Genomic DNA, 47498 nt, shown 5'->3' on the forward strand with positions numbered 1-47498 from the left:
AAACCGGCTCGATTACCAACCAAAGACCGGGCTATGCCTGCAAAACGTCCACTTGAGCCCTACCCAGCACCAAAATCAACGCAAATCTGGTCATACAGTGGAGCTGCATGAAATATGCGGGCTAGCGGCTGACTGCTTCTGGCGCTATGCCCAGCGCGGTATAAACCTGCCGCGCCTGGCGCTGCAGCCGGGTTGATTCGGGTTGACCACGCAGACGCTGTTGCACCAGATGCTGGGCGCCCACCCATTGGCCGCTGCGGACCAGGGCGTCCAGATGGATCTGTTCGAACAGATCGCGCTGCGCATGGCTGCCGCCGATTTCCATCAGGCGCGGCAGCGCGCTACCCAGCTCCTGCACGGCACGGCTGTAGTCACCGTCGGCATGCGCCAGCAGGCCGCGGCTGGCTGGTATGCAGACCTGTTGCCAGACCCGTTTCGAGTCGCTGTCGGCCGGCGTCGCCTGGCCATGGGCAAAGGCTTCGATGTTCTGCATCAAGGTCTGGGCCTGGGGCCGTCCAGCACGCGCCAGACCATAGAGGTATTGCATGTCCAGAAACGGCAGCACGTGGTCGTCCAGCCGCAGCGCCAGATGGTCGGCCACATCCTGCCAGCGCTCGACTACGTCAACGCCGGCCAACTCCAGCCGTGCCAGCAGCGAGACGGCTCCGATCTGGTCCTGCGAGTAGTCCTTGACGACGCCCCAGACCTGCTGGTCGTACAGCCGCAGCACTTCTTCATGTTGGCCCAGTTCCAGCGCAAACACGGCCAGGTGCCACCAGTTGTGCGTGACCATGAAAGAGTTCAGGGCGGTCCAGGTCGGGCTGACCTGGCGCATGAAGGCCAGACCCTCGGTGAGGCGGCCCTGGGTCAGCATCACGTGGGCCAGTGCGTGCTGGGCCCAGGGTTCCTTGTGGCACAGGTCCAGGGCGCGGCGTGCCGCCGCCTCGGCCTGCTCCAGCAGGTGGCATTGCTCCCAGGCAAACGCCGCCATGCCGTGCAGGTAAGGCACGTCCGCCGCCGCCGGCAGGGCGGAGAGCGCCAGCCTGAGCATGCCCGGTGAATTGCCGACATTGAACATGTGGTACTGGCCCAGCTTGAGCGAAGCCAGATCGCGCGGAAAGTCGCGCGCCTGCTGCTCGTGCAGCCGGATCGCTTGAGGTATATCGCCGTCGACCCAGGCCGCCACGGCCGCCACAAATCCCTGTTCGCGCTGTGTGATGCCGCGCGAAGCGCCAAGGCCCGCCAGCGCGCGCTGGATGTAGGGGCTGGCATTGAGCACTGCCGTGCCGGACTCTGCGAACATGTGCAGCGCGGCGCAACAAGCCTGCACCAGCGGGCTGTGGTCGGTGGCCGCCACGCGCAGGATGTTGGCGACCCGTGCTTCGCAGGAAATGAAGCCTTCGACAAAGTCGTTGAGCGCCGCCAGGCTGGTGGCGTCGTCCAGCGTGACGGGGTTGCCCAGGCTATCGGTCAGCAAGCTGGCACCGGGCATGGCTCAGGCGCCGGGCGGACTGGGCCAGGGCCGTTGCGGGTCGCGCAGCAACTCGAAGGCGTGCGCCAGTTGCAGCACGCCCAGGTCGTCGAAGCGTCGGCCGGCGATCTGCAAGCCGATCGGCAGACCCGCTTGCGTATAGCCGCAGTTGATGGAGGCGGCCGGTTGCTCCGACATGTTGTACGGCACGGTGAAGGCGATGTGCTCCAGCGGACGCAGCGGGTCGTCGGTGGGCGAGGGCAGTTCGGCCGCAAAAGCCGGCATCGGCGAGGTCGGCGAGAGCACGAAATCGAAAGGCTGGCAGGCCCGCACGGTGGCCACGCGGGTGGCGTGAAACTGGCTGAAGGCGACGAAGGCCTGCGGTCCGCTCAGGCCGGCGGCGCTGTCGGCCCATTGCTGGATATAAGGCAATACCGTGGCCCGCTTGTCGTCCGGCAGAGCCGCCAGATCGATGTGCGAGCGCAGGCGCCAGGCGTGGTCCATGCCGTCCAGCATGGCCGGCGTCAGGAACGGTGCCATGACCTCGACGCTGGCCCCGGCACGCTCGAAAATCTGCGCGGCATGCTCGACGGCGGCGCGCACCTCGGGCTCCACCGGCAGTCCGCAGCCGGCGTCCAGCAACAAACCGATTCTGAGACCGCGCAGCATCTCGACGCCGCGGTCGAACTGGTCCCAGGCAATGGCCTGGTAGGGCAGGCTCATGCTGTCGCGCGCATCCGGCAGCGACAGCACCTGCATCATCAGCGCGGCGTCGGCCACGCTGCGTGTCATGGGGCCGGCGGCGCGGCCGGTGTAAGGCGGGTCGATCGGGATGCGGCCCAGGCTGGGCTTGAGGCTGAAGATGCCGCACCAGCCGGCCGGCAGGCGCAGCGAGCCGCCGATGTCGGTGCCCATGTGCAGCGGGCCGTAGCCGGCCGCCGCCGCGGCGCCGCCACCGGCGCTGGAGCCGCCGGGTGTCTTGCTGACATCCCACGGGTTGCGCGCCAGCGCATGAAAGCTCGACAGGCCGCTGGAGAGCATGCCGTAGTCGGGCATGGTGGTCTTGCAGACCATCACGGCGCCGGCCTCGAACAGGCGCGCCGGCGGCGGCGCATCGGCGGTGGCCGGCGTCAAGTCGGTGGCCAGGGTGCCCAGCGGCACCGGGTCGCCCCGGGTCGCCAGGTTCTCCTTGATGGTGACCGGCACGCCGTCCAGCGCGCCGCAAGGCGCGCCGCGCTGCCAACGGGCCTCGGAGGCGCGCGCCTGGGCCAGCGCATGCTCGGGGCGCAGCAGGTAGCTGGCGTGGATATGCGGCTCCCAGCGGTCGATCTGCGCCAGCACCGCTTGCGTCACCTCCACCGGCGAGAGCTCGCGCCGGCGGTAGGCCGCGATCAGTTGCGAGCCGCCCAGCTCATGCAGCTTCACGACCATGACAGCGCTGAAATGTCATTGACAAACACCGGCATGTCTTTCCACAGCCCTTTGAGGTTCTTGTTGGCCACCGTAATCCATTGCGGCTGGTACAAGAAGCCGTGCACGGCGTCGTTGGCCAGCAGGCGCTGCGCTTCGCCCAGCAGCTTGGCGCGGTCGGCGGCGCGTGGCGCGTTCTGGATCTTGTCGAACAAGGCGTTGAATTTGGCCGATTCGTAACCCCAGTAATAACCGGGCTTGGCGAAGTTGCCCAGGTCGAACGGCTCGACGTGCGAGATGATGGTCAGGTCGTAGTTCTTGTTGGTGTAAACGCCGCTGAGCCACTGGGCCCACTCGACGTTTTCAATCTTGGCGATGATGCCGATCTTGGCCAGTTGCGCCGCGATCACCTCGCCGCCCTGGCGCGCATAAGGCACCGGCGGCAGCTTCAGGCTGAGCTCCAGCGGCGTCTTGATGCCGGCCTCGGCCAGCAGGCTCTTGGCTTTCTCGATGTTGAAGGGGTTGACACCGGTGGTGTCGACAAAGCCGAAGGCGCCCGGCACATAGTGGCTGCCGATCGGCACGCCGTAGCCGTCGGCGGCGCCTTCGATGACCGCTTTGCGGTCGATCGCGGCGGCAATGGCGCGGCGCACCCGCACGTCATCGAGCGGTTTCTTCTTGTTGTTGATGGCCAGAATGGTCTTGGCGCGCGAGCCGCTCACCACCACCTGGAACTTGCTGTTGGTCTTGAATTGCACCACGCTGCGCGGCGTCACGCGCGGGAAGGCGTCGACGTCGCCGGCCAGCAGGGCCGCCACCTGGGCCGCCGGGTCGCTGATGAAGCGGAAGGTAACTCGTCTGATTTTCGGGCTGGCAGCGCCGTGGTAGCCGTCCCATTTGCTCAGCGTGACGGAAGAGCCCTTGGCCCAGGCGCTCAGTTGGTAAGGGCCGGTGCCCACCGGTTTGGTGGCGTTGCCGTCGGCGCTCTTGGGTTCCACGATGGCGGCGGTGGCCTGGCCCATCAGGAACAGGAAGTCGGGGTCCAGCGCCTTGTTCAGAATGACCACCGTGTAGTCGTCGATCGCCGCCACGCTTTCCATGCTGGCGAAGGTGCGTTTGTCCTTGTTGGTGCTTTTCTCGGCGGCGGCGCGCTCGAAGGAGAACTTGACGGCCTTGGCGTTGAACGGCTCGCCGTTCTGAAACTTGACGCCCTTGCGCAGTTTGAAGGTGTAGGTTTTCAGATCGGGCGACACTTCCCAGCTCTCGGCCAGCAGGGGCGAGACGCTGCCGTCGCTGTTGATCTTGGTCAGGGTCTCGAAGATGTTGTACTGGACGATCTCGGCGATCGCGGAGGCCGCACCGGCGGTCGGATCGAGGCCCGGCGGCTCCAGCGTCATGGCCAGCACAACGCTGTCCTTTTTTCCCTGGGCTGCGGCAGCCCACGGCAGTGCCGCCAGTGCGGCGCCGCTGGCGGCGGAGGTGAGGACGTGACGACGATTGATCATGATGACTTCTCCTGTGAAAAAAAGGGTTGGGTACCGAAATCTTGCGCAACAACAGGGCGAACAATACCATTCCTGATACTAGGTATCAGGCATAAGCTCAGAACCAAAATGACAGGCTACCTGGTGCCCGGCGCCTATCGCCCTGAGTTCCGGCCGCTGGGCGTCGCACTGCGCCTGCGCCTGCGGGCAGCGCCCGGCATAGGGACAGGCGCTGGCGGGATGCGCTCGCGCAGCGACCAGGGGGCCGCGCTTTCTGGCCGCCGCAGCGGCACTGGGGGCGACGCGGGGCACGGCGCTCAGCAAGGCCCGGGTGTAGGGATGGGCGGCGGCGCGGAACAGCGTCTCCGGCGAGCCCTGCTCCACCACCCGCCCCAGGTAGATCACGGCCACTTCCTCGCACAGATAGTCGACCACCGCCAGATCGTGGCTGATCAGCAGGTAGGTGACGCCAAACTCGCTGGCCAGATCCTGCATCAGGTTGAGGACCTGGGCCTGCACCGACACGTCCAGCGCGCTGACCGGTTCGTCGGCCACGATCAGCTTGGGGCGCGTGATGAGAGCGCGGGCGATCGCCACGCGCTGGCGCTGCCCGCCGGAAAACTCATGCGGGTACTTGTCCAGATCGTTGCTGCGCAGACCGACCGAGGTCAGCACGTCGCGCGCCCGGGTGCGCATGTCGGCGCCGCTGCTGCCGCCCAGCGCGGCCAGCGGTTCCGTGACGATGCGCTCCACGGTCTGGCGCGGATCGAGCGAGCCATAGGGGTCCTGAAACACCATCTGGAAGTCGCGTCGCGCCGCACGCAAGGCGGCCGGGCTGAGCCGATTGAGGTCCTGCCCGAGGAACTCAACGCTGCCGCTGCTGGGCGGCTCCAGCGCCATCACCAGGCGCGCCAGGGTCGACTTGCCGGAGCCGGACTCGCCGACGATGCCCAGGTTCTTGCCGCTGCTCATGCGCAGGCTGACACCGCGCAGCGCCTGCACCTGGGGTGGCGCACCCCACAGGCGCTCGCGCGGCAGCGCATAGTTGCGCGTGACCCGGTCCAGCTGCAACAGGGGCGTAGTCATGCCGGCGCTCCGGTCGGGACGGCGTCCAGGCGCAGGCAGCTGGCCTGATGCGACTGGCCCAGATCGGTGGGCGCCGGCAAGGTGTTGGCGCAAGCTGCAATGGCCAGTGGGCAGCGCTCGAAAAACGGGCAACCGGCGGGCAGGTCGACCAGTTCCGGCACGCTGCCCTCGATGGTGGTCAAGCGCCTGCCGCGCGCCGCGCCCAGCTGTGGCCGCGCGCCGAACAGACCGCGCGTATAGGGGTGCGCCAGACGCTCGAAAACCGCTTGCGTCGGACCGCTCTCCACCACGGTGCCGCCGTACATGACCAGCATGCGCGACACATTCTGGGCGATCACACCCAGGTCGTGCGAGATCAGGATCAAGGCCATGCCGCGCTCCTGCACCAGCTCGCTGATGAGGTCCAGGATCTGGCCCTGGATGGTCACGTCCAGCGCCGTGGTGGGTTCATCAGCGATCAACAGATCAGGCCCGCAGGCCAGTGCCATGGCAATGGTGATGCGCTGGCGCTGGCCACCGGAAAACTGATGCGGGTAGGCATCGAAGCGGCGCGCGGCGTCCGCAATGCCGACCCGGTCCAGCAGGGCAATGGCTTGGCTCCGCGCTGCCTTGACGGAGGCGCCGCGGTGCAGTAGCAGCGGCTCCGCCACCTGGTGCCCAATGGTGTGCACCGGGTTCAGCGCCGTCATCGGCTCCTGAAAAATCATGCCGATGCGGTCGCCGCGCAACTGCCGCAGTGACGCATCGTTCATGCCCACCAACTGCTGCTGCTCGAAGCGGATGCTGCCGGTGACGACGGCGCGCTCCGGCAGCAAACCCATCAGCGCCATCGCGGTGATCGATTTGCCGCAACCCGACTCTCCGATCAGGCCCAGCGTCTCGCCGCGTTCCAGTTTGAAACTGACGGCGCGAACCGCCTTCGCCGGACCGCGCTGGGTCTGCAACTGCACGCACAAATTATCAACTTCAAGCAAGGCCATTTATCGCTTTCGGGCCAGACGGGGGTCCATCAGGTCGCGCAGGCCGTCACCCAGCAGGTTCAGGCCCAGCACGGCCAGGGCAATCGCCAGGCCGGGGAACACCGCCAGCTGCGGTGCCTGGAACAACAGCGTCTGGGCCTCGGCCAGCATGCGGCCCCAGGAGGGCTGCGGCGGCTGGGTTCCCAGACCCAGGTAGGAGAGGGCGGCTTCGGCCAGGATGGCCAGCGCAAACTGGATGGTGGCCTGCACGATCAGCGCCGACAGGATGTTGGGCAGCACGTGTTCGATCGTGATGCGCCAGGGCCCCTTGCCGCAGGCGCGCGCCGCCAGCACGAACTCGCGCGACCAGATGGCGTTGGCGCTGGCGCGCGTGATGCGGGCAAAAGTGGGGATGTTGAAGATGCCGATGGCAATGATGGAGTTGACGATGCCGGCGCCGAACACGGCGGTCATCATGATGGCCGACAAAATGGCGGGAAAGGCGAAGGTGAAATCGGCCAGCCGCATGATCAGTTCCTCGACCCAGCCGCGCCGCGCTGCCGCCAGCAGGCCCAGTGCGGTGCCCACGCTCAACCCGATGCCGACGGCGATCACACCGACCAGAATCGAGTTGCGTGCACCCACCAGCAGCAGCGAGGTGACGTCGCGGCCGAACGGATCGGTGCCCAGCCAGTGATGGGCGTCGGGCAGTTGCAGTTTGGCCGCCATGTCGATTTCATAGGGCGACCAGGGCGTCCAGATCAGCGACAGGGCGGCCGCCAGCAGCAGCGCCAGCGTCAGCACGGCACCGATCACGAAGCTGCGGTGGGTCAGCGCGCGTGCCACAAAGGTGACTGGCAGGCGGGCCGTTGTTGCGCTCGGCTGACTCATATGTCGCTGGCCTTGACGCGCGGATCGATCACGGCATACAGCACGTCGACCACAAAGTTGACGACGATCACCATGGCCGCCAGCAGCATGACGCAATTGCGCACCACGATCAGGTCCCGGTTCGAGATCGCCTGGAAGATCAGCCGCCCCAGTCCGGGCAGGTAGAAGACGTTTTCAACCACGATGGTGCCGGCCAGCAAATTGGCAAATTGCAGCCCCATCACGGTCACCACCGGAATCATGGCGTTGCGCAGCACATGGCCCCACAAGGTGGCGTTCTGCGACAAACCCTTGGCGCGCGCGGTGCGCACAAAGTCCTCGCGCAGTACTTCCAACACGGCCGAGCGGGTGATGCGCGCCAGGATGGCCGCTTGCACCACGGCCAGCGAAACCGCCGGCAGCAGCAGCGATTTGAGGGCCTGCGCAACACCTTCGTCCCAACCGGGGAAGCCGCCGGCCGAAAACCACTGGAGTTGCACCGAGAACAGCAGGATCAGCAAAATGGCAAACCAGAAATTGGGCACGGCGATACCGACCTGGGCCAGACCCATCATGCCGACATCGCCCAGGCGGTTGTGGCGCGAGGCCGCGTAAATGCCCACCGCCAGCGCCAGCACGGTGGTCAATAGCATGGCCATCAAGGCCAGCGGCACCGTCAGGGCCAGTCGTTCCAGCACCAGATCCAGCACCGGGCTGCTGTAGGTATAGCTCAGCCCCAGGTCACCCACCAGCAGCCCGCTGACCCATTGCCAGTAACGCTCCAGCGGCGGTAGGTTCAGCCCCAGCTTGACAGCCAGTGCCTGCACCGCTTCCGGCGAGGCGTCCGGACCCATCAAGATCTGGGCCGCATTTCCCGGCAGTATCTCCAGCACCAGGAAGATCACCACCGAGGCCCCCAGCAAGGTGGCCAGCAGCGTGGTCAGGCGTTTAAGAAGAAATAAACCCATGGAAACGGTTCAGGTCGGCAGGTCGCGCAATACAGGGAAGGAAATACGAAGTCCCCGCATTATCGGCTGCTCAGGTCCCGCTCGCAGGGCGCGAAATAGGGATGGCGGCGGCCCGCCGAACGACCTCATGGGAGCGGTCTTCATGCGCCGGCCTGGCTGGCTTCGTCCCGGTAGGCCGGTCGCGCTGCCAGGCAGTCGGCGATGGCCCGGCCCACTTCTGCGGTGCCGGCCGTGCCGCCCATGTCACGGGTGCGCGGGCCGTCGGCCAGCACGGTCTCGATCGCCTCGACGATGGCTTGCGCGGCGGCGGCATAGCGCGGCCGACCCTGGCCCAGGTGCTCCAGCATCAGCGCCGCCGACCAGATCTGGCCGATCGGATTGGCCACGCCCAAACCCGCGATGTCGGGCGCCGAACCGTGCACCGGCTCGAACAGGGACGGGTATTTGCGCTCGGGATTGAGGTTGGCGGACGGTGCGATGCCGATGGTGCCGGTGCAAGCCGGACCGAGGTCGGAAAGAATGTCGCCAAACAGGTTGGAAGCCACCACCACGTCGAAGCGGTCCGGGTGCTGGACGAAGTGCGCCGTCAGGATGTCGATGTGGTATTTGCTGGCGTGCACTTGCGGGAAGGCCTTGCCGATTTCGGCCAGGCGTTCGTCCCAGAACGGCATGGTGACCGAGATGCCGTTCGATTTGGTTGCCGCCACCAGATTCCTGCGCGGCCGGCTTGCCGCCAGTTCGAAGGCAAACTTCAGGATGCGATCGACCCCGGTGCGGGTGAAGATGGAGTCCTGGATCGCAATTTCCCGCTCGCTGCCTTCGAACATGCGGCCACCTACCGTGGAATACTCGCCTTCGGTGTTTTCACGCACCACGATGAAATCGATGTCGCCGGGCCGGCGATGGGCCAGCGGGCTGGGCACGCCGGGCATCAGGCGCACCGGGCGCAGATTGACGTACTGGTCGAACTCGCGCCGGATCTTGAGCAGCGAACCCCAGACCGCAACATGGTCCGGTACCTTGTCCGGCGCGCCCACCGCGCCGAAATAGATCGCCTCATGTCCGCCCAGGCTCTCCTTCCAGTCGTCGGGCATCATTTTGCCGTGCCGCTCATAGTAGCCGCAGCACCAGTCGAAGTGCTGGTACTCGAAGGCAATGCCGAACTTGCGGCTCACTTCGTCGAGTACCCGCAGGCCCTCGGGAACGATTTCCGGTCCGATGCCGTCGCCCGGAATGACGGCGATGCGGTGCGGTTTTTGGGGGCTGGCGTGAACAGGCATGGCAGTGTCGCGTTGGAAGTTGTGGCGACTTTAGACAGGGCCGGCTGGACTGTCTATTTGCATTTCTGGAATCCGGGTCTTCTAATTTGGCGAACCCCCCTGGGCTTCGCTCGTGCTCAGCGGCCGCTTGAGCAGGTGTTCCACCAATTTGCGGGTCGGCAAGGGCATGGCTTCCTCGCGCACGCAAACGAACATGGATCTCTCGGCCCAGGCGTCCGTCAAGGCCACGAAGCGCAAGGCCCATTCGCGCCGGAAACGCTGCACCACGCCCTCGGGCAGGATGCCGATGCCAAAGCCCGCTTCTATCATCCGGCACACCACCTCGAAGCTCCTGACCTGAATCCTGAGTCGCAAGGGCTTGCCGGCCGTTGCCGCTGCCGCTTCCATGGCGCGGTGGATATTGGTGTTGCTCTCAAGGCCAATGATGTCGTAGTCCAGCAAGTCGGCGAACTGGGCCTTTTTCTTGCGCCAGGGATGCTGGCGCGGCAGTATCGCCACCAGCCTATCGGCGCAGTAAGGATAGGCGCGCAGCCCGGCAAGCTGGGCCGTTCCGGTGACAATGCCGACATCGGCCGAGCCTTCGCGCAAAGTCTGCAGAATGTCGCGGCTCACGTACTCCCTGATTTCGAGCTTGATGTCCGGATACTGCTGGCTGAACGTTGCCAGTTCGTCGGGCAGCGACTGGCCCATGGCCGAGACGTTGGCGCGCAGACGGACGTGGCCTTTGGCACCCTGGGCGTAGTCGGTGAGTTCGGCCCGCATCTGGTCGATGTCGCGCAATAGCTGCCGGACGTGGGACGCCAAGGCCTGCCCGGCACCGGTCGCTTCCACCCCGGTCGGCTTGCGGTGCAGCAGGGCGACGCCGAACTCCTCCTCCAGCAGACTGATGCGGCGACTGGCGGCCGATAAAGCGATGTGCGATTGCTGCGCCGCCCGCGACAGACTGCCGCTGTCGACCACTTTCAGAAAAAGGGCCAGCGAGCTGAGATCAAGACGGGTCACGGAGGCCTCATTTTGTTTCGGTATTTCGGTGTTAGATGATCAGTCTAGAGCAGCGGCGTGTCCGATTTTTTCAGCGTGCGCAGGACGAAACTCGATTTGCTGTGCCGGATGCCGGGAATCTTGTAGAGTTTTTCCCGCAGCAGGCGCTCGTAGTCGCGCGTGTCGCGCACGGCGATCCGGATGTAGTAGTCGTAGTCGCCCGAGATCAGGAAGGCCTCCAGCACTTCGGGAATGGTCTCCAGCGTGCGACCGAACTCGTACAGCGTCTGGTCGCTGTGGCTTTCCAGGTTGACCTGGACGATGACGGTGTCGCGGTAGCCCAGCTTGGCCAGATCGAGCTTCACGGTGTAGCCCTGGATCGCGCCGGCCGCTTCCATGCGCTTGATGCGGTTCCAGCAGGAGGTGGTGGACAGGCCTACTTCCTTGCCGATCTCCTGCAAGGTCTTGCGCGAGTCGGCCAGCAGGACGCGCAGGATGGCGAGGTCGAGACGGTCGAACTGTTTTTCCTCGGATTCTGTATTTGTGCTCACTTATTTTCATCCAAATTCATGAATTGACTGAAATTATGAATTATTTTCAGGCCATCAATGAATAGCATTGGTGAATGAATATGTCCTTACCAGCGCTGGCATCGGCGCCAAGTACCCGCTGTCCGTCCACCGCCACGCAGACTTTGCCCTATGGCGCGCAAATCCTGTTGCAGACCTTGATCGCCTGCGGCGTCGATACCGTTTTTGGTTACCCGGGCGGCGCTGTGCTGCCGCTCTACGACGCCTTGCACGGTGAGCCGCGCCTGCGCCATGTGCTGGTGCGCCACGAGCAGGCGGCGGTGCATGCGGCGCAGGGCTACGCGCGCTCTACCGGCCGCCTGGGCGTTGTTTTCGTCACTTCCGGTCCGGGCGTGGCCAACACCATATCGGGCTTGCTGGACGCCCTCAGCGATTCGATTCCGGTGCTGTGCATCAGCGGGCAGGTGGCGTCGCCAACCATAGGTACCGCGGCCTTTCAGGAATGCAATGCGCTGGGCATTTCCAGTCCCGTCACGAAATGGAACGTTCAGATCCGCGATGTGCAGGAGATTGCCAATCTCACGCGTCAGGCCGTGAGCGTCGCCACGACCGGGCGGCCAGGGCCGGTGTTGATCGATTTTCCCAAGGACATTCAGGGCCAGACCGCCGGCTGTGACGCCAAGCCGGCGCCGCGTCAGCCCGCTTGCGGTGTGAGCGCAGCGACCGGTGTCGTGTCGGCGCCCTTATTGCGCGAGGCGGCAGAGTTGATTGCAAAATCCCGCCGGCCGGTCTTTTACGGCGGCGGCGGCCTGATCAACTCGGGTCTGGCGGCTTGTGCGCGTTTCGCCGAACTGGTGCGCTTGATTGATGCGCCGTGCACGCTGACCCTGTTGGGTCTGGGTGCCTTCCCGGCGTCCGATCCGCGGTTCCTGGGCATGCTGGGCATGCATGGCACGCTGGAAGCGAACCTGGCGATGCACCACGCGGATCTGGTGGTCTGCGTCGGTGCCCGCTTCGACGACCGGGTGACCGGGCGGCTGAAGGATTTCTGCCCTGGCGCCGGCGTCATTCACGTCGATATCGACCCGGCCTCCATCAACAAGGTCGTCAAGACGCAAGTTCCCCTGGTGGGCGATTGCGCACAGGTTCTGGCGGCCTTGCTGCTGCAACTGAAGACGCTGGCGCTGAATCCGTCCGGCAACGGGGACTGGTGGCGCCAGATCGCGCGCTGGCGGTCCGAGGATTCGCTGCGCTACGAGCCCCAACGGGACGTCATCATTCCGCAGCAACTGATGGCCACACTGGCGGCCCGCCTGTCGGGCGTCGACGCCATCGTCGCCACAGATGTTGGCCAGCACCAGATGTGGGCCGCGCAGTACCTGCGCTTCGAGCAACCCCAGCGCTGGCTGACTTCCGGCGGCGCCGGCACCATGGGTTATGGCTTGCCGGCGGCCATCGGCGCCCAGATCGCGCATCCGGACAAGCTGGTGGTCTGCGTCAGCGGCGACGCCTCCGTCCTGATGAACATCCAGGAACTGTCGACCGCGCGCCAGCACCACTGCCCGGTCAAGCTGATCCTGTCGAACAATGCTTGCATGGGCATGGTTCGGCAATGGCAGCAGTTGCACCATGGTGCCCGCTACAGCCACAGCTATACCGAGGCACTGCCCGACTTTGTTGCGCTGGCGAAAGCCTTTGGCTGGTCAGCGCGCCGCGTCGAGCAGCCGGCGCAACTGGCGGAAGCGATGGACGCTTGTCTGTCGGCACCCGGTCCGTTCCTGCTGGACGTGGCGGTGGCGCAGCAGGAGAACTGCTTTCCGATGATTCCCGCCGGCCGGGGGCACCACGAAATCATGCTGTCCGAGCAGCGCTGGTACGACGCTGCCAGCGGCACAGTCGCATAAATCGGTCTTTCAATCCGGTCGCCTGGCATTGGCCCAGTGCGGCTGCGCTGCCGGCGCGGCGCGGAACGCCGATAATTCGATGCATGCGATTCAGACCGAATATTCTTGGCGCTGCGGCGGACGACCAACCATGGCTTTGATCATCACCGACGAGTGCATCAACTGCGATGTGTGCGAGCCCGAGTGCCCCAACGCGGCGATCTACCTGGGTCAGGAAATCTACGAGATAGACCCGCACAAGTGCACCGAATGTGTGGGCCATTTTGCCGAGCCCCAGTGTGTTCAGGTATGTCCGGTGGCCTGTATACCGGTGAATCCGCTGTTTGCCGAAAGCCGGGAAATCCTGTGGCAAAAATACCGGCGCCTGCAGCTTGAGCTGAACCCCACGCCGGCCGCTGAATAGGCCGGCGGGCCGGCCGGCATCAAGGTTTGTTGGCGTTCTTTTCCTCGGCAATCTGCGGGGGCGTTTTCTTCTTCTTCTTCTCGACCGGCGCCTTGACGAACAGGACTCTGGGCGGTCTCTTTTTCCTGGCCTTGCTGGCCGAAGCAGGGGGCGCCAGTTTCATGGCTGGCGTGTTGGCGGCAAGGTCTTTGGCTTCCTGTTGCAGGCGTGCCTTCTCCATGGCGTCGGCGATCTGGGCATCGCGTTTGCTGGCCTTATCGGTTTGCGCTTTTTGGGACTCGGTGCGCGCGTCCGCAGCGTCGACGATGACGCCACCGGGGCAGGGCGTCTGGCTGTAGCTGTTACCGCATCGATAGGTGTTTTGAGCCTTCGCGCCGGTTGAAAAAAGGATTACTGCCAGCAGAAAGATGGCATTTAACGCATGGCTTGGCATCGATGACCCCCCCCTTTTTTGATGCACAGCAGTTTACTGCGGCGGATTTTCGGGCCTGGGCGGCTTGGGCCTGGGCGGCTTGCTGGTATGCACCAGCAGCGTGGCTTTGTCCATATCCCCGGCCAGCAAGTGCGGCAAAGCCTTGAGCGAGCGCTCGATGGCCTGGTCAATCGCCAGACGGTGGTCCAGCGAAGGCTTTTTCAGCACCCAATTGACAACCTCCGACTTGATGCCCGGATGGCCGATGCCCAGGCGCAGACGCCAGTAGTCGTCGCTGCCCAACTGGGCGTGAATGTCGCGCAAACCGTTGTGCCCGGCGTGGCTGCCGCCGAGCTTGAGCTTGGCCTCGCCCGGAACAATGTCCAGCTCGTCGTGCGCCACCAGTATTTCGCGTGGCTCGATCTTGAAGAAACGCGCCAGCGCCGCAACCGATTTGCCGCACAGGTTCATGTAGGTTTGCGGTTCCAGCAACCATACCGTTTGACCGTTGACGGAGGTTCGCGCCGCCAGGCCGTGGTAGGCCTTGTCCATGACAAGAGTTGTTTTCAGTTCGTGGGCGACCGCGTCCAGCCACCAAAAACCTGCGTTGTGACGGGTCGATTGGTATTCGGGTCCGGGATTGCCCAGACCGACAAATAGCTTGATCATGTTGAACCTGGATGCCTCGGTTGACCTAGCGCCGCAGTGTAACCGTGGGCCCTGCTGGCGAATTGGAAAGGGCGCGATTCGGGAGGCAAAAAAAACGGCCCACCAAGTGGGCCGTCAGTTTGAAGTTGCGGTAATTACTTCTTGGCCGCCGGAGCTTTGGCAGCGGGTGCCTTGGCCGCCGCTGCAGCCTTGCCGGCCGCCGCCTTGGCAGCTGCGGCGGGCGCGGTTGCGGCAGCGGCAGTTGCCGCGGCTGCCGGAGCCGCCGCGTCGCCTTCGGCCGCTGGCGTTTCTTCCGTGGTGCCGGAAATCACCACCACAGAGACCAGAACCGGGTTGTTCTTGCCATGGGTCACAGCCGTCACACCCTTGGGCAGCGCGATGTCGGCCAGGTGCAGCGATGCGCCTTTCTTCAGGCCGCTCAAATCCACCTTGATGAATTCGGGCAGGTCGGCCGGCAGGCACAGGACTTCGATTTCGGTCACCACATGGTTGGCAATGCAGCCATCGGTCTTGACCGCCGGCGAGTTCTCGTCGCCGCTGTAGTGCAGTGGCACCTTCATGTGCAGTCTGGTGTTGGCATCGACACGCTGGAAGTCGATGTGCAGGATGAGCTGCTTGAAGGGGTGCATTTGCACGTCACGCAGCAAGACTTTGCTGACTTTCCCGTCGATTTCCATCTCCAGGATGGTGGAATGGAAGGCTTCCTTCTTCAAGGCATGCCAGAGGGCGTTGTGATCGATTTCGATCTGCTGCGGTTCAGCCGCGCCACCATAGACGATGCCGGGCGTGCGACCCGAGATGCGGAGACGGCGGCTCGCACCCGTGCCCTGCTTTGCGCGCTCAAAAGCGACGAATTTCATAGTTTCACTCCAGAAGGAGTCCACCGCGACCAGTGTGACTCCGATTTAAAAAAGCTCAAGGCACGTTGATGTGCATGCGGTGAGCCCACTTTTGCCCGAATCAGAAAAGGTTTTACAGAAACCTCAAAAGAGATTTTCCTGATCCGAGAACAAACTCATGACCGATTCGCCCTTGGCAATGCGCTGTATCGTCTCGGCGATCAGCGGCGCCACCGACAATTGACGGATTTTCTGGCAGGCAGACCCCGCCGCACTCAAGGGAATGGTGTTGGTCACCACCACTTCATCGAGCGCTGTGCCATTGGTGATGCGTTCGATCGCCGGGCCGGAAAAAATCGGGTGCGTGCAATAGGCATAGACCTTTTTCGCACCGCGTTCCTTCAGCACCTCGGCCGCCTTGACCAGGGTGCCGGCGGTGTCGATCATGTCGTCCATGATGACGCAGTTGCGGCCGTCGATTTCGCCGATGACGTGCATCACTTCGCTGACATTGGCCCGGGGGCGGCGCTTGTCGATGATGGCGAGGTCGCAATTGAGTTGCTTGGCCAGAGCGCGTGCGCGCACCACACCACCGACGTCGGGGGACACCACAATCAGGTCTTCGTAGTTCTTCTGCCGCAAATCGCCCAGCAACACGGGGGAGGCATAAATGTTGTCGACCGGGATATCAAAAAAGCCCTGGATCTGATCGGCATGCAAATCCATGGTCAATACGCGTGCCACACCGACGGCTTGCAACATGTTGGCCACCACCTTGGCGGTAATGGGCACGCGGCTGGAGCGCGGACGCCGGTCCTGCCGGGCGTAGCCAAAATAGGGGATGACGGCGCTGATGCGTTCTGCCGAAGCGCGCTTGAGGGCATCCACCATGATGAGCAATTCCATCAGGTTTTCATTGGTCGGCGCACAAGTGGACTGCACCACGAAGACGTCTCGCGCCCGCACGTTCTGGTTGATTTCGACCGTCACTTCGCCGTCCGAGAAGCGACCCACTGTGGCGGCACCCAGGGAAATATTCAGATGACTGGCGATTTGTGCCGCCATGCCCGGATTGGCATTGCCGGTAAAAACCATGAAATCAGGGGGTTGCGGTACCTGCATGAGTATTCCAGCGGTTGAGTGTTGATTGCGCCTGTGCGTTCAGCCTGTGGCACGCACTACACCAGTGTGAAGTACGTGCCACGAATAATTTGGCAGGGGAAGAAGGATTCGAACCTTCGCATGCTGGAATCAAAATCCAGTGCCTTAACCAACTTGGCGACTCCCCTACACGGGTTGACGGCTAACCGCCGCCAACCGACAAACTGTTGCTGGTTGCCCAGCCCACCAGGGGATGAACATCCAGACTGCTACATAGCCTGACCTGAAACGCGCTGGGTGCCTGCCCCAAGTCAACGTGTTGCGACACGGGTGCAAACACCGCGCTTCCAGAGCCCGTCATCCGGCCACTGAGTCCACGTGAGGCAAGCCATTCAAGGGCTTCGGCGACACCCGGACAAAGTCTTTGGGCAACGTTCTGCAGGTCGTTACGGCCAAAGCCGAATGGATCTGTAGCGAAGCCGGAAATTATAGCAGTCTCGCTGTCCCTTTTCAGGGCCGGGTCCGAGAAAATCAGTCCGGTATCCAGTCCCTGGGCTGGTTTAAGCACCAAAAATTGGCCTGTTGGCAAGCTGACGGGGGTTATTTTTTCCCCTATGCCTTCAACCCAGGCGTTGTGCCCGGCCAGAAAGAATGGCACATCGGCACCCAGTTGCAGTCCGATTTGGCTGAGCTGCTCCAGGGAATAATCGAGTTTCCACAGACGGTTGAGGGCTAGCAAGGTGGCTGCCGCGTCGCTTGATCCGCCGCCCATGCCGGCCTGCGTCGGAATACGTTTTTCGATGCCGATGTGAACCCCCAGCGGGCTGGCGCTGGCCCGTTTCAGGGCGCCGGCGGCACGCAGCACCAGATCTTCGACCGGCAGCACCATGCCCAGGTCTTCTCGGCTGATTTTCCCGTCGGCGCGCAGGTCGAAATGCAAGGTGTCGCACCAGTCGATCAGCATGAATACCGATTGCAGCAGGTGGTAGCCGTCGCTTCGGCGCCCCGTCACGTGCAAAAACAGGTTCAGTTTGGCCGGGGCGGATATGTCGTAAAGGGACTTCATGCTTTGCTACCTTGCGGAACGGACCTTTGACTCTGTCTGCCTCAAGGACGTTCGAATACCAGACGGAGTTCCGCCAGCGGCGCCGGCTGCGTGCGCTGGGCGGTGATCCGGCCATTGGCATGTTGCGACAGGTCGGCGCGCCAGCCGGCCACGGTCATGTTGTCGCCGGCCAGCCAGGCGAACAGGGCGGCCACCGGCACCTCGGTACCGATGGCCTGCTTGAGCAAGGCGTCCAGCGACTCGAAATGATGCAGCTCGCCATTGGAACGCAGCACCGCGGCCTGCGGTGACCAGGAGAGGGCGGCAGCGGTTGTGCCCAGCGGCGTATACAAAGTCAATTCGCCGATCCGGGCGTTGCCGATCAGCTCGAATCCGGCGGAGAAGGTTTGCGACTCGGTCTGGGGCGGGTCGGCCTCGATGCGCAACGCCAGCCGCCCGTGCCAGGGCGAAACTTCCGGCTGGCCGGCGCTGCCCGCCGCCCTCGGCACGGCGCAGCCGGCGAGCAAAAGCGTGGCCAGAATAATTGCCGCGGAAGCGACTTTCAGCACAGGTCTCACAACTTGACGCGCAGGCGTTTGAGCGTTTCCAGCAGGGTTTCGTTCTCGGCATTGATTTGCTGGCCGTCCTTCCAGGCGCTCAGTGCCTGCTCCCGCCGACCCAAGGCCCACAATACCTCGCCCAGATGGGCGGCAATTTCCGCGTCCGGCCTGGCTTTGAAGGCGTCTTGCAGAATGTGCAGCGCCTCGACCAGATTGCCGCTGCGAAATTCAACCCAACCCAGGCTGTCGGTGATGAAAGGGTCGTTGGGAGCATATTCCAGCGCCTTCAATATGAGTTGCCTGGCCTCCGCCAGGCGCGTGTTGCGCTCCGCCAGCGAGAAACCCAGCGCGTTGTAGGCATGCTGATACTCGGGTTTGCCGGCCATCACGCTGCGCAGCAGGCGCTCCATTTCATCGTAATTTCCCAGTTTTTCGGCCACCATGGCGAGGTCGTAAACAAGATCAAAATCGCCCGGGTTGCGCGAGATGGTCTGCGCCAGAAGGTCGTGCGCCAGTTTGTACTGCTTGCTGTCGCGCAGCAACTGGACCTCGGCGCTGATTTTCAGCCGCGCGTCCTCCGGCGACTTCTCCGGCTGGCTGCGAACCAGTTTGAGTGCCTCCTCGAGTTTGCCCTGGCGCGCCAGGATGGAGGCGCGCCGCAACTGGGCGTTGAGCAAATCCTCCGGGTTGTCGACCCGTTTCAGCCACGCATCGGCTTGCGCGTAATCCTTTCTTTGCTCGGCAATCTGGGCCAGCGAGAGGTAGGCCTGAACCAGCCCACGCGCGGTGTCGGCACGTACTGCGCCGGCACGTTTGGCACTCGCCAGTTCAACATACCGGTTGAACGAGCGTTCCGCCAGCGCTGCTTTGCCATCCTGCAATTCGAGCGCACCCCGTACCAGCCAGGCTTGCAGGAAGTCGGGTTTTTCGGTGGTGATGATTTGCAGTTGAGCCGTTGCCTCGGCATAGCGCTGCGTGTTCAGCAAAGCCCGCACGTATTCCATGCGCAACTCGGGCTGGGCCTGACCTTCGAGGTGCTTTTTCACAATCGCCTCGGCTTGCGGCGTTTTCGGATTCATCATTGACAAAGCCAGCAACGCCGGGCCGTCCGACTTGGGGTCCATCGCCTGCGCCTTGCGCGCGGCATCCAGGGCGCCGGTGTTGTCGCCGGCGCTGGAACGCAGGTGTCCGATGACGGTCCAGGCCGTAGCGCCCAGCGCCGGCGTTGCCAGGTAGCTGGCCAAGGCTTGTTCCACCGTGCTGGCGACAAGTTTCCGGTCGGTGGCACGCGCAAAATAGCGCGGAATGGTCAGTATGGCCGCGACGCGGTCTTTCGGGTCGGCCGCCGCTATCTCCCGTTTCAGGGGTTCCACCGTGTCGCCAATCCGGTTCATGCCAATCAAAATCTGCAACAGGTAGCGATTGGCTTCCTTGGACGCTGGCAGCGCCTGCCGCCAGGCGCGAGCGGCCTGCAGCGCGGAGTCGCCCGAGCGCCCCTGTAGCGCTATGTCGACGGCCCGCTGGTACAGCTTGCCGTCATTCGTTTTGCGCGCCGCGTCGAGCAGCAGCGAATAGGCGGCACCCAGGTCCCCGTCCCGGGCGTTGAGTTCTCCCAACAGCAGCTGGTAAAAAAGCTCACCGTCGAGGGCGGAACTCAGTGTGGGGTCGGTTTTGGCGTCGGGCGTTTGTGCGTGGGCGGCCAGCGCGCAAAAGAACAGGACAAGCAGTGAAAAGCGGTTGAAAAGCGACATCGGACCATAATAATCCATGTCCGTCCCAATTGGTTTGCCATGCCTGAATTGCCCGAAGTAGAAGTCACGCGTCTGAGTTTTGCCGATCGCATTGCCGGCGCAGAAGTGTTGTCCGTGTATTTGGGCAAGGCCTTGCGCTGGCCTTTGGGTTGTGCTCCCGCCAAGTTGGTGGGGCGAACCGTGCAGGCAGTGCGCAGACGCGGCAAATATTTGCTGGTCGATCTTGATCAGGGCTTGTTGCTGGTGCATCTGGGCATGTCCGGCAGCCTGGGTTTTGCACGGCACCTGGCGGCCCTTGGCAAGCATGATCATTTCGAGATGCGCACCAGCCACGGCACGCTTCGACTGAATGACCCGCGCCGCTTCGGTGCCGTGGTTTACGTCGCCGGCGAAGACGCGCCGCAGGCCCGCAAGTTGTTGGGAAAACTTGGCATGGAGCCCTTGTCGGACGATTTTGATGTTGCCCGGTTCCATGCCGGTCTGAAGCGCCGCAAGACAGCCATCAAGCAAGTGTTGCTGGCGGGCGACGTTGTGGTCGGGGTGGGCAATATTTACGCTTCAGAAACACTTTTTCTGGCCGGTATCCGACCGACCTTGAATGCGGCCCGATTGAGCCGGCCGCGCGTTGCCCGACTTCATGCGGCGATCCGGGACGTACTGGGGCGTGCCGTGGCCGGGGGCGGCAGTACTTTGCGCAACTTCAGCAGCGCCGCCGGTGAATCTGGCCATTTTCAGCTCGAAGCCATGGTCTACGCCAGGGCCGGGCAGGCTTGCCGGGTCTGCGGGACAGCGATCAAATCCTTGCGCCAAGGTCAGCGTTCGACGTTTTACTGCCCCCACTGCCAAAAGGCCTGAGCGTTGCGCAGTCGCGCAGTGCTATATTGAAAATATTCAGGGGAGAAAACTTGGCAACATCATTTGGCGAACAGTTCGATCGGCAGGTCACGTGGCGGCGTGAGTTTGCTCTTCGCCTGAAGTTGCTGGCCGAGTGGATGAAAGACCATGAACTGCTGGATGCCGCTCTGCTGGAGCGTTTGCAGCGTCTGGAAGCCAGGGTCCGCGCCGACAAGGTGATGGTGGCCTTTGTCGGCGAGTTCTCGCGCGGAAAATCAGAACTGATCAACGCCATTTTCTTTGCCGGCTATGGTCGCCGCATCATGCCCGCCAGTGCCGGACGGACCACCATGTGTCCCACCGAGATGGCGTATGACCCGGATGTGCCCTCTTGTTTGCGTTTGTTGCCGATAGAAACACGCCGGCAAGCCCAGTCGCTGATGGAATGGCGCAAGGTGCCGGAGCAATGGACGCGCATCGATCTCGATGAGAGCGACCCGAAGCAGTTGGCGCTGACGCTGGAAAAAGTGGCCGAAACCTTGCGTGTGACGCCCGACGAGGCCAGAACGCTTGGCTTCTGGCAAATCGAGGTGCCGCATGACAACCCGCCGCTGGACGCACAGGGCCTGGTGGAAATACCCAAGTGGCGTCATGCGCTGATCAATATCGCGCACCCCCTGTTGAAGCAGGGACTGGTCATTTTGGACACGCCGGGGCTCAATGCCATCGGCCCCGAGCCGGAACTCACCGTCAGTCTGATTCCACAGGCGCAGGCCGTTGTTTTTGTGGTGGCGGCCGATACCGGCGTCACCAAATCGGATCTCTCGATCTGGCGCGAGCACCTGGTCACCGATCCGGATGAGAACAGTGCCAGGCTGGTGGTGCTCAACAAGATTGACACCTTGTGGGATGCTCTGAGTTCTGCCGCCCAGGTGGCGGAGCAACTAGAGCGCCAGTGCGCGGCTACGGCCCAGATTCTGGGCGTCCCCCGCAGCCAGGTTGTGCCGGTCTCGGCGCAAAAGGGTTTGCTGGCCAAGGTGACGCAAGACCAGACCTTGCTGGAGAACAGTTGTCTGAGCTTGCTCGAAGAGTCCTTGAGCCGGGGCATCGTGCGTCAGCGGCAAAAAATACTCAGTGCCGCGGTATTCAGCGGGATTTCGGATTTGCGCAAGGAGAGCGGCCGGGTCATCAATATTCGCCGCCGTGACCTGACCGAGCAGATGATGGAACTCAAGGGTCTGCAGGGAAAGAACGCACCCGTGATCAGGAGCATGCGTGCCAGGATTGCCCAGGAGCAGATCGAGTTTGATCTGAGTGGCGCCAAGATCCATGCGCTGCGCTCGGTGCATCTGAAGTTGCTGCGTGAAATATTCAGACTGTTGAGTCCGGCCGTGCTGAAGAAGGAAATGACGCAACTGACCAAGGTGTTGCGGCATGAGGGATTGAAGCTGGGTGTGAAGCGAGCCTACGGCGAGACCTTTGAGCAACTGCGCCAGGGCTTGCGCAAGGTTCAGGCCAGCGCCGCCGAAATCCAGGTCATGCTGGCGGCGACCTTTCGGCAATTGAATGCCGAGCACGGGTTTTCCTTGCAGGCTCCGCCGGACCCGTCGCTGGACAGCTATTTGCGCGATCTGGATCTGGTGGAACGCAACCATCTGCGCTACCTGGGTATCGGCAATCTCTTCCGGTTGGCGCAGCCCGAGTTTTCAGACCGACTGGTGCGCGCACTCTCTACCCGCCTGCGCACCATCCATGAAGCGGTGCTGGCCGATATTGAACTGTGGAGCAAATCCGCCGCCGCGCAACTTGATGTCCAGTTGCGTGAGCGGCAGCGGAACTTTGGCCGCCGCCTGGAGGCGATTGACCGCATCCAGCAAGCCGTCAGCGCACTGACAGACCAGTTGGCCGAAATTGCGGTCAGGATGGACGCCTTGCAGAAGCTGGAGGCCCGGTTGATGGCCTTGACCGACTATCTTGTGACTGCGACGGAGCGGCTTGCTCCCGAGCCGGCGCCCACCGCTGTTCTGGCTTGACGGGCCATGGCGATCGACTGGGCCACGCAAGTGGTGAACTGGCAGAAGGTTTCGGGACGCAACGATTTGCCGTGGCAGCGGACCCGGGACCCGTACCGGGTCTGGCTGTCTGAAATCATGCTGCAGCAGACGCAGGTGGCGACCGTTCTGGACTATTTTCCGCGTTTTTTAAAAGCTTTCCCCACCGTGGCGTCGTTGGCCGCGGCGCCGCTGGACCAGGTGCTGGGTTTGTGGAGCGGTCTGGGCTACTACTCCCGGGCCCGCAACCTTCATTCATGCGCCACCAGGGTGGTGGTTTTGCACGCCGGCCATTTCCCCCAGACCGCCCAATTGCTGCAAACCTTGCCGGGGATTGGCCGTTCCACGGCGGGGGCCATTGCCGCTCTGTGCTTCGGTGAACGCAGCGCCATGCTGGACGGCAATGTCAGGCGACTGTTGACCCGGGCACTGGGCTTTGAGGCCGATTTGTCGATTGCCGCCAATGAGCGCCAACTCTGGGACCTGGCATCGCAGTTATTGCCGACGCATGATTTGCAGCAGGCCATGCCGCGCTATACGCAGGGTGTGATGGATTTGGGCGCCACTGTTTGCACTGCCAGAAACCCCCGTTGCGGGGTCTGCCCAGTGGCAAAGTCCTGTCAGGCCCGGCGCCAAGGGGAGCCCGAGCGCTACCCGGTAAAGACGCGCAAAGTCAAGCGCAGTGCGCAATCGCTTTGGTTGCTGTGGGCCCGTACCGCGCAGGATGCTGTCTGGCTGAGCAAACGCCCGACGCCCGGCGTCTGGGGCGGGCTTTACTGTTTGCCCTTGTTCGACGGGCTCGATGCGCTGGCGGCGGCAGTGCCAAAGCGCTACCGAGGGGCACTGCATGAGGTGCCGGCTTTTACCCATGTACTGACCCACAAGGATCTGTATCTGCACCCGGTCCAGGTGCAATTGCCGCGCTCGGCGATGCCGTCTTCGCAAGGGGCTTGGGTGGCGGCGCAGGAGTGGCCCAGCCTGGGCTTGCCGGCACCGGTCAGAAAACTGCTGGCCTCGATCAGATAGCTTCCATTTCCCGGTGCCGCTTCAGCGTGATCCACTGGCCTTCAAACAGCTTCACCAGCTGTTCCACCAGGTAAACGGAGCGGTGTTGTCCGCCGGTGCAACCGATGGCCACCGTGACGTAACTGCGATGGTCGCGTGCCAGCGCGTCAAGCCAGTGATGCAAAAACTTCTGGATCTGTTCAAGCATCTGGGCCACGTCCGGCTGCTCCTTCAGGAAAGCGGCCACCGCCGCGTCCTGGCCCGTCAAGTGACGCAGCTCGGGCTCATAGTGCGGGTTGGGCAGCATGCGTACATCGAACACGTAATCGGCATCGTTGGGAACACCGCGCTTGAAGGCAAAGGACTCGAACACCAGCGTCAACTGCTCGTTGGGCACTGAAATCAGCGACTTCACGTAGCTCTGCAATTGCGATGGACGGATGATGCTGGTGTCAATGACGTGAGCCTGGTCGCGCAGGTCGGTCAGTAGCTCGCGTTCCAATTCAATGGCATCCACCAGCGCCCGCCGCATGTCGCCCGAGTCGGGATCGGAGACCGCGTGTGACAGCGGGTGTTTGCGCCGGCTTTCGGAATAGCGTCGCACCAGCGTTCCGGTTCCGGCATCCAGAAACAGCGACTTGACCATGATCCCCTGGTCTCTCAGGACCGAGAGCTGCGCCGGCAGCAAGGGCAGCGAACTGGCGTTGCGCGCATCCATGGCAATCGCCACCCGGCTGGCGTTCTGCTGCCGTTCCAGCGCCACAAAGGGTACCAGCAATTCGGGCGGCAGATTGTCAACACAGAAGAAACCGGTGTCCTCCAGGGCATGCAGCGCCACCGACTTGCCGGAGCCCGACATGCCGGTGATCAGCACGACCTGTAAATTGGGAGTTTCGGATTTCATCAAATAAATTATTGCAGTTGCAACATTTCCCTGGCGTGCGCCAGGGTCGTGTCCGAAAGGCGCTCACCGCCCAGCATGCGGGCCACTTCAGCCACCCGCTGCTCACCCCGGACCTCGTCGACCGAACTCAATGTAGTCTGTTTCTGTGTCATTTTTGTGACGACCAGATGCTGGTCGGCACTGGCCGCCACCTGGGGCAAGTGGGTCACCGCCAGCACCTGCCGGTCGATCCCCAGCTGTTTCATCAGGCGCCCTACCGTCTGCGCCACGGCGCCGCCCACGCCGGCGTCGATCTCGTCGAAAATCAGCGTCTGCGCGGTGCCTAACTGGCTGGTGGTAACGGCAATGGCCAGCGCCAAACGGGACAGTTCGCCGCCGGAAGCCACCTTGTTGACCGGCCTGGGGGTGCTGCCGGCATGCCCCGCCACCAGAAAACTGACGTCTTCAAGGCCGTGCTGCATGGGCTGCGCCGAGGCTTGCAGCGCCACCTCGAATTGGCCGCCCTGCATGCCAAGACCTTGCATCGCCTGGGCAATGGCCTTGGCCAGTTGCGGGGCCACCTTGGCGCGGGCGCGGGACAGCGTTTTGGCTTCCCGCAGATAGGCTTGCTGCGCCGCCGTCTGGGTCGCCTCCAGGCCGGCCAGATCGGTTGCGGCATCGAGTTTCCTCAGTTCCTGTTTCCAGGCCGCCAGCAGATCGGGCAACTCGGCCGGCGTGCGTTTGTAGCGCCGCGCCAGCGACAGCCACAAGGCCATGCGCGCATCGAGTTCAAGCAGGCGCTGGGGGTCCGGCTCGGTTTTGCGCAAATAGCTGCGCAGCCCGTGGACGGTGTCCTCCACCTGCGCCAGACTGGAAGACAAAACCTCTGTCAGCTCTTTGAAATAGGGCTCAAGGTGCTCTTGTTGTTGTAGCAACTGGCAAGCGCCCAGAAGCGCGTTGCGGGCACTGTTGTCCTCGTCATCCAAACCGGCAAGCGCGCTTTGGGCGGCTTCCAGCAAGGCTTGGGCATGGGACAGGCGGCCATGCTCGGTGCTCAGGGCGTCCCACTCGTCGGGCAGCGGTGCCAATTTCTCCACTTCACTGATCTGCCACGCCAGGCGCTCGCGCTCGGTCTGCAAGGAGGCTTGCGCTGCCTGCGCTTGCGCCAGATCGCCTTGCGCTTGCCGCCACTGTTGCCAAAGGCCGGCCAGGCTGGCGGTCGAGATGCCGGCGTAGGCGTCCAGCAGGCCTCTGACGGCGTCGGCCCGGGTCAAGCTCTGCCAGGCGTGCTGGCCATGAATATCGAGCAGTTGCTCGCCAAGCTCGCGCAACTGCGTGGCGGTGGCCGGGCTGCCGTTGATCCAGCCGCGGCTCTTGCCCTGCAGGTCCAGCGTGCGGCGCAATAAAAGCGTCTCGCCGACCTCGAAACCGGCCGCTTCCAGCCAGCCGGCCAAGCCATCGTCGGCGTCAAACTCGGCGCTGACATCGGTACGGTCGGTGCCTTCGCGGATCGCGCCGACATCGGCGCGGCCGCCGGTGACCAGTTGCAGGGCGTCGATCAGGATCGACTTGCCGGCACCGGTCTCGCCCGTGAGCACCGTGAAACCGCCGGCCAGCTCCAGATCGAGCTCGCTCACGATGACGAAATTGCGCAAGACGATGCGTCGCAAACTCACGATCAGGCTACTCCTTCGTTCCAGTGCAATTTTTGCCGCAACGTATCAAAGTAGGACCAGCCCTTGGGGTGCAGAAAGCGGACGTGGTGTTTGGAGCGCGTCACCACGATGCGGTCGCCGTGCAGCAGCGAGGCCAGCGATTGCATGTCGAAACTGGCGCTGGCATCCCGCCCGGCCACTATTTCAATCGCAATCTCGGTGGCATTGGCCAGCACGATGGGCCGATTCGACAAGGTATGCGGCGCGATCGGCACCAGCACCCAACCCGGAATGGAAGGGTGCAACAAAGGCCCGCCGGCCGACAGCGAGTAAGCGGTGGAACCGGTGGGCGTGGCAATGATCAGGCCATCGGCGCGCTGATTCGCCACAAAATGCCCGTCCACCTCGACCCGCAGTTCAACCATGCCCGAGGTGGCGCCCCGGTTCACCACCACATCGTTCATGGCCAGGGCGTTGAATACGCTGTGGCCCTCGCGCATGACTTTGGCATTGATCAGGCTGCGATGGTCTTCCTCAAACTCGCCGCGCAGCATGGGCGCCAGCACCGACTTGTAACTGCCCAGCGGGATGTCGGTGATGAAGCCCAGCCGTCCCTGGTTGATGCCGATCAGCGGCACGCCAAAATGGGCCAGTTGACGGCCAATGCCCAGCATGGTGCCGTCGCCGCCCACTACCAGCCCCAGATCGCATTGCTCTCCAATGGCCTGGACACCCAGTGCCGGATAAGCCGAAATTCCCATGTTGTGCGCCGTGTCGTGCTCGAAAACCACCGCGCAACCCTGGGCCTGCAAAAATTGGGCAATGTCCTCCAGCGCGCCGCGCGAAGACGCGCCCGACGCCTCCGATGCGACGGTCTGGTACTTGCCGATCAATGCGACGAGCGGGAATTTAGATTTCATTCTCAAATTACATCACTAAAATGACCTGATGCTGGATGACCGTGCCAAGTTGTTATTGAAAGCGCTGGTTGAGCGCTACATTGCCGAAGGGCAACCGGTGGGTTCGCGTACCCTCTCGAAAGCTTCCGGGCTGGACCTGTCGCCCGCCACCATCCGCAACGTCATGTCCGATCTGGAAGATCTGGGCTTGATTGTCAGCCCGCATACCTCGGCCGGACGCATCCCGACGGCGCGCGGCTACCGCCTGTTTGTCGACACCATGCTGACGGTGCAGCGGGGGCAGTTGGCGGCGCACAGCCTGGCGCCCGACCAGCCGCAAAAAGTGATATCCAATGCGGCCAACCTGCTCTCCAGCCTGTCCCAGTTTGTCGGGGTTGTGATTGCGCCGCGCCGCTCTTCCGTTTTTCGCCACATCGAATTCCTGCGGCTCTCGGAGCGGCGTCTGCTGGTGATCATCGTGTCGCCCGAGGGCGACGTGCAAAACCGGGTGATTTTCACCGAGCTGGATTATTCGCAGACCCAGCTGGTCGAAGCGGCCAATTACCTGAACAGCAATTATGTCGGGCTGGCGATCGAACAGGTGCGCGAGCGCCTGCAGCGCGAGGTCGAGACTTTGCGTTCTGAAATTGCCAGCCTGATGCAGGCGGCGGTGGCGGTAAGTTCCGATGCCATCTCGGAGACGCAGGACGAAGTGGTTATTTCAGGTGAGCGCAATCTGCTGGCCGTCACCGATTTTTCGAACGACATGGGACACCTGCGGCGGGCCTTCGAACTGTTCGAGCAAAAAGCCCAGCTGATGCGCCTGCTCGACATTGCCGGCCAGGCCGAGGGGGTACGGATCTTCATTGGCGGCGAGAGCCAGGTGGTGCCTTTTGAAGACCTGTCCATCGTCAGCGCGCCCTACGAAGTCGATGGCCAAGTGGTCGGTACCCTGGGCGTCATCGGTCCGACCCGCATGGCCTACGACCGCATGATCCAGATTGTGGACATCACCTCCAAATTGGTCAGCAACGCGCTGAGCCATCACAAGTAGGCCCTTACAATCCCAGCTTCGGTCGGGACATTAGCTCAGTTGGTTAGAGCAGAGGACTCATAATCCTTTGGTCGTAGGTTCAAGTCCTACATGTCCCACCATCCCCTACGCCCACGGACTGACGTGCCGCCTTATTTGGCGGCCGATGCGGCGGATGTAGCGGATGACGCTGCTGCCGCCGGTGCTGGCGCTGCCGCTGCGACGATCTCGATCTTGGCTTTGGCCTTCAGGTCGTCGAGTTGCTTCTTCAGGTTCTGCTGCTGCAATTGCTGGGACAGGTTGGATTTGACCTGTTCCAAGGGCGGCGCTTCGATCGGCTTGGAATCTTCCAGCAGGATGACGTGGTAGCCAAACTGGGATTTCACCGGTTCCAGGGTGAACTTGCCTTTTTCCAGTTTGCTCACGGCGGCGCCGAATTCGGGCACCATGCGGCTCAAATCAAACCAGCCCAGATCGCCGCCGGCCGCTTTGGAGCCGGTGTCTTTGGACTTTTCCATGGCCAGCTTGGCGAAGGCGCCGGCATCTTTTTTGAGCTTGGCGATGATGTCCTTGGCGTCGGCTTCTTTATCGACCAGGATATGGCGTGCCTTGTACTCGCTGCCGGTAATGGTGGCCTTGATGCGCTCGTATTCGGCTTTCACGGCGTCGTCGCTGACGGGGTTGGTTTTGATGTAGTCCTGCACGTAGGCATTGGCCAGAACCGATTGCCTGACCATTTCCAGCCGCTCCGTCACCTCGGGCGATTTGTCCAGCCCCTTCTTGACCGCTGCCTCGGCAATCACCATTTGCATGGCCAGTTGGTCGATGATGGCGGCTCGGGTTTCCGGGCTGTCCGGCTTGCCGGAAGCCGCACCCTGCTTGATCAGCATGTCGATACGGGTCTTGCCGATTGCCGTACCGTTGACGGTGGCCACAGTGGTGTCATTCGGGGCTGACGCCGCGGGCTTTGGACTCAGATCGGTGTTGCAGGCGGCCAAGGTCAGCAAAGACACTGCGCCGAGGGCGAGAATTCCAGATTTCATCGATTTCATTCAAGGGACCTTGGAGTAGTTAAAGCCCTTAATTGTCGCCGACAAGCCTTCATGGGTGCACTGCCACCTCATGGCGCCGGAAGAACGCGAGGGAAAGAGGCTGGTCGAGAAGGGTTGCCAGGGTTCAAATCGCCGTACCCGCTATTCAGTGTTCCAGCTTTTTTGCAAATCCCGGCGATCCCGTTTGGTCGGCCGGCCATGGGCCAGGGTCAGGGCCGGCTCCGGGCTCAGGCGATTGCGCTCCAGCACCCGGGCTCTGTTGTCCAGGCTGTCAGGCGTTTCTTCGTACAGTTGTTGCGCCAGCGGGGCCGGCCCGCGCTGTTCGCTCAGGTCTTTCACGATCACGGTCCGGGGTATCTTGGCCTGCATGACGGTAATCAGGTCGCCGACCCGGATTTCCCTGGATGCCTTGACATCGCGCTGGTCCATTTGCACCTGTCCATGGTTGACCGCATCGCTCGCCAGGGAGCGCGTCTTGAAAAACCGTGCGGCCCACAACCACTTGTCGATTCGGATTTTGTCCATGCATTGATAGATCAGGTTTCACCCACCGGTCCAGGCGCTCGCTCCCATCACGGGGCAAGGCACTGAGTCAGCGGGACTATACCTCCCCGAAGCGCTGGCAGTCCTCGTGAGCCTGGCCAGGCACCGCCGCAAACCCATATCATGTGGCCTGCTCTTTGACTTCTTTGGAATCTCCATGAACCGTGTTACTGCCCACACCGGCGCCAGGTACCCCATCATTCAAGCCCCCATGGGATGGATTGCGCGCACCCCGTTGGCCGCTGCAGTGTCACGCGCTGGCGGGCTGGGCATTATCGAAACCTCGTCCGGCGAAACCGAAACTTGCCAGGCCGAGATTGGCAAGATGCGGGCCCTGGGCTTGCCTTTTGGCGTGAACCTGCCGATTCGCTTCCTGCGTGACGATCAAATGCTGCGCTTCGTCTGTTCATCCGGCGTCAAGTTCGTCACCACTTCCGCCGGCAGTCCGGCCAAGTTCATCGCGCCGCTGAAGGACGCCGGCATCATCGTCTACCATGCCGTGCCCACCGTCGACGCGGCCCTCAAATGCGTGGATGCGGGCATTGACGGGCTGGTGGTGGAGGGCGCGGAAGGCGGCGGTTTCAAGAACCCAGAGGAGGTCTCCACGCTGGTGTTGTTGCAGGCGATTCGAGCCTGCACCGATGTGCCGCTGATTGCGGCGGGCGGCATTTGCGATGGCCGGGGCATGGCGGCGGCGTTTGCGCTGGGGGCCGAGGGCGTTCAGATGGGCACCCGCTTTGTCTGCTGCGCCGAAAGCCCGGTGCACCTCAATTACAAGAATGCCATCGTCGACGCTGGGGAGACCGGTACCTGGATGCTGAACAAGAAAGCCACGCCCTGCATCCGTGCGCTCAAATCCCAACGTACGCGGGCCATCCATGAACAGGGAGTGATGTCGGCCGACGCATTGAAGGGCATTCTGGGTGTCTACTTTGACGGCGACATGGAAGCCGCCCCTGCGCTGGCCGGCCAAACAGTGGGTCTGATCGACTCGATCAAGTCGGCGCAGCAAATCATTGACGACACCGTGGCCGAGTTCTTCGCCATCACCGCGCGGCTGGGTGCCATGGCCCAACTGCGCTCATTTGGGTGAGGCCAATGTGCGGTTTCGCACAGACCGGATTCCGTAGCCGTCTTCTAATCAAATGCGTGACCTCAAGCACTGAAAAGACCAACCTATGGAGTTCAACATGAACAATATGAATACACGACGCAATCTGGTCAAGATTTTGCTGGCCACGGCGGCGGCGTTCGCGATCGCCGGCAGCGGCAGTCAAGCCTTTGCCGCAACCGCCGAGGACCTGCAAAGGGACGCCGCACAGGCGCTCCAGACGCTGTACAAAACTCATCCCGGCGCGGAAAGATTCTCCAGAGAGGCAAAAGCCGTGCTGGTGTTTCCAAAGATCATCAAGGCGGGGCTGGTGTTTGGTGGCAGCTATGGCGAAGGCGTGTTGACCCGGGGCTCGCGGTTCGACGGCTACTTCAATTCTGTTTCCGCCTCGTGGGGCTGGCAGGCCGGTGCCGAGACTTACGGCTACGTCGTCTTCCTGATGAATGACAAGGCTTTGAAGTACCTGGACGAAGCTAAGGGTTGGGAAGTGGGTGTCGGACCCACCGTGGTTGTCATGAGTGAAGGGGTGGCAAAAAATGTATCGACCCTGACGCTCAAGGACGATGCCTATGCCTTCATCTTCGACCAGCAAGGGCTGATGGCCAGCCTCAGCATCGAAGGCACCAAGATCACACGGATCAGGAAGCCCTGAGGAATAGGATGGGGTCGACCATGGCGCGGTTCAGGCTGACCGACCAGTGCAGGTGCGGTCCCGTTGCGCGGCCCGTGGCGCCCACTTGGCCGAGGCTGGATCCGGCATCGACCCGATCGCCGGGCTTGACCTGGATAGCCGACAGGTGACAGTACATGGTCAGGAAGCCGGACCCATGGTCCAGCCAAACGGTGTTGCCATTGAAGAAGTAGTTCCCGGTATCGATCACGATGCCTGGCGCGGCCGCCAGCACCGGCGCACCTTGCGGCGCGGCAATGTCCATGCCGCTGTGCGGGCTGCGTGCCTGGCCGTTGAAAACCCGCCGCAATCCAAACGAACTGGAGCGCCGGCCGACTGTCGGCTGGTGCAACTGCAATGAGGTCGGTTGGGCGTCGCTGAAAGTCGCCATCACTTGCTGGAGGTGGGTTCGTTCGCGTTCATAGCGCGCCACATCTTCGGCCGACAGATCGACATGACCGGGCGCCACCTTCAAGCGTTGCTCCGGATAGCGAAAAGGCTTGATCTGGAACGGCACCGCAGTGTCCGGCGCAGCATCCTTCCTGACGTTGAGGGATGCGATGCCGGGCGGTGAGGCCAGGGGAATGCCCACCACCGCGGTCCACTGCGCGCCCTCCTGCACCACCAGCACCGCAGAGCCATTGAAGGTGGCTTGCGGCGCTTGCGCCGAGGCACCGAGCCCGATTCTCGCCACGCCGCCGGGCGTGACCCGCTGCCGCGGCAATTCCACTGCGCCAGCCGGCAAAGACAAAGCGCCAAGGAGCAGCAGCACAAACGTCCGGAAGTGACGCGGGGTGAACATGGCCAACGGTCCTGATGTCATGAAAGAAGGTGCCTTAAAATTTCCCGAGTTTAGGTCGGAGAAGGTGAGGGCTATTTTGTCCTGGCTTTCAAAGCCGGGGCTTGCCTGGCCCACTCCATTGATTGACCACAAACGTGGCACTGACCGGGGTCTTTCATGAACAGCGTCGAGCAACTTCGAAAAATTCTCAAACAAGGCCACAGCATTGCCGTGGTCGGGCTGTCGGCTGAATGGCACCGGCCCAGTTATTTTGCCGCCAAATACATGCAGGAGCATGGCTACCGGGTATTTCCGGTGAACCCGCGCTATGCCGCGTCGGGCACCGAAATACTGGGTGAACGCTGCTACGCCAGTTTGCTGGAAATCGAGCAGCCGGTCGACATCGTCGACGTCTTCCGGCGCAGCGAGGACGTGCTGCCGATTGCAGAACAAGCAGTTCAGATCGGCGCCAAATGCTTGTGGCAACAAATCGGTGTCACCAACCAGGAGGCGGACCAACTGGCGCGCCAGGCGGGGCTGGACTCGGTGATGGACCGCTGCGTCAAGATCGAATACGCACGCCTGTTCGGCGGGTTGAACCTGGTCGGCGTTGACACCAAGATCATTTCCGCCAAACGGCCGCTGTAGGGGACACCATGGCTGAACATCAATTCCACGCTGAGACGCTGGCCATCCACGCCGGGCAGATTCCGGATGCCGCCACCGGCGCCCGCGCCTTGCCGATCTACCAGACCACCAGCTTTGTTTTTGACAGTGCCGAGCACGCCGCCAGCCTGTTCAACCTGCAGACTTTCGGCAACGTCTACTCGCGCCTGTCCAATCCGACGGTGGCGGCACTGGAAGAGCGGGTGGCGGCACTTGAAGGCGGCCGCGCCGCGCTGGCCTCCGCCAGCGGCATGGCGGCCGAGGCGATGGCCTTGATGACCATCCTGCAGCAGGGCGACCATGTGGTGGCGGCCGGTGCCTTGTACGGCGGCAGCGTCTCCATGCTGGCCGTCAACCTGGCGCGCTTCGGTATCGAGGTGACTTTTGTCGACGCCACCGACCCGCAAGCCTTTGCGGCGGCCATGCAGCCCAACACCCGGGCCGTTTTTGCCGAGAGCCTGGGCAACCCGAGTCTGGTGGTGCTGGACATTGCCGCAGTGGCCGAGGTGGCCCATGCCCACGGCGTGCCGCTGCTGATCGACAACACGGTACCGTCGCCGTTCCTGTGCAATCCGCTGCGCCTGGGCGCCGACATCGTGGTGCACTCGGCCACCAAATACCTGGGCGGCCACGGCACCACGCTGGCCGGGGTCATGGTCGAGGGCGGCAAATTTCCCTGGGACAACGGCAAGTTCCCGGGCATGACGGAGCCGTCCAAGGGCTACCACGGCGTCAAGTTCTATGAAACCTTTGGCGATTTCGGGTTCACCATGCGGGCCCGCATGGAGACCTTGCGGGTCTATGGCGCTGCCTTGTCACCCATGAGCGCCTGGCAGATCCTGCAAGGCACCGAGACCTTGCATGTGCGCATGGAGCGGCATTGCGGCAACGCACGCAAGGTGGCCGAGTTCCTGAAGAACGATGCGCGCATCGGTTGGGTCAACTACCCCGGCTTGCCGGAGCACCCGCAGTACGCGCTGGTCGAAAAACAGATGCGCCAGGTCGACGGCGCGCCCGGTGCCTCGGGCTTGCTGGCCTTTGGCGTCAAGGGCGGCATGCAGGCCGGCGTGCGCTTTATCGAACGGGCCCAATTCCTCAGCCATGTGGCCAATATCGGCGATACCCGTACCCTGATCATTCATCCGGCATCGACCACCCACCGGCAGCTCGACGCCCAACAGCAAATCGCCGCCGGCGTGTTGCCCGACATGGTGCGCATGTCGGTTGGCATCGAGCACATAGACGACATACTGTGGGACATCGACCAGGCACTTGGATAGGAAATTCAGCATGAGCAGCATCTTTGATCAGCACCTGGATAAAAACGCCGCCAATTTCGTGGCATTGTCGCCGGTCAGTTTTGTCGAGCGCAGTGCCGAGATTTTTGGCGATCTGCCGGCCGTGCTGCACGGCCAGCGCCGCTACAACTGGGCCCAGACGCGGGAGCGCTCGGCGCGTCTGGCGGCGGCGCTGCGAGCGCATGGGGTAGGGCGCGGCAGCAGCGTCAGCGTGATGTTGTCCAACACGCCGGAAATGGTCGAGGCGCACTACGCCGTGCCGGCGCTCAATGCGGTGCTCAACACCCTCAACACGCGGCTCGATGCCGCTTTGCTGGCCTGGCAGATGAACCATTGCGAAGCGCAGGTGCTGATCACCGACCGCGAATTCGCACCCACCATGATGGAGGCCTTGCGCATCCTGAAGGTGGAGCATGGTCGTGAAGTTCTGGTCATCGATGTCTGTGACAGCGAGTACAGCGGTGCCGGCGAGCGTCTGGGCAGTTTCGAGTACGAAGCGTGGCTGGCTGCGCATCCGCCCCTGCCGGCATTGCCGGGGCCGTCCGACGAGTGGGATGCCATCGCCGTCAGCTACACCTCGGGCACCACCGGCGACCCCAAGGGCGTGGTGACGCACCACCGGGGCGCCTACCTCAATGCGGTTTGCAACGCCGCCACCTGGACCATGCCGCATTTCCCCACCTACCTGTGGACACTGCCCATGTTCCACTGCAATGGCTGGTGCTTCCCGTGGACCATCGCCTTGCTGGGCGGCACCCATGTCTGTCTGCGCCGGGTTGACGCCGCATCGATTCTGGAAGCGATGAGCCGGCACGGGGTCGACCACTACTGCGCCGCGCCCATTGTTCACAACCTGTTGATCGCGGCGCCGGCGGCACAGCGCGCCGGCATCCGGCAAAAGGTTCGCGGCATGGTGGCGGGCGCCGCGCCGCCGGCGTCCATGATCGAGGGCATGGCGCAGATCGGTTTCGACATCACCCATGTCTATGGTCTGACAGAGGTCTACGGCCCGGCCTCGGTGGCCGTCAAGCGCGACCAGTGGGCGCATGAAACGCTGGCCGAGCAGACCCGGCTCAACGCCCGCCAGGGCGTGCGCTACGTCTTGCAGGAAGGCATGACGGTGCTGGACCCCGAGAGCCTGCGAGAGATTCCAGCGGACGGCCAGAGCATGGGCGAAATCATGTTCCGCGGCAACATCGTGATGAAGGGCTACCTGAAGAACCCGGCTGGCACCGAGCAGGCGTTTCAGGGCGGCTGGTTCCATACCGGGGACCTGGCCATCATGGACCCGGACCGCTACGTCAAGATCAAGGACCGCAGCAAGGACATCATCATCTCGGGTGGCGAGAACATCAGTTCGCTGGAAGTGGAGGACGCGCTGTACCGCCATCCGGCTGTCATGACTTGCGCCGTGGTGGCCAAGCCGGATGCCAGATGGGGCGAAACGCCGCTGGCCTACGTCGAACTCAAGCCGGCGGCCGAGGTCAGCGCGGCCGAACTGACAGCGCACTGCAAGAGTCTGCTGGCCGGCTACAAGGTGCCGCGCGACATCCGCTTCGAAGCTATCCCGAAAACCTCGACCGGGAAGATACAGAAGTCCGAATTGCGGACCCGGGCGAAGCAAATTGTGGGGTAGCAAGGCGTCGGAATGACCTTAGCCCGCACCGCGAAAGCGCTCCAGATGCTTTCTTGTTCCAGCAAACACCGCATCGGCCAGTTTCGCTGGAAACCCCGGTGGAAGTCGACTCTCCACGGTTTGCAGCGCCGGCTCCACTGCGTCGATCATTCCCGTCAGGGCGTCCCATACCTGGGGAACGCCACTCTTTTTGGCCAATTCCTCCCAGTGCCTCCTTGAGATTTCCGAGAGGCGGTAGTGCGCGGCCCGGGAGCGTACCGCCATGGCCAGCTTGGTCTTCTTGTATTGCAGGTGGTACGGGCCTGTTCCAATCAGCGGCCATGCCGATAAAACGTCGTACAGCGGCGTCATCCGGTAGCGCCCGCCCGGGAGTAAAAAGATGGAAAAGTTCTTGGCGTGTCCATCGATGGCCGCCAGCAGCCAAAAGGCCAGCTGCGCACACAGAAAATGTTTGCCATCTGATTCAAACGCCTCGCTGCCCTTGAGCACACTCAGGCAATCCTTGATTCCGGGTCCGCCTTTTGACTCGTACTTTTCGTCGCTGGATTTACCCTGGGCTTGGCACAGATCTTCCTGGGGAATGCGCACGATCCATTTCCCACCGTCTTGCCACTGGCGGTCAAAGCGTTCCACCACCAGGGCTTTTCGATGGCCAAATATTGCCGGATGGCAGTGTGCAACCGGCAGATTGAGTTGACCAAGTATTTGGTTGCACAGCCATTCGTTCTCCACTGACAGTCTCAGGTCCAGATTGCGCCCTGGCGTGAGTCCGATTGAAGGCTTCAGAATGTGGGTGGTAGGGGTTGCGCCTTTGGGCTTGCACCAAGTTTTACCAATGCGCAGCAGTGCGGTTTTTTCCTGTGCCCCGGCAATCGAAATCCTGAAACCCTCATCGTCGTCCTGGGCGCCTGTGCCTGCCTCCAGGCCCAGCCCGGAGAGCAACAACTCGACCTGCTCATCCTTGAGCTTTTCGTAATCCAAGCGTTGCACGTCTCCTGGTTTTTGCCCGACAGGCAGAAGCTGCACGGCGCCCACGCAGTCTCGTCCGATGGCCTGAAGCAGGGTGAAGGTGTCGATGCCGCGGGTTTTGTAGCGCGCGCTGATGCGCTTTCGGATGCTTTCGTTGTCGGGCAGCAGATTGTCAAAATAGTTTTTGACTACGGCGCCTTCGAGTTGGTTGTTGGCGGTAAACGGCAGCGACAGCGACAGCGGCCGGCTACGCGGATGACTTGGCCAGGACGGCTCATATTCAAACCTGTGGTTGCCCGTGCGGCCTACCGACCAGGTGCCAACGTGCTCCCCGTTCATCCAGACGCCCAGCCCCTTCATCACCACGCTCCTCTGTGGGCGCCCTTGTTCTGCGCGGGCTCCTTGGAGGTGCCCGGCTGGGCCAACCCGGATTCGACCACCGCTGTTTCCCGCAGGACCAGGTCCACGCCAAGCGCACCCAGCACTTTGTGCAGATGATCAAGGCTCACCGAAGAGGCGTTTTTTTCCAGGGAGGCAATCCGGGACTGGGTGACCCCCAGCCGTTCGGCCAGTTGGGTCTGACTCAGCCCGCGAGCCTTGCGCAAGGAGCGCAAATGTTGGGACAACTGCCCCGGAAACGAAAGAAGATAGTCCATACGACAAATTATCTGCTATGTAATATATTGCCAGTATATCTTCTATAGAAGATAATGTCAAAATATCTTATAAAAAAGATATTTGCTGTGGCGCCGCCATGTCGGGCGTCAGGAACTTTCAAGCGCCCGGGACACATCCTCGCAGGTCTGCCGCGGCGGGTGGCGCAGGAAGAGTCCAAGATGCTCAGCCATTCGTCTGGACCATACGCGCTGGCGGAAGCGGTGAGATTCGAACTCACGGACGGTTTCCCGTCGCCGGTTTTCAAGACCGGTGCAATCGACCACTCTGCCACGCTTCCGAGGCGCGTATTCTAGCTGGCTGGCAGCGCGTCCCTGTGCCGGGTGCCAAAATGGCGCCATGCAAGTTCCATCCCCGCACCCCGCACAACCGCGCAATCCGCTGCACGGCCTGACCCTGGAGGCCATTGTCACGGCCTTGGTGGCGCACTATGGCTGGGCAGGACTGGGAGAGCGCATCCCGCTGCGCTGTTTTACCAGCGACCCGAGCGTGGCGTCCAGCCTGAAATTCCTGCGCAAGACACCTTGGGCGCGCGACAAGGTGGAAGGGCTCTACCTTTTCATGCTGCGCGAAATCCGCCGCGCGCCAAAGTCCTAGTTGCTGCCGGCGCCGTGATGGGCGTTGGCGACCGCCAGTGCGGTCATGTTGACGATGCGCCGCACCGTCGCGGAGGGCGTCAGCACGTGCACCGAGGCCGCCGTGCCGAGCAGGATAGGACCCACCGTGACACCGTGACCGCCGGTCATCTTGAGCACATTGAACAAGATGTTGGCGGCATCCAGATTCGGGCAAATCAGGAGGTTGGCCTCGCCCTTGAGCTTGCTGTCCATCAAGGCGGCATGGCGCATGTCTTCCGACATGGCGGCATCGCCGTGCAATTCGCCATCGCATTCGACATCCGGTGCCAGTTGGGAAAACAACTCGTAGGCCTGGCGCATTTTGACCGCCGACTTGCGGCTGGAAGACCCGTACATGGAGTGCGAAAGAAAGGCCACTTTGGGTGGCAGGCCAAAACGCCTGACTTCCTCAGCCGCCATCATGGCGATGCTGGCCAGTTGCTCGGCATCCGGGTCTTCGTTGACGAAGGTGTCGGCGATGAACAGCGTGCGCTTTTCCATCATCAAGGCGTTCAGGGTGGCAAAGCCGGAAGCCCCTTTGCGCGTGCCTATGACATCGCGAACATGGTCCAGGTGCACGTCGAAACGGCCGTGCATGCCGCACAGCATGGCATCGGCGTCGCCCAGCTTGACCATCAAGGAGCCGATGGTGGTGGTGGAGCGGCGCACCGCCGCCTTGGCCGCCTCGATCGACACGCCACGCCGGCCCATCAGACGGTGATAGGTCTCCCAGTACTGGCGAAAACGCGGATCGTCCTCGGGGTTGACGCAGGACACATCCTTGCCCAGCCGGATGCGCAGACCGGCTTTCAGCAAGCGGGCTTCGATCACCGCCGGGCGGCCGATCAGGATCGGCCGCGCCAGGCCTTCGTCCACCGCCAGTTGGGCTGCGCGCAGCACCCGCTCGTCCTCGCCTTCGGCGTAGGCGACGCGTTTGCCAGCATCGGATACCGCTTTGGCGGAGGCGAATACCGGGCGCATGAACATGCCGGTCTGGTAGACAAAGCGGGACAACTGTTCGCGGTAAGCGTCCATGTCCTTGATCGGGCGCGTGGCGACGCCGGACTCTTCCGCCGCCTTGGCCACAGCCGGTGCAATGCGCAGAATCAGGCGCGAATCAAAAGGTGTCGGGATCAGGTACTCGGAGCCAAACACCAGTTCCTGGCCGGCGTAGGCGGTGGCCACTTCCTCACTGATGTCGGCCTTTGCCAGATCGGCAATCTGGCGTACGCAAGCCAGTTTCATGGCCTCCGTGATCTTGGTCGCGCCGCAGTCCAGCGCGCCGCGGAAAATGTAGGGGAAACACAGGACGTTGTTGACCTGGTTCGGATAGTCCGAGCGTCCTGTGGCGATGATGCAGTCGGGCCGCACGGCTTTGGCCAGTTCCGGCCGGATTTCGGGCTCCGGGTTGGCCAGCGCCAGGATGATAGGCTGTTTCGCCATGGTCTTGACCATCGCCTGCGTCAGCACACCGGCGGTGGAGCAGCCGAGGAAGACGTCGGCCCCGTCGATGACGTCGGCCAGCGTGCGCAATTCGGTTTTCTGGGCGAAACGGGCTTTCGATTCATCGAAGCCGCCGGGTCGGCCTTCATAGACCAGGCCTTTAGAGTCGCAGACGTAAATGTTCTTGCGGTTCACCCCCAGGCCCACCATCACATCCAGGCAGGCCAGCGCCGCGGCGCCGGCGCCCGAGACCGCCAGCTTGACTTCTCCGATCTGTTTGCCGACCAGCTCCAGGCCGTTCAGCAGGGCCGCGCTGGAGATGATGGCGGTGCCGTGCTGATCGTCATGAAACAGCGGTATGTTCATGCGCTCGCGCAGCTTCTTCTCGATGTAGAAGCATTCCGGCGCCTTGATGTCTTCCAGGTTGATGCCGCCCAGGGTGGGTTCCATGGCGGCGATGATCTCCACCAGTTTGTCGGGGTCGCGCTCGGCCAGCTCGATGTCGAAGACGTCGATGCCGGCAAACTTCTTGAACAGGCAGCCCTTGCCCTCCATCACCGGTTTCGACGCCAGCGGGCCGATGTCGCCCAGGCCCAGCACCGCCGTGCCATTGGTGATGACGCCCACCAGATTGCCGCGCGAGGTGTACTCGGTGACCAGCGAGGGGTCGGCCTCGATGTCCAGGCAGGGGTAGGCCACGCCGGGTGAATAGGCCAGCGACAAGTCGCGCTGATTCGACAGCGGCTTGGTCGGAGTGACCGAAATTTTTCCGCGTGTCGGCGTTTTATGGTACTCACGGGCGGCTTCGCGCAGAGCATGCTCGGCCGGGGACAGTTCTTTACTCATTATTTTCTCCAGTGTTGTTCTTGAAACCTAAAGACTACCGAATTGTGAACCCGCCAGCGGTGCGTAGTTCTGAGCCAACTCAAGTCAATGCGCATCTGCCTGCCGGGCCGCTTCGATGCTGGCTTGGGTATCGCCGCTGCCGCCATTGAAAAACAGGTTCAGGGCCACCGCCGTCAGCGATGCCAGCAGAATGCCCGATTCAATCAGGGGGTGAATGGTGTGCGGCAGCCACTGCTTGAAGTTGGGCGCGATCAGCGGAATCATGCCGAAGCCGATCGAGACCGCGACGATGAACAGGTTGTTGCGGTTGCCCCGGTAGTCGACGCCGGCCAGAATGCGAATGCCGGTCGCGGCCACCATGCCGAACATCACCAGGCCGGCACCTCCCAGCACCACCGTGGGCAGGCTCTCCACCAGCGCCGCCATCTTGGGCATCAAGCCCAGCACGATCAGGATCAGGCCGCCGGCGACGCAGACGTACCGGCTCTTGACGCCGGTGACGCCCACCAGGCCCACGTTCTGTGAAAAGCTGGTGTACGGAAAGGTATTGAAGATGCCGCCAATCAAGGTACCCAAGCCATCGGCGCGCAAGCCGCGGGTCAAATCCGGCGGCGTGATGGGGCGCTCGGTCATGTCGCCCAGCGCCAAAAACATGCCGGTGGATTCAATCATCACAACGATCATGACCAGGGTCATGGTCAAAATCAGGATCGGATCAAAGACCGGCACGCCGAACTGGAACGGCAGGATCAGGTCCAGCCATTTGGCGCCGGCAACCTTGTCAAAGCTCATCATGCCGACGCTGGCCGCCACGATACCGCCCACAATGATGCCCAGCAGCACCGAGATGTTGTTGATGAACCCCCTGGCGTATTTGGCGATCAACAGAATCGACAGCAACACGATGGCCGCCACGCCGATACCGTCCAGCGCGGCGTATTTCGGATTCGGCACCGAACCGACCAGCGCCAGGCCCTTGGGCACGGCGGGGACGCTGCCGGTCATGGCGCCGACCTCCGCCAGCCATTTGGCGTGCTCGGGATTGACCACGCTGGGCGCCGTGGGGCCGAAGGGGTTGCCGAAAATCCAGTTGATGCCGATGCGCATCAGACTGATGCCAATCACGGCGATGATGGTGCCGGTCACCACCGGCGGAAAGAAGCGCAGCATCCGGCTCATCACAGGCGCCAGCAGCATGGAGATGATGCCAGCCCCGATGATGGCGCCGAAGATGATTTGTGCGCCCGGGGCGCCGCCTGTGGTGTTGGCCATGGCCACCATCGGTGCCACGGAGGCAAAGGAGACGCCCATCATGACCGGCATCCGGATGCCAAACCATTGGGTCGCCCCCAGCGACTGGATCAAGGTGGCGATGCCACAGCAAAAGAGGTCGGCCGAAATGAGATAGGCAACCTGCTCGGGTGTGAGTTTGAGCGCCCGACCGACGATCAGCGGCACCGCCACCGCCCCGGCGTACATCACCAGGACATGCTGCAAACCCAGCGCTGCCAGACGCCCGGCGGGCAGGCGTTCATCCACCGGATGGGTTGTCGAATCTGCCATCAAGCATCTCCTGAAGAGTGGTTCGTCAAGCGTTCACAGGGCGTCGTCAGCGCGGCTCAAAAGGTCTCCGGGCCGCGATGACAGCATGTTACCAATTCACCGGAGCCGGCGAAATCCCGCCATAAAGCAAGCATTGGGAGTCTAGACCAGCAGGTCCTTCAAGCTGCGGGCGATCACCTTGGTGGCGCGACGCAGGTCTTCCAGAGCCAGTCGTTCATCGGCTCGCTTGGCATGCGACTCCAGCACCGTGCGCGGCCCGGCACCGTAAATGACGCCGGGAATGCCGGCCTCGCAGAACAGGCGCACGTCGGTGTACAAGGGCGTGCCGATGGCGGGGATGGGTTCGCCAAACACTGCGCTGCCGTGCTTCTGAAGGGCGGCCACCAGCGGCTGGTTGCCGGCCAGCGGTTGCAGGGCCTTGGCCAGCAAAATGCGCTTGACATCGACCGTGATGCCGGCGCATGGGGCCGCGGCAGCGCCGATGAGTTGGCGCAGGCTGGCCTCCACTTGCACCGGATCCTCTTCCGGGATCATGCGGCGGTCGAGTTTGAAAGTGACGCGGCCCGGTACCACGTTGGTGTTGGTGCCGCCTTCGATCAATCCTACATTCAGGTAGGGGTGCGTAATGCCCGGCACCGCGGAGCACAGCTTCTTGTAGAGTGGGTTTTGCGCGTACAGGGCAGTGAGTATCTGAACCGCCGCCTGCAAGGCGTCGACGCCCGAGTCGGGAATGGCGGCGTGCGCCATCTGGCCATGCACCGTGACCTCCAGTTGCAGGCAGCCGTTGTGGGCGGTGACAATCTGGTAGCTGAAGCCGGCGGCGATCACCAGATCTGGCTTGATGATGCCATGTGCCAGCAGCCAGGCCGGACCGACCATGCCGCCAAATTCCTCGTCGTAGGTAAAGAGCAACTCGATGCTGCCGGTGTTCGGTCTGGCCACCGCTTCGAGAGCCCGCAGGGCGAACGCATAGGTCGAAAAATCGCACTTGCTGACGGCGGCGGCACGGCCGTAAATCTTTCCGTCCTCAATCTCGCCGCCATAAGGATTTTTGCTCCAGCCTTCGCCCGGCGGCACCACATCGCCATGGGCATTGAGCAGGATCGTCGGGCCCGGACCGTAGCGGCGGCGCACCAGCAGATTGGTAATGCTCTGCAGGCCGGCGGCGCGCACCTCGGCCTCGGGCACCGGGTATTTGTCCGCGTCCAGTCCAAACCCCTGCAACAGCTCGGCGGCGCGCTCGGCATGCGGAGCGTTGTTGCCGGGCGGCGTGTCGGTGGGGACGCGGATCAGCGCCTGCAAAAAGCGCACTTGTTCGTCAAAGTGGGCGTCTATCCAGCTGTCAAGCTGTTCGTAAATGGTCATGATGGCTGCCCTCCAAGGTGGCGCGCGTAGAGTGGTGGTTTTTGAAATTCAGCGCCGTCAGTCCGGCGCAGGGGAGATCGAAGCTTGCTGCAACTCGGTTGCCAGTTGCAGCAGCAGATTGGAGAGTGCGTCCGCCGCCAGTTGCATGTCGTCGTTGGTGACGCTCTCCAGCGGGTTGTGGCTGATGCCGGCGTTTTGCCCGCGCACGAACAGCATGGCTTGCGGCATCAATTCATGCAACTTCATGGCATCATGACCGGCGCCACTGGGCATGCGATGGATCGGTAGCCCCAACGCATGCACGGCCTGCTCCCAGCGCCGCTGCCAGGCGGGTGCGCTGGGTGCGGCAGCGACACGCATCGTCTCTTCGAGCTTGAAATGCAGACCGCGCCGTTCGCAGATGCGCACAAGTTCGGCACACACATCGGTGGCACAGCTATCGCGCAAGTCGTCGCTGGTCGCTCGAATGTCGAGGCTGAAATTACAGCGCCCGGGCACGACGTTGATCGAGCCGCTCGGTACCTCAAGCATGCCGACAGTGGCGACGACATTCGGCACACTGCTGCCACGCCGTTCGGCATACAGCGTGAGCTCCGCCGCGGCGGTCGCGGCGTCGCGTCGGCTGCCCATCGGGGTCGTGCCAGCGTGGCTCGCCATGCCGATAATCGAGCCGATATAGCGCACGCTGCCGTTGATGGAGGTCACGATACCCAGTGGCAAGTCGATCTCGTTGAGTACAGGTCCCTGCTCGATGTGGGTTTCAACGAAGCCAAGGTACTTGCTGGCATCGCGCCGCAGCTTGGGGATGTCGTCGACGCACAGACCGGCCCGCGTCATGGCCTCGCGCATCGTCACGCCATCGGCGTCCTGCTGGGCTAGCCAATCCGCGTTGAAATGCCCTGTCAGCGCGCCCGAGCCGAGAAATACCGCCCGGTAGCGCTGCCCCTCCTCCTCGGCGAAGCCGACGACCTCGATGCCGTAGGGTAGACGCCGCCCCTGGCGATGCAATTCGCGCACGCACACCATCGGCATCAGGATGCCGAGGCGACCGTCGTACTTGCCGCCGTTACGCACCGTGTCGTAGTGGCTTCCGGTCAGCAGGCGCTTTGCGTCGCGCGTGCTGCCGTGGTAGATGCCAACCACGTTGCCCACGGCGTCGATTTCGACTTCGTCGAAACCACAGTCAGCGCGCATCCAGTGCGCCAGTCGCTGCGCCACCGCACGGTGCGCGTCGCTCAGGTAGGTCACCGTCAGTTCGCCGCGGTCGGCGTAAGCGGCTTCACTGTGGGTCGCGAGCCGCTGCGCCCAGTCCCACACCTGATTGCCGAGCTCGGGCGTCACGCCCAATTTGTCATTGAGCCGGATCTCGGCGATACGGTCGATGTTGCGCAGGCATTCGAGCAGTTCAAAATCGGCGGGGTTGTCAAGGCGGCGTTCGAATGTGGCAATGATCTCCGACCTGGTCAAGCCGAGGCCGGTCGGACCAGGCGCCGCCAAAACAAGGGGGAAGCCGAATTTGGCGTTGTAGTCCGCATTCAGGCGTTGGATCTTCGCCAACTCGGCCGCTGTGCATTGCGTCAGTCCCGCCTGGTCCGGTTCATGACCAGACTCTGGCGTCTGCGTGTTGCCAACCATGGCCTGGCCGGCGAGTTCAGGCTGGGCACGCACCAGTGCCAATTGCCGGTCGCGCCCGGCATGGCGCACGATGTCGGCCATGACATATTTGAGATGCGCCAGGGATAGGAACGGGCGCCGCGCCAATGCGCCCTCGATGACCCACGGCGAAGGCTCGTACAAGCCGCCCAGCCATGCTGCCGCTTCGAGCGCGCTTGCCGCATTGAGTTGCTCCAGGGTCAGTGGCATGGTTCAGCTTTCAGGCGATCGCTGTTGCTTGGCGTAACGCAAAGGCGCCAGCGAGGTGCGCAAACGTTCTTCAGGATTGTCAGACGACGCCAGGGACTCGACCAGCGCGGCGTTGACATTGCCCAGGTGCGTTGCCATCAGCGCTTCAGCCCCGGACAGATCGCCCGCCGCCATGGCGCCGACGATCGCTTCATGTTCATCACACGACTGACGTGCGTCGTGCGTGGACTGGTAGAGCGTCGCGACCAGCGTCGTGCGCGCAGTGAGGTCACGTATGACATCGGTCAGCAACGGATTGCCCAGGCACTTGGCCAGGCAGACATGGAAATCTGCCAGCAAGAAGGAGCGTGTGGCGGTGTCCACCGCCGTCAGCGCATCACGCTCTTGTGCCACATGCTGGCGCAGTTGCCGGATGACCGATTGCAGGGGCTTGCCGGCGTCGCGCAGTATCCCGGTCTCAACGACGCGTCGAGCATCGAAAGCGTGACGCGCTTCTTGAAACGAAGGTTCAACCACATACCAGCCTTTGCGTGGCCGAACCTCGATGAAGCCGCGCGCCTGCAATTGCATCAACGCTTCCCGCACCAGGGTTCGACTGACGCCGAACAGGTCGGCGAGTTGCTGCTCGCCGAGCCGCTCCCCCGGGGCAAGCTTTTGCGCGAGGATCGACTCGACAACCTGCTGCGCGATCTCGTTTTGATTGGCCATACAGAACCGACTTTAGCCGAAGTACCACTCAGGCCCGAACGGCCGCCGCTGCCGTGCTGACGCCTGTGTCGCCGTCGATCAAGGGAGTCATGCGACCGTCCAGCACCGCGTGGGCACGCTCGCGGTCGATGTCGCCTTCCCAGGCAGCGACAACCACGGTGGCGACGCAATTCCCGACCAAATTGCCCAGAGCCCGGGCAATGCCCATGAACCAGTCAACCGACAGAACCAGAACCAGTCCAACGGCAGGAATCGCCGGAATGGCTTGCAAGGTGGCCGCCAGAACCACGATGGCCGACCCGGGCACACCATGGGCCCCCTTGGAAGTCACGAGCGAGATCGCCAGGATGATCAGCAGGTCGGTCATCGTGACCGGCGTGTTGGTGGCCTGGGCGATGAACACGGCAGCCAAAGTGATGTAGAGCGAAAAAGCATCCAGATTGAATGAATACCCGGTCGGAATCACCAGGCCGACAGTCGAGTCGCGAATACCCATGTTTCTGAGCTTGGCCATGATCTGCGGCAACACACTGTCGGACGAGGTGGTGGCAAATACCACCATCAACTCCTCGCGCAGGTACTTCAATAATTTGAAGATCGAAAAACCAGCCATCCGCATGATGAAGCCAAGGATCACAAAGACGAAAATGGCGACTCCACCGAAAAACAGCGCCACCAGCAACCCCAACTGCTTCAGGGAACCAATGCCGTACTTGCTGACCGTGAAGGCAATGGCGCCCAGCACACCCAGTGGCGCCAGCTTGATGATGATGCCCATGACCTTGAACAGCACCTGGCTCAGCGTATCGATGAAGCCAGCCACCGGAGCACCCGCTTGGCCCAGCATCGTCAGCGCGCAGCCGAACAGCACCGCGAACAACAACACCTGCAATACATCGCCTGTGACGAAGGCACTCACCACCGTGGTCGGGATCAATTTCATCAGGAATTCGACCGTGCCGCCGCCAGTCAGTTTGCCGGCATTGTCGGCATAGGCACTCATGGCCTTCGCATCAAGCGCTTTCGCATCGACATTCATGCCGACACCGGGCTCAAAATAGTAGGCCAGCGCCAGACCGAGCAGTAGCGCGACGGTCGTGACGACCTCAAAATAGACCAGCGCCTTGACACCGACACGCCCCACACGCTTCAAGTCGCCGGCACCGGCGATACCGTGTACCACCACGCAGAACACCAATACCGGAATGACCATCTTGATCAGCTTGATGAAGCCGTCGCCAAGGGGTTTGAGTTTGAGCGCGAACTCGGGCCAGATGAACCCAAGGATGACGCCGGCGATCAGCGCCAGCACCACTTGGCCGAACAGGGAGCGGGAAAACTTTGGCATCATTTGTCTCCAGGGTTAAGCAAGCATTTATATTGTGTACAAGCTTGCATACAAACAGTATAGGCAAGCGAATACGGTCATGCATGCGGGTATTCCCTGGAAATCACGACATCCAGGTCACAGCTGAGTTGCCTTAACCCATCTTTCTCAACTCGCCGTTGCTTTCCCGGGAATTGGATCTTGGGTTGCGCGTAAGTGCTTGATTTGCAAAGGGGCAAGCCGTGGCGACGCTTGTGGTGGAGACTTTGGTCCTTGTCGTGG

The 47498-nt window shown here is 62.6% G+C and carries 43 protein-coding genes and 3 tRNA genes; 13 read left to right on the plus strand and 33 right to left on the minus strand.

Annotated features, from left to right (window positions below; all coding sequences use genetic code 11):
• Positions 1 to 121: 121 nt before the first annotated feature.
• The 10 genes from PHS32_RS17015 to PHS32_RS17060 all read right to left on the minus strand — a co-directional run bounded on the left by PHS32_RS17015 (position 122) and on the right by PHS32_RS17060 (position 11060).
• Positions 122 to 1492 (minus strand): tetratricopeptide repeat protein, encoded by a 1371-nt coding sequence (locus PHS32_RS17015; RefSeq protein ID WP_301080256.1) that lies wholly within the window; start codon positions 1490 to 1492, stop codon positions 122 to 124.
• Between the two features lie 3 nt (positions 1493 to 1495).
• The gene (locus PHS32_RS17020) at positions 1496 to 2902 is read right to left on the minus strand and encodes an amidase (protein WP_301080257.1); all 1407 of its coding nucleotides are present in this window, start codon (positions 2900 to 2902) and stop codon (positions 1496 to 1498) included.
• On the minus strand, positions 2893 to 4386 hold the full coding sequence (locus PHS32_RS17025; protein ID WP_301080258.1) for an ABC transporter substrate-binding protein: 1494 nt from the start codon (positions 4384 to 4386) through the stop codon (positions 2893 to 2895). The genes PHS32_RS17020 and PHS32_RS17025 overlap by 10 nt, the downstream gene beginning before the upstream one ends.
• A gap of 78 nt (positions 4387 to 4464) precedes the next feature.
• Complete coding sequence (locus PHS32_RS17030) at positions 4465 to 5451, minus strand: oligopeptide/dipeptide ABC transporter ATP-binding protein (RefSeq protein ID WP_301080259.1); 987 nt, start codon at positions 5449 to 5451, stop codon at positions 4465 to 4467.
• Positions 5448 to 6431: an ABC transporter ATP-binding protein gene (locus PHS32_RS17035; protein WP_301080260.1), complete on the minus strand. Its 984-nt coding sequence runs from the start codon at positions 6429 to 6431 to the stop codon at positions 5448 to 5450. The genes PHS32_RS17030 and PHS32_RS17035 overlap by 4 nt, the downstream gene beginning before the upstream one ends.
• Positions 6432 to 7301 carry an ABC transporter permease gene (locus tag PHS32_RS17040; RefSeq protein ID WP_301080261.1) on the minus strand — a complete coding sequence of 290 codons (870 nt, stop codon included), beginning with the start codon at positions 7299 to 7301 and terminating at the stop codon, positions 6432 to 6434. It abuts the gene before it with no gap.
• Positions 7298 to 8248 (minus strand): ABC transporter permease, encoded by a 951-nt coding sequence (locus PHS32_RS17045; protein WP_301080262.1) that lies wholly within the window; start codon positions 8246 to 8248, stop codon positions 7298 to 7300. The genes PHS32_RS17040 and PHS32_RS17045 overlap by 4 nt, the downstream gene beginning before the upstream one ends.
• A gap of 140 nt (positions 8249 to 8388) precedes the next feature.
• A complete protein-coding gene (locus PHS32_RS17050) occupies positions 8389 to 9528 on the minus strand; it encodes a tartrate dehydrogenase (protein ID WP_301080263.1) in 1140 nt (379 codons plus the stop codon).
• Between the two features lie 81 nt (positions 9529 to 9609).
• Complete coding sequence (locus PHS32_RS17055) at positions 9610 to 10530, minus strand: LysR substrate-binding domain-containing protein (protein WP_301080264.1); 921 nt, start codon at positions 10528 to 10530, stop codon at positions 9610 to 9612.
• Positions 10531 to 10574: 44 nt separating this feature from the next.
• Complete coding sequence (locus PHS32_RS17060; protein WP_301080265.1) at positions 10575 to 11060, minus strand: Lrp/AsnC family transcriptional regulator; 486 nt, start codon at positions 11058 to 11060, stop codon at positions 10575 to 10577.
• Positions 11061 to 11134: 74 nt separating this feature from the next.
• On the opposite strand from PHS32_RS17060, the gene ilvB reads away from it, so the two are divergent.
• Positions 11135 to 12943 (plus strand): biosynthetic-type acetolactate synthase large subunit, encoded by a 1809-nt coding sequence (gene ilvB / locus PHS32_RS17065; RefSeq protein WP_301080266.1) that lies wholly within the window; start codon positions 11135 to 11137, stop codon positions 12941 to 12943.
• A 130-nt stretch (positions 12944 to 13073) separates the two neighbouring features.
• Positions 13074 to 13346: a YfhL family 4Fe-4S dicluster ferredoxin gene (locus tag PHS32_RS17070; protein ID WP_301080267.1), complete on the plus strand. Its 273-nt coding sequence runs from the start codon at positions 13074 to 13076 to the stop codon at positions 13344 to 13346.
• 19 nt (positions 13347 to 13365) lie between these two features.
• Here the strand turns inward: PHS32_RS17070 and PHS32_RS17075 are convergent, their stop codons facing one another.
• The 8 genes from PHS32_RS17075 to PHS32_RS17110 form a co-directional block, all read right to left on the minus strand.
• Positions 13366 to 13779, minus strand: coding sequence for a hypothetical protein (locus PHS32_RS17075; RefSeq protein WP_301080268.1), 414 nt, complete (start codon positions 13777 to 13779; stop codon positions 13366 to 13368).
• Positions 13780 to 13812: 33 nt separating this feature from the next.
• The gene (pth, locus tag PHS32_RS17080; protein WP_301080269.1) at positions 13813 to 14427 is read right to left on the minus strand and encodes an aminoacyl-tRNA hydrolase; all 615 of its coding nucleotides are present in this window, start codon (positions 14425 to 14427) and stop codon (positions 13813 to 13815) included.
• A gap of 134 nt (positions 14428 to 14561) precedes the next feature.
• A complete protein-coding gene (locus PHS32_RS17085; RefSeq protein ID WP_301080270.1) occupies positions 14562 to 15287 on the minus strand; it encodes a 50S ribosomal protein L25/general stress protein Ctc in 726 nt (241 codons plus the stop codon).
• A 123-nt stretch (positions 15288 to 15410) separates the two neighbouring features.
• Positions 15411 to 16388 (minus strand): ribose-phosphate pyrophosphokinase, encoded by a 978-nt coding sequence (locus PHS32_RS17090; protein ID WP_301080271.1) that lies wholly within the window; start codon positions 16386 to 16388, stop codon positions 15411 to 15413.
• A 90-nt stretch (positions 16389 to 16478) separates the two neighbouring features.
• Positions 16479 to 16555 (minus strand) — tRNA-Gln (locus PHS32_RS17095).
• 14 nt (positions 16556 to 16569) lie between these two features.
• Positions 16570 to 17433: a 4-(cytidine 5'-diphospho)-2-C-methyl-D-erythritol kinase gene (gene ispE / locus PHS32_RS17100; RefSeq protein WP_301080272.1), complete on the minus strand. Its 864-nt coding sequence runs from the start codon at positions 17431 to 17433 to the stop codon at positions 16570 to 16572.
• Positions 17434 to 17474: 41 nt separating this feature from the next.
• Positions 17475 to 17981 (minus strand): lipoprotein insertase outer membrane protein LolB, encoded by a 507-nt coding sequence (locus tag PHS32_RS17105; RefSeq protein ID WP_301080273.1) that lies wholly within the window; start codon positions 17979 to 17981, stop codon positions 17475 to 17477.
• Positions 17982 to 17986: 5 nt separating this feature from the next.
• Positions 17987 to 19723, minus strand: a complete 1737-nt coding sequence (locus PHS32_RS17110) for a tetratricopeptide repeat protein (RefSeq protein WP_301080274.1) — start codon at positions 19721 to 19723, stop codon at positions 17987 to 17989.
• Between the two features lie 39 nt (positions 19724 to 19762).
• Between PHS32_RS17110 and mutM the strand changes: the two genes are divergently transcribed.
• Genes mutM through mutY form a run of 3 tightly spaced genes read left to right on the plus strand, consistent with a single transcriptional unit; the run spans position 19763 to position 23634 of the window.
• Positions 19763 to 20578, plus strand: a complete 816-nt coding sequence (gene mutM, locus PHS32_RS17115) for a bifunctional DNA-formamidopyrimidine glycosylase/DNA-(apurinic or apyrimidinic site) lyase (RefSeq protein ID WP_301080275.1) — start codon at positions 19763 to 19765, stop codon at positions 20576 to 20578.
• Positions 20579 to 20628: 50 nt separating this feature from the next.
• Positions 20629 to 22590, plus strand: a complete 1962-nt coding sequence (locus tag PHS32_RS17120) for a dynamin family protein (protein WP_301080276.1) — start codon at positions 20629 to 20631, stop codon at positions 22588 to 22590.
• 6 nt (positions 22591 to 22596) lie between these two features.
• Entirely contained in the window at positions 22597 to 23634 is a 1038-nt protein-coding gene (gene mutY, locus PHS32_RS17125) for an A/G-specific adenine glycosylase (protein ID WP_301080277.1), read from the plus strand.
• Here the strand turns inward: mutY and rapZ are convergent.
• The 3 genes from rapZ to PHS32_RS17140 are packed head-to-tail and all read right to left on the minus strand — an operon-like array spanning position 23627 to position 27071.
• A complete protein-coding gene (rapZ, locus tag PHS32_RS17130) occupies positions 23627 to 24517 on the minus strand; it encodes an RNase adapter RapZ (protein ID WP_301080278.1) in 891 nt (296 codons plus the stop codon). The two genes, mutY and rapZ, sit on opposite strands and share 8 nt — an antisense overlap.
• Positions 24518 to 24525: 8 nt before the next feature.
• Positions 24526 to 26172, minus strand: a complete 1647-nt coding sequence (gene recN / locus PHS32_RS17135) for a DNA repair protein RecN (RefSeq protein WP_301080279.1) — start codon at positions 26170 to 26172, stop codon at positions 24526 to 24528.
• Positions 26173 to 26174: 2 nt separating this feature from the next.
• Entirely contained in the window at positions 26175 to 27071 is an 897-nt protein-coding gene (locus PHS32_RS17140) for an NAD kinase (RefSeq protein WP_301080280.1), read from the minus strand.
• Between the two features lie 28 nt (positions 27072 to 27099).
• Here PHS32_RS17140 and hrcA point away from each other — a divergent pair, with 28 nt between their 5' ends.
• Complete coding sequence (gene hrcA / locus PHS32_RS17145) at positions 27100 to 28104, plus strand: heat-inducible transcriptional repressor HrcA (RefSeq protein ID WP_301080281.1); 1005 nt, start codon at positions 27100 to 27102, stop codon at positions 28102 to 28104.
• 24 nt (positions 28105 to 28128) lie between these two features.
• A tRNA-Ile gene (locus tag PHS32_RS17150) sits at positions 28129 to 28205 on the plus strand.
• 30 nt (positions 28206 to 28235) lie between these two features.
• Here PHS32_RS17150 and PHS32_RS17155 read toward each other — a convergent pair.
• Both PHS32_RS17155 and PHS32_RS17160 read right to left on the minus strand, forming a co-directional pair.
• Positions 28236 to 29126 carry a peptidylprolyl isomerase gene (locus PHS32_RS17155; protein WP_301080282.1) on the minus strand — a complete coding sequence of 297 codons (891 nt, stop codon included), beginning with the start codon at positions 29124 to 29126 and terminating at the stop codon, positions 28236 to 28238.
• A 150-nt stretch (positions 29127 to 29276) separates the two neighbouring features.
• On the minus strand, positions 29277 to 29660 hold the full coding sequence (locus PHS32_RS17160; RefSeq protein ID WP_301080283.1) for a S4 domain-containing protein: 384 nt from the start codon (positions 29658 to 29660) through the stop codon (positions 29277 to 29279).
• A gap of 175 nt (positions 29661 to 29835) precedes the next feature.
• On the opposite strand from PHS32_RS17160, the gene PHS32_RS17165 reads away from it, so the two are divergent.
• The gene (locus tag PHS32_RS17165; RefSeq protein ID WP_301080284.1) at positions 29836 to 30771 is read left to right on the plus strand and encodes a nitronate monooxygenase; all 936 of its coding nucleotides are present in this window, start codon (positions 29836 to 29838) and stop codon (positions 30769 to 30771) included.
• Between the two features lie 85 nt (positions 30772 to 30856).
• The gene (locus PHS32_RS17170; protein WP_301080285.1) at positions 30857 to 31441 is read left to right on the plus strand and encodes a lipid-binding SYLF domain-containing protein; all 585 of its coding nucleotides are present in this window, start codon (positions 30857 to 30859) and stop codon (positions 31439 to 31441) included.
• On the opposite strand, the gene PHS32_RS17175 is transcribed toward PHS32_RS17170, so the two are convergent.
• A complete protein-coding gene (locus PHS32_RS17175; RefSeq protein ID WP_301080286.1) occupies positions 31428 to 32261 on the minus strand; it encodes a M23 family metallopeptidase in 834 nt (277 codons plus the stop codon). The two genes, PHS32_RS17170 and PHS32_RS17175, sit on opposite strands and share 14 nt — an antisense overlap.
• 156 nt (positions 32262 to 32417) lie before the next feature.
• Here PHS32_RS17175 and PHS32_RS17180 point away from each other — a divergent pair, with 156 nt between their 5' ends.
• The 3 genes from PHS32_RS17180 to PHS32_RS17190 are packed head-to-tail and all read left to right on the plus strand — an operon-like array spanning position 32418 to position 35840.
• Positions 32418 to 32888 carry a CoA-binding protein gene (locus PHS32_RS17180; protein WP_301080288.1) on the plus strand — a complete coding sequence of 157 codons (471 nt, stop codon included), beginning with the start codon at positions 32418 to 32420 and terminating at the stop codon, positions 32886 to 32888.
• A gap of 8 nt (positions 32889 to 32896) precedes the next feature.
• Entirely contained in the window at positions 32897 to 34186 is a 1290-nt protein-coding gene (locus tag PHS32_RS17185; RefSeq protein ID WP_301080289.1) for an O-acetylhomoserine aminocarboxypropyltransferase/cysteine synthase family protein, read from the plus strand.
• A gap of 10 nt (positions 34187 to 34196) precedes the next feature.
• A complete protein-coding gene (locus tag PHS32_RS17190; RefSeq protein WP_301080290.1) occupies positions 34197 to 35840 on the plus strand; it encodes an acyl-CoA synthetase in 1644 nt (547 codons plus the stop codon).
• A gap of 18 nt (positions 35841 to 35858) precedes the next feature.
• Here the strand turns inward: PHS32_RS17190 and PHS32_RS17195 are convergent, their stop codons facing one another.
• The 3 genes from PHS32_RS17195 to PHS32_RS17205 all read right to left on the minus strand — a co-directional run bounded on the left by PHS32_RS17195 (position 35859) and on the right by PHS32_RS17205 (position 37764).
• On the minus strand, positions 35859 to 37169 hold the full coding sequence (locus tag PHS32_RS17195) for a type II toxin-antitoxin system HipA family toxin (RefSeq protein WP_301080291.1): 1311 nt from the start codon (positions 37167 to 37169) through the stop codon (positions 35859 to 35861).
• Positions 37169 to 37465 carry a helix-turn-helix transcriptional regulator gene (locus PHS32_RS17200; RefSeq protein ID WP_301080292.1) on the minus strand — a complete coding sequence of 99 codons (297 nt, stop codon included), beginning with the start codon at positions 37463 to 37465 and terminating at the stop codon, positions 37169 to 37171. Before PHS32_RS17200 ends, PHS32_RS17195 begins: the two co-directional genes overlap by 1 nt.
• A gap of 211 nt (positions 37466 to 37676) precedes the next feature.
• A tRNA-Ser gene (locus tag PHS32_RS17205) sits at positions 37677 to 37764 on the minus strand.
• A gap of 59 nt (positions 37765 to 37823) precedes the next feature.
• Between PHS32_RS17205 and PHS32_RS17210 the strand changes: the two genes are divergently transcribed.
• The gene (locus PHS32_RS17210) at positions 37824 to 38081 is read left to right on the plus strand and encodes a VF530 family protein (RefSeq protein ID WP_301080294.1); all 258 of its coding nucleotides are present in this window, start codon (positions 37824 to 37826) and stop codon (positions 38079 to 38081) included.
• Here the strand turns inward: PHS32_RS17210 and PHS32_RS17215 are convergent.
• The 6 genes from PHS32_RS17215 to PHS32_RS17240 form a co-directional block, all read right to left on the minus strand.
• Complete coding sequence (locus tag PHS32_RS17215) at positions 38078 to 40390, minus strand: NADP-dependent malic enzyme (protein WP_301080296.1); 2313 nt, start codon at positions 40388 to 40390, stop codon at positions 38078 to 38080. The two genes, PHS32_RS17210 and PHS32_RS17215, sit on opposite strands and share 4 nt — an antisense overlap.
• Positions 40391 to 40474: 84 nt before the next feature.
• Positions 40475 to 41953 carry a nucleobase:cation symporter-2 family protein gene (locus tag PHS32_RS17220; protein ID WP_301080297.1) on the minus strand — a complete coding sequence of 493 codons (1479 nt, stop codon included), beginning with the start codon at positions 41951 to 41953 and terminating at the stop codon, positions 40475 to 40477.
• A gap of 141 nt (positions 41954 to 42094) precedes the next feature.
• On the minus strand, positions 42095 to 43318 hold the full coding sequence (locus tag PHS32_RS17225) for a M20/M25/M40 family metallo-hydrolase (protein WP_301080298.1): 1224 nt from the start codon (positions 43316 to 43318) through the stop codon (positions 42095 to 42097).
• Between the two features lie 57 nt (positions 43319 to 43375).
• A complete protein-coding gene (gene uraD, locus PHS32_RS17230) occupies positions 43376 to 45181 on the minus strand; it encodes a 2-oxo-4-hydroxy-4-carboxy-5-ureidoimidazoline decarboxylase (protein ID WP_301080299.1) in 1806 nt (601 codons plus the stop codon).
• A gap of 3 nt (positions 45182 to 45184) precedes the next feature.
• Entirely contained in the window at positions 45185 to 45889 is a 705-nt protein-coding gene (locus PHS32_RS17235) for a GntR family transcriptional regulator (protein WP_301080300.1), read from the minus strand.
• A 28-nt stretch (positions 45890 to 45917) separates the two neighbouring features.
• Positions 45918 to 47237 carry a C4-dicarboxylate transporter DctA gene (locus tag PHS32_RS17240; RefSeq protein ID WP_301080301.1) on the minus strand — a complete coding sequence of 440 codons (1320 nt, stop codon included), beginning with the start codon at positions 47235 to 47237 and terminating at the stop codon, positions 45918 to 45920.
• Between the last annotated feature and the right edge of the window lie 261 nt (positions 47238 to 47498).

The organism is Rhodoferax sp. (genome assembly GCF_028714215.1).
Taxonomy (GTDB): domain Bacteria; phylum Pseudomonadota; class Gammaproteobacteria; order Burkholderiales; family Burkholderiaceae_C; genus Rhodoferax.

Bases quoted from the DNA above. Each gene is read 5' to 3' on its own strand.
- PHS32_RS17015 (WP_301080256.1), bottom strand. From the start codon at position 1,492: ATGCCCGGTGCCAGCTTGCTGACCGATAGCCTGGGCAACCCCGTCACG.
- PHS32_RS17020 (WP_301080257.1), bottom strand. From the start codon at position 2,902: ATGGTCGTGAAGCTGCATGAGCTGGGCGGCTCGCAACTGATCGCGGCC.
- PHS32_RS17025 (WP_301080258.1), bottom strand. From the start codon at position 4,386: ATGATCAATCGTCGTCACGTCCTCACCTCCGCCGCCAGCGGCGCCGCA.
- PHS32_RS17030 (WP_301080259.1), bottom strand. From the start codon at position 5,451: ATGACTACGCCCCTGTTGCAGCTGGACCGGGTCACGCGCAACTATGCG.
- PHS32_RS17035 (WP_301080260.1), bottom strand. From the start codon at position 6,431: ATGGCCTTGCTTGAAGTTGATAATTTGTGCGTGCAGTTGCAGACCCAG.
- PHS32_RS17040 (WP_301080261.1), bottom strand. From the start codon at position 7,301: ATGAGTCAGCCGAGCGCAACAACGGCCCGCCTGCCAGTCACCTTTGTG.
- PHS32_RS17045 (WP_301080262.1), bottom strand. From the start codon at position 8,248: ATGGGTTTATTTCTTCTTAAACGCCTGACCACGCTGCTGGCCACCTTG.
- PHS32_RS17050 (WP_301080263.1), bottom strand. From the start codon at position 9,528: ATGCCTGTTCACGCCAGCCCCCAAAAACCGCACCGCATCGCCGTCATT.
- ilvB (WP_301080266.1), top strand. From the start codon at position 11,135: ATGAATATGTCCTTACCAGCGCTGGCATCGGCGCCAAGTACCCGCTGT.
- PHS32_RS17070 (WP_301080267.1), top strand. From the start codon at position 13,074: ATGGCTTTGATCATCACCGACGAGTGCATCAACTGCGATGTGTGCGAG.
- PHS32_RS17075 (WP_301080268.1), bottom strand. From the start codon at position 13,779: ATGCCAAGCCATGCGTTAAATGCCATCTTTCTGCTGGCAGTAATCCTT.
- pth (WP_301080269.1), bottom strand. From the start codon at position 14,427: ATGATCAAGCTATTTGTCGGTCTGGGCAATCCCGGACCCGAATACCAA.
- PHS32_RS17085 (WP_301080270.1), bottom strand. From the start codon at position 15,287: ATGAAATTCGTCGCTTTTGAGCGCGCAAAGCAGGGCACGGGTGCGAGC.
- PHS32_RS17090 (WP_301080271.1), bottom strand. From the start codon at position 16,388: ATGCAGGTACCGCAACCCCCTGATTTCATGGTTTTTACCGGCAATGCC.
- ispE (WP_301080272.1), bottom strand. From the start codon at position 17,433: ATGAAGTCCCTTTACGACATATCCGCCCCGGCCAAACTGAACCTGTTT.
- PHS32_RS17110 (WP_301080274.1), bottom strand. From the start codon at position 19,723: ATGTCGCTTTTCAACCGCTTTTCACTGCTTGTCCTGTTCTTTTGCGCG.
- mutM (WP_301080275.1), top strand. From the start codon at position 19,763: ATGCCTGAATTGCCCGAAGTAGAAGTCACGCGTCTGAGTTTTGCCGAT.
- mutY (WP_301080277.1), top strand. From the start codon at position 22,597: ATGGCGATCGACTGGGCCACGCAAGTGGTGAACTGGCAGAAGGTTTCG.
- rapZ (WP_301080278.1), bottom strand. From the start codon at position 24,517: ATGAAATCCGAAACTCCCAATTTACAGGTCGTGCTGATCACCGGCATG.
- PHS32_RS17140 (WP_301080280.1), bottom strand. From the start codon at position 27,071: ATGAAATCTAAATTCCCGCTCGTCGCATTGATCGGCAAGTACCAGACC.
- hrcA (WP_301080281.1), top strand. From the start codon at position 27,100: ATGCTGGATGACCGTGCCAAGTTGTTATTGAAAGCGCTGGTTGAGCGC.
- PHS32_RS17155 (WP_301080282.1), bottom strand. From the start codon at position 29,126: ATGAAATCTGGAATTCTCGCCCTCGGCGCAGTGTCTTTGCTGACCTTG.
- PHS32_RS17160 (WP_301080283.1), bottom strand. From the start codon at position 29,660: ATGGACAAAATCCGAATCGACAAGTGGTTGTGGGCCGCACGGTTTTTC.
- PHS32_RS17165 (WP_301080284.1), top strand. From the start codon at position 29,836: ATGAACCGTGTTACTGCCCACACCGGCGCCAGGTACCCCATCATTCAA.
- PHS32_RS17170 (WP_301080285.1), top strand. From the start codon at position 30,857: ATGGAGTTCAACATGAACAATATGAATACACGACGCAATCTGGTCAAG.
- PHS32_RS17175 (WP_301080286.1), bottom strand. From the start codon at position 32,261: ATGTTCACCCCGCGTCACTTCCGGACGTTTGTGCTGCTGCTCCTTGGC.
- PHS32_RS17180 (WP_301080288.1), top strand. From the start codon at position 32,418: ATGAACAGCGTCGAGCAACTTCGAAAAATTCTCAAACAAGGCCACAGC.
- PHS32_RS17185 (WP_301080289.1), top strand. From the start codon at position 32,897: ATGGCTGAACATCAATTCCACGCTGAGACGCTGGCCATCCACGCCGGG.
- PHS32_RS17190 (WP_301080290.1), top strand. From the start codon at position 34,197: ATGAGCAGCATCTTTGATCAGCACCTGGATAAAAACGCCGCCAATTTC.
- PHS32_RS17195 (WP_301080291.1), bottom strand. From the start codon at position 37,169: ATGAAGGGGCTGGGCGTCTGGATGAACGGGGAGCACGTTGGCACCTGG.
- PHS32_RS17200 (WP_301080292.1), bottom strand. From the start codon at position 37,465: ATGGACTATCTTCTTTCGTTTCCGGGGCAGTTGTCCCAACATTTGCGC.
- PHS32_RS17210 (WP_301080294.1), top strand. From the start codon at position 37,824: ATGCAAGTTCCATCCCCGCACCCCGCACAACCGCGCAATCCGCTGCAC.
- PHS32_RS17215 (WP_301080296.1), bottom strand. From the start codon at position 40,390: ATGAGTAAAGAACTGTCCCCGGCCGAGCATGCTCTGCGCGAAGCCGCC.
- PHS32_RS17220 (WP_301080297.1), bottom strand. From the start codon at position 41,953: ATGGCAGATTCGACAACCCATCCGGTGGATGAACGCCTGCCCGCCGGG.
- PHS32_RS17225 (WP_301080298.1), bottom strand. From the start codon at position 43,318: ATGACCATTTACGAACAGCTTGACAGCTGGATAGACGCCCACTTTGAC.
- uraD (WP_301080299.1), bottom strand. From the start codon at position 45,181: ATGCCACTGACCCTGGAGCAACTCAATGCGGCAAGCGCGCTCGAAGCG.
- PHS32_RS17235 (WP_301080300.1), bottom strand. From the start codon at position 45,889: ATGGCCAATCAAAACGAGATCGCGCAGCAGGTTGTCGAGTCGATCCTC.
- PHS32_RS17240 (WP_301080301.1), bottom strand. From the start codon at position 47,237: ATGCCAAAGTTTTCCCGCTCCCTGTTCGGCCAAGTGGTGCTGGCGCTG.